This is a genomic window from Brevibacillus sp. FW301-21C12A, from assembly GCF_058788915.1.
The window spans coordinates 1-51,694 of record NZ_JBYTBG010000034.1 but is presented as its reverse complement, the minus strand read 5'-3'; the positions used below and the strand labels follow the sequence as shown (position 1 = coordinate 51,694).

At 55.0% G+C, this 51,694-nt stretch carries 57 protein-coding genes, 1 pseudogene and 2 riboswitches; of the genes and pseudogenes, 46 read left to right on the top strand and 12 right to left on the bottom strand.

All coding sequences use genetic code 11. The features are described 5' to 3' along the window. The first annotated feature begins 182 nt into the window (after window positions 1-182). The 5 genes and pseudogenes from AC3WQH_RS18910 (at window position 183) to AC3WQH_RS18890 (ending at window position 3,786) form a co-directional block, all read left to right on the top strand. On the top strand, window positions 183-1,232 hold the full coding sequence (locus tag AC3WQH_RS18910) for a C39 family peptidase (protein WP_492332202.1): 1,050 nt from the start codon (window positions 183-185) through the stop codon (window positions 1,230-1,232). 58 nt (window positions 1,233-1,290) lie between these two features. Further along, the gene (locus AC3WQH_RS18905; protein WP_005828764.1) at window positions 1,291-1,590 is read left to right on the top strand and encodes a hypothetical protein; all 300 of its coding nucleotides are present in this window, start codon (window positions 1,291-1,293) and stop codon (window positions 1,588-1,590) included. Window positions 1,591-1,848: 258 nt separating this feature from the next. Next, window positions 1,849-2,013 (top strand): annotated as a pseudogene (locus AC3WQH_RS18900) (transposase); the annotation flags it as partial. A 113-nt stretch (window positions 2,014-2,126) separates the two neighbouring features. Further along, complete coding sequence (locus tag AC3WQH_RS18895) at window positions 2,127-2,438, top strand: thioredoxin family protein (RefSeq protein WP_005828763.1); 312 nt, start codon at window positions 2,127-2,129, stop codon at window positions 2,436-2,438. Between the two features lie 64 nt (window positions 2,439-2,502). Then, a complete protein-coding gene (locus tag AC3WQH_RS18890; protein WP_005828761.1) occupies window positions 2,503-3,786 on the top strand; it encodes a glycoside hydrolase family 18 protein in 1,284 nt (427 codons plus the stop codon). 77 nt (window positions 3,787-3,863) lie between these two features. On the opposite strand, the gene AC3WQH_RS18885 is transcribed toward AC3WQH_RS18890, so the two are convergent. Continuing rightward, window positions 3,864-4,037 (bottom strand): hypothetical protein, encoded by a 174-nt coding sequence (locus AC3WQH_RS18885; protein WP_157179521.1) that lies wholly within the window; start codon window positions 4,035-4,037, stop codon window positions 3,864-3,866. A 94-nt stretch (window positions 4,038-4,131) separates the two neighbouring features. Between AC3WQH_RS18885 and AC3WQH_RS18880 the strand changes: the two genes are divergently transcribed. Further along, on the top strand, window positions 4,132-4,359 hold the full coding sequence (locus AC3WQH_RS18880; RefSeq protein WP_007782024.1) for a hypothetical protein: 228 nt from the start codon (window positions 4,132-4,134) through the stop codon (window positions 4,357-4,359). A gap of 8 nt (window positions 4,360-4,367) precedes the next feature. Here the strand turns inward: AC3WQH_RS18880 and AC3WQH_RS18875 are convergent, their stop codons facing one another. Beyond that, window positions 4,368-4,754 (bottom strand): DUF2203 domain-containing protein, encoded by a 387-nt coding sequence (locus AC3WQH_RS18875; protein WP_005828758.1) that lies wholly within the window; start codon window positions 4,752-4,754, stop codon window positions 4,368-4,370. Window positions 4,755-4,868: 114 nt separating this feature from the next. Here AC3WQH_RS18875 and AC3WQH_RS18870 point away from each other — a divergent pair, with 114 nt between their 5' ends. The 17 genes from AC3WQH_RS18870 (at window position 4,869) to AC3WQH_RS18790 (ending at window position 17,055) form a co-directional block, all read left to right on the top strand. Next, complete coding sequence (locus AC3WQH_RS18870; protein ID WP_025847784.1) at window positions 4,869-6,080, top strand: serine-tRNA(Ala) deacylase AlaX; 1,212 nt, start codon at window positions 4,869-4,871, stop codon at window positions 6,078-6,080. A 71-nt stretch (window positions 6,081-6,151) separates the two neighbouring features. After that, window positions 6,152-6,535, top strand: a complete 384-nt coding sequence (gene kapB / locus AC3WQH_RS18865) for a kinase-associated lipoprotein KapB (RefSeq protein WP_005828754.1) — start codon at window positions 6,152-6,154, stop codon at window positions 6,533-6,535. Between the two features lie 41 nt (window positions 6,536-6,576). Next, window positions 6,577-6,687: riboswitch (TPP riboswitch) on the top strand. Window positions 6,688-6,897: 210 nt separating this feature from the next. Further along, entirely contained in the window at window positions 6,898-7,101 is a 204-nt protein-coding gene (gene thiS / locus AC3WQH_RS18860; protein ID WP_025847789.1) for a sulfur carrier protein ThiS, read from the top strand. Between the two features lie 5 nt (window positions 7,102-7,106). Further along, window positions 7,107-7,877 carry a thiazole synthase gene (locus AC3WQH_RS18855; protein WP_005828751.1) on the top strand — a complete coding sequence of 257 codons (771 nt, stop codon included), beginning with the start codon at window positions 7,107-7,109 and terminating at the stop codon, window positions 7,875-7,877. Then, complete coding sequence (locus tag AC3WQH_RS18850; RefSeq protein ID WP_492332201.1) at window positions 7,870-9,165, top strand: acetylornithine deacetylase; 1,296 nt, start codon at window positions 7,870-7,872, stop codon at window positions 9,163-9,165. Before AC3WQH_RS18855 ends, AC3WQH_RS18850 begins: the two co-directional genes overlap by 8 nt. An 8-nt stretch (window positions 9,166-9,173) precedes the next feature. Further along, on the top strand, window positions 9,174-9,854 hold the full coding sequence (tenA, locus tag AC3WQH_RS18845; protein ID WP_007782039.1) for a thiaminase II: 681 nt from the start codon (window positions 9,174-9,176) through the stop codon (window positions 9,852-9,854). Further along, window positions 9,839-10,618 (top strand): ABC transporter ATP-binding protein, encoded by a 780-nt coding sequence (locus tag AC3WQH_RS18840; protein ID WP_310670400.1) that lies wholly within the window; start codon window positions 9,839-9,841, stop codon window positions 10,616-10,618. The genes tenA and AC3WQH_RS18840 overlap by 16 nt, the downstream gene beginning before the upstream one ends. Continuing rightward, window positions 10,618-11,379, top strand: coding sequence for an ABC transporter permease (locus AC3WQH_RS18835; protein ID WP_005828744.1), 762 nt, complete (start codon window positions 10,618-10,620; stop codon window positions 11,377-11,379). Before AC3WQH_RS18840 ends, AC3WQH_RS18835 begins: the two co-directional genes overlap by 1 nt. A gap of 21 nt (window positions 11,380-11,400) precedes the next feature. Beyond that, entirely contained in the window at window positions 11,401-12,441 is a 1,041-nt protein-coding gene (locus tag AC3WQH_RS18830) for an ABC transporter substrate-binding protein (protein ID WP_327990909.1), read from the top strand. 208 nt (window positions 12,442-12,649) lie between these two features. Then, on the top strand, window positions 12,650-12,922 hold the full coding sequence (locus tag AC3WQH_RS18825; protein WP_007782051.1) for an autorepressor SdpR family transcription factor: 273 nt from the start codon (window positions 12,650-12,652) through the stop codon (window positions 12,920-12,922). Between the two features lies 1 nt (window position 12,923). After that, window positions 12,924-13,538 (top strand): SdpI family protein, encoded by a 615-nt coding sequence (locus AC3WQH_RS18820; protein ID WP_005828738.1) that lies wholly within the window; start codon window positions 12,924-12,926, stop codon window positions 13,536-13,538. Window position 13,539: 1 nt separating this feature from the next. After that, the gene (locus AC3WQH_RS18815; protein WP_005828736.1) at window positions 13,540-14,295 is read left to right on the top strand and encodes a CPBP family intramembrane glutamic endopeptidase; all 756 of its coding nucleotides are present in this window, start codon (window positions 13,540-13,542) and stop codon (window positions 14,293-14,295) included. 117 nt (window positions 14,296-14,412) lie between these two features. Continuing rightward, on the top strand, window positions 14,413-14,589 hold the full coding sequence (locus AC3WQH_RS18810; protein ID WP_005828734.1) for a PLDc N-terminal domain-containing protein: 177 nt from the start codon (window positions 14,413-14,415) through the stop codon (window positions 14,587-14,589). A 44-nt stretch (window positions 14,590-14,633) separates the two neighbouring features. Then, window positions 14,634-14,837 carry a P-loop NTPase family protein gene (locus AC3WQH_RS18805; protein ID WP_237716623.1) on the top strand — a complete coding sequence of 68 codons (204 nt, stop codon included), beginning with the start codon at window positions 14,634-14,636 and terminating at the stop codon, window positions 14,835-14,837. A 44-nt stretch (window positions 14,838-14,881) separates the two neighbouring features. Then, window positions 14,882-15,550 (top strand): ABC transporter ATP-binding protein, encoded by a 669-nt coding sequence (locus AC3WQH_RS18800; RefSeq protein WP_237716625.1) that lies wholly within the window; start codon window positions 14,882-14,884, stop codon window positions 15,548-15,550. After that, a complete protein-coding gene (locus AC3WQH_RS18795) occupies window positions 15,547-16,332 on the top strand; it encodes an ABC transporter permease (RefSeq protein ID WP_007782064.1) in 786 nt (261 codons plus the stop codon). Before AC3WQH_RS18800 ends, AC3WQH_RS18795 begins: the two co-directional genes overlap by 4 nt. Before the next feature lie 15 nt (window positions 16,333-16,347). Then, window positions 16,348-17,055, top strand: a complete 708-nt coding sequence (locus AC3WQH_RS18790; RefSeq protein ID WP_429788007.1) for a CPBP family glutamic-type intramembrane protease — start codon at window positions 16,348-16,350, stop codon at window positions 17,053-17,055. A 381-nt stretch (window positions 17,056-17,436) separates the two neighbouring features. Here AC3WQH_RS18790 and AC3WQH_RS18785 read toward each other — a convergent pair whose 3' ends face one another. Together AC3WQH_RS18785 and AC3WQH_RS18780 are read right to left on the bottom strand one after the other, a co-directional pair. Further along, window positions 17,437-18,003, bottom strand: coding sequence for a hypothetical protein (locus AC3WQH_RS18785; RefSeq protein WP_005828728.1), 567 nt, complete (start codon window positions 18,001-18,003; stop codon window positions 17,437-17,439). Between the two features lie 360 nt (window positions 18,004-18,363). After that, window positions 18,364-18,906 (bottom strand): hypothetical protein, encoded by a 543-nt coding sequence (locus tag AC3WQH_RS18780; protein WP_005828725.1) that lies wholly within the window; start codon window positions 18,904-18,906, stop codon window positions 18,364-18,366. A 178-nt stretch (window positions 18,907-19,084) separates the two neighbouring features. Between AC3WQH_RS18780 and dacB the strand changes: the two genes are divergently transcribed. The 15 genes from dacB (at window position 19,085) to AC3WQH_RS18705 (ending at window position 37,536) form a co-directional block, all read left to right on the top strand. Beyond that, window positions 19,085-21,982, top strand: coding sequence for a D-alanyl-D-alanine carboxypeptidase/D-alanyl-D-alanine endopeptidase (dacB, locus tag AC3WQH_RS18775; protein WP_122952750.1), 2,898 nt, complete (start codon window positions 19,085-19,087; stop codon window positions 21,980-21,982). Window positions 21,983-22,172: 190 nt separating this feature from the next. Then, complete coding sequence (locus tag AC3WQH_RS18770; protein ID WP_005828720.1) at window positions 22,173-23,237, top strand: Ldh family oxidoreductase; 1,065 nt, start codon at window positions 22,173-22,175, stop codon at window positions 23,235-23,237. 85 nt (window positions 23,238-23,322) lie between these two features. Continuing rightward, a complete protein-coding gene (gene panD / locus AC3WQH_RS18765) occupies window positions 23,323-23,715 on the top strand; it encodes an aspartate 1-decarboxylase (RefSeq protein WP_005828718.1) in 393 nt (130 codons plus the stop codon). Next, a complete protein-coding gene (locus AC3WQH_RS18760) occupies window positions 23,712-24,446 on the top strand; it encodes a YheC/YheD family protein (protein WP_255344296.1) in 735 nt (244 codons plus the stop codon). The genes panD and AC3WQH_RS18760 overlap by 4 nt, the downstream gene beginning before the upstream one ends. Window positions 24,447-24,663: 217 nt before the next feature. Then, window positions 24,664-26,004 carry a branched-chain amino acid transport system II carrier protein gene (gene brnQ, locus AC3WQH_RS18755; protein WP_005828714.1) on the top strand — a complete coding sequence of 447 codons (1,341 nt, stop codon included), beginning with the start codon at window positions 24,664-24,666 and terminating at the stop codon, window positions 26,002-26,004. Window positions 26,005-26,386: 382 nt separating this feature from the next. Further along, entirely contained in the window at window positions 26,387-27,952 is a 1,566-nt protein-coding gene (locus tag AC3WQH_RS18750; RefSeq protein ID WP_492332200.1) for a spore germination protein, read from the top strand. Continuing rightward, window positions 27,949-28,167, top strand: coding sequence for a hypothetical protein (locus AC3WQH_RS18745; RefSeq protein ID WP_005828710.1), 219 nt, complete (start codon window positions 27,949-27,951; stop codon window positions 28,165-28,167). The genes AC3WQH_RS18750 and AC3WQH_RS18745 overlap by 4 nt, the downstream gene beginning before the upstream one ends. A gap of 6 nt (window positions 28,168-28,173) precedes the next feature. Further along, complete coding sequence (locus AC3WQH_RS18740) at window positions 28,174-29,328, top strand: GerAB/ArcD/ProY family transporter (RefSeq protein ID WP_005828709.1); 1,155 nt, start codon at window positions 28,174-28,176, stop codon at window positions 29,326-29,328. 6 nt (window positions 29,329-29,334) lie between these two features. Continuing rightward, window positions 29,335-30,441, top strand: a complete 1,107-nt coding sequence (locus AC3WQH_RS18735) for a GerAB/ArcD/ProY family transporter (protein ID WP_005828707.1) — start codon at window positions 29,335-29,337, stop codon at window positions 30,439-30,441. Between the two features lie 14 nt (window positions 30,442-30,455). Beyond that, window positions 30,456-31,622, top strand: coding sequence for a Ger(x)C family spore germination protein (locus tag AC3WQH_RS18730; protein ID WP_035317149.1), 1,167 nt, complete (start codon window positions 30,456-30,458; stop codon window positions 31,620-31,622). 72 nt (window positions 31,623-31,694) lie between these two features. After that, window positions 31,695-33,107, top strand: a complete 1,413-nt coding sequence (locus tag AC3WQH_RS18725) for an FMN-binding glutamate synthase family protein (protein WP_007782090.1) — start codon at window positions 31,695-31,697, stop codon at window positions 33,105-33,107. Between the two features lie 41 nt (window positions 33,108-33,148). Further along, the gene (locus AC3WQH_RS18720) at window positions 33,149-33,913 is read left to right on the top strand and encodes a YqjF family protein (protein ID WP_005828704.1); all 765 of its coding nucleotides are present in this window, start codon (window positions 33,149-33,151) and stop codon (window positions 33,911-33,913) included. Continuing rightward, a complete protein-coding gene (locus AC3WQH_RS18715) occupies window positions 33,910-35,070 on the top strand; it encodes a Ger(x)C family spore germination protein (RefSeq protein ID WP_026557236.1) in 1,161 nt (386 codons plus the stop codon). Before AC3WQH_RS18720 ends, AC3WQH_RS18715 begins: the two co-directional genes overlap by 4 nt. A gap of 248 nt (window positions 35,071-35,318) precedes the next feature. Further along, window positions 35,319-36,491, top strand: a complete 1,173-nt coding sequence (locus AC3WQH_RS18710) for an acyltransferase (RefSeq protein ID WP_492332199.1) — start codon at window positions 35,319-35,321, stop codon at window positions 36,489-36,491. 145 nt (window positions 36,492-36,636) lie between these two features. Next, window positions 36,637-37,536 carry a DMT family transporter gene (locus tag AC3WQH_RS18705; RefSeq protein WP_025847840.1) on the top strand — a complete coding sequence of 300 codons (900 nt, stop codon included), beginning with the start codon at window positions 36,637-36,639 and terminating at the stop codon, window positions 37,534-37,536. Window positions 37,537-37,659: 123 nt separating this feature from the next. Here AC3WQH_RS18705 and AC3WQH_RS18700 read toward each other — a convergent pair whose 3' ends face one another. Next, window positions 37,660-38,967 carry an aminotransferase class I/II-fold pyridoxal phosphate-dependent enzyme gene (locus AC3WQH_RS18700; protein ID WP_005828698.1) on the bottom strand — a complete coding sequence of 436 codons (1,308 nt, stop codon included), beginning with the start codon at window positions 38,965-38,967 and terminating at the stop codon, window positions 37,660-37,662. Between the two features lie 178 nt (window positions 38,968-39,145). On the opposite strand from AC3WQH_RS18700, the gene def reads away from it, so the two are divergent. The 3 genes from def to AC3WQH_RS18685 all read left to right on the top strand — a co-directional run bounded on the left by def (window position 39,146) and on the right by AC3WQH_RS18685 (window position 41,001). After that, a complete protein-coding gene (gene def / locus AC3WQH_RS18695; protein ID WP_005828697.1) occupies window positions 39,146-39,676 on the top strand; it encodes a peptide deformylase in 531 nt (176 codons plus the stop codon). 32 nt (window positions 39,677-39,708) lie between these two features. Beyond that, a complete protein-coding gene (locus tag AC3WQH_RS18690; protein WP_492332198.1) occupies window positions 39,709-40,731 on the top strand; it encodes a homoserine dehydrogenase in 1,023 nt (340 codons plus the stop codon). 111 nt (window positions 40,732-40,842) lie between these two features. Continuing rightward, the gene (locus AC3WQH_RS18685) at window positions 40,843-41,001 is read left to right on the top strand and encodes a hypothetical protein (RefSeq protein WP_005828694.1); all 159 of its coding nucleotides are present in this window, start codon (window positions 40,843-40,845) and stop codon (window positions 40,999-41,001) included. A 70-nt stretch (window positions 41,002-41,071) separates the two neighbouring features. Here AC3WQH_RS18685 and AC3WQH_RS18680 read toward each other — a convergent pair whose 3' ends face one another. Next, entirely contained in the window at window positions 41,072-41,770 is a 699-nt protein-coding gene (locus AC3WQH_RS18680) for a CAP domain-containing protein (protein ID WP_026557232.1), read from the bottom strand. 8 nt (window positions 41,771-41,778) lie between these two features. Next, window positions 41,779-41,934: riboswitch (cyclic di-AMP (ydaO/yuaA leader) on the bottom strand. A gap of 84 nt (window positions 41,935-42,018) precedes the next feature. After that, the gene (locus tag AC3WQH_RS18675; protein ID WP_005828690.1) at window positions 42,019-42,363 is read right to left on the bottom strand and encodes a rhodanese-like domain-containing protein; all 345 of its coding nucleotides are present in this window, start codon (window positions 42,361-42,363) and stop codon (window positions 42,019-42,021) included. 420 nt (window positions 42,364-42,783) lie between these two features. Between AC3WQH_RS18675 and AC3WQH_RS18670 the strand changes: the two genes are divergently transcribed. Continuing rightward, window positions 42,784-42,987: a cold-shock protein gene (locus tag AC3WQH_RS18670; protein WP_005828688.1), complete on the top strand. Its 204-nt coding sequence runs from the start codon at window positions 42,784-42,786 to the stop codon at window positions 42,985-42,987. A 26-nt stretch (window positions 42,988-43,013) separates the two neighbouring features. Here the strand turns inward: AC3WQH_RS18670 and AC3WQH_RS18665 are convergent, their stop codons facing one another. Continuing rightward, the gene (locus AC3WQH_RS18665) at window positions 43,014-43,220 is read right to left on the bottom strand and encodes a hypothetical protein (RefSeq protein ID WP_129552200.1); all 207 of its coding nucleotides are present in this window, start codon (window positions 43,218-43,220) and stop codon (window positions 43,014-43,016) included. Between the two features lie 99 nt (window positions 43,221-43,319). On the opposite strand from AC3WQH_RS18665, the gene AC3WQH_RS18660 reads away from it, so the two are divergent. After that, the gene (locus AC3WQH_RS18660; protein ID WP_327990917.1) at window positions 43,320-44,237 is read left to right on the top strand and encodes a phosphotransferase family protein; all 918 of its coding nucleotides are present in this window, start codon (window positions 43,320-43,322) and stop codon (window positions 44,235-44,237) included. Between the two features lie 63 nt (window positions 44,238-44,300). On the opposite strand, the gene AC3WQH_RS18655 is transcribed toward AC3WQH_RS18660, so the two are convergent. Next, the gene (locus AC3WQH_RS18655) at window positions 44,301-44,741 is read right to left on the bottom strand and encodes a hypothetical protein (RefSeq protein ID WP_492332197.1); all 441 of its coding nucleotides are present in this window, start codon (window positions 44,739-44,741) and stop codon (window positions 44,301-44,303) included. Window positions 44,742-44,954: 213 nt separating this feature from the next. Then, on the bottom strand, window positions 44,955-45,329 hold the full coding sequence (locus tag AC3WQH_RS18650; protein WP_237716626.1) for a hypothetical protein: 375 nt from the start codon (window positions 45,327-45,329) through the stop codon (window positions 44,955-44,957). Here AC3WQH_RS18650 and AC3WQH_RS18645 point away from each other — a divergent pair. Both AC3WQH_RS18645 and AC3WQH_RS18640 read left to right on the top strand, forming a co-directional pair. After that, window positions 45,226-45,636, top strand: a complete 411-nt coding sequence (locus tag AC3WQH_RS18645; RefSeq protein WP_005828680.1) for a 2-phosphosulfolactate phosphatase — start codon at window positions 45,226-45,228, stop codon at window positions 45,634-45,636. The genes AC3WQH_RS18650 and AC3WQH_RS18645 overlap by 104 nt on opposite strands. 63 nt (window positions 45,637-45,699) lie before the next feature. Then, the gene (locus tag AC3WQH_RS18640; RefSeq protein WP_005828678.1) at window positions 45,700-47,295 is read left to right on the top strand and encodes a catalase; all 1,596 of its coding nucleotides are present in this window, start codon (window positions 45,700-45,702) and stop codon (window positions 47,293-47,295) included. A gap of 519 nt (window positions 47,296-47,814) precedes the next feature. Here AC3WQH_RS18640 and AC3WQH_RS18635 read toward each other — a convergent pair. After that, window positions 47,815-48,252: an SRPBCC family protein gene (locus tag AC3WQH_RS18635; RefSeq protein ID WP_051353884.1), complete on the bottom strand. Its 438-nt coding sequence runs from the start codon at window positions 48,250-48,252 to the stop codon at window positions 47,815-47,817. 411 nt (window positions 48,253-48,663) lie between these two features. On the opposite strand from AC3WQH_RS18635, the gene AC3WQH_RS18630 reads away from it, so the two are divergent. Then, window positions 48,664-50,805, top strand: a complete 2,142-nt coding sequence (locus tag AC3WQH_RS18630) for an RCC1 domain-containing protein (protein WP_492332196.1) — start codon at window positions 48,664-48,666, stop codon at window positions 50,803-50,805. Window positions 50,806-50,864: 59 nt separating this feature from the next. Here the strand turns inward: AC3WQH_RS18630 and AC3WQH_RS18625 are convergent, their stop codons facing one another. Further along, complete coding sequence (locus AC3WQH_RS18625; RefSeq protein WP_005835127.1) at window positions 50,865-51,182, bottom strand: DUF2992 family protein; 318 nt, start codon at window positions 51,180-51,182, stop codon at window positions 50,865-50,867. Between the last annotated feature and the right edge of the window lie 512 nt (window positions 51,183-51,694).

Here is a 51,694-nt window from a genome sequence, read left to right as displayed (position 1 = left end):
TGATGGTCAGGACAACTTTCACGATAGAGGAACATCTACGTTTTTTCAATGTCTAGCACGGGTTATGGTGATGAATCCATAAGGAGGTAATTTGGTGTTTAAGAAACTAATCTCATTATTTTTTTGCATTATCGCTCATCTTAGTACAAGCAACATTTGTCGCACAAGCAAAGAGCAACGAAGTGACAGAAGAAGTTGTAGATCAAGTAGCAAAAGAATATTTGAAGAGATTGAAGACTACTGTAGAGTTTGAAGACAAAACCAATGTGATTCCATTTTATGACCTTGATGATAACGAGTTAGGTTACTATTATCAGTTTGAGAATGGGGAAGAGAGCTTCTTTATGTTACTATCATCCAATACTGACTACTCACCGCTTTTCTCAGCCGGAAGTGGCGAACCTGATATTAAGATCATAGACGATGATGGTAAATATTATTACGCTGGTAATGTGACTCTCTATAAAGCTGAAAGTGATACAAATGTTGTAGATAGAATTAATGATGCATTGAATAAAAGCTCTTTGATGCAGAAAAGCGTAAGCAAAAGTAATCAGTTAGATAAAAGAGAATTGCGCATTAAGAAAAACTCAAAATCAATAGATAAATGGGAGTTGTTTATCTCTGATAGTAAAACCACATCTCGTAAAGATACATCAGCTGTTTCAACCGCAGCAGTAAAAGAGGATTATATCAAAGGTGTTGAAATAATGAATCAATGGGGGAGCGGTGTGGACTATCCAGCTAGTTCTTGTGGGCCGACTACCCTCGCAACAATAGCTGAATACTGGAGATCTGAAGAAAGCAAAAGTAAAATACGCGGACTTGATTATTACTCGGAAGCGGATATGATTAACCACATGTGGGATACACATGGAGGGAGAGTTTTAGGGATGACTACTGGTAAACTAAGAGATGCTATAAAAATTCACACTAATGAACATGGAGGTAAGTTTTCTGTTAAAACAAATAGTTTCAATAATTTCACTACCTATAAATCGGAAATTAGAGCAGATAGACCTCTAGCAATTAAATTCGATGATTGGTTTGTGTTTGACGATAGTTGGGGGGATGAATATGTTTATGATTACCATTGGACAACAGGAGTAGGATATATTGAAGGTGATGGCGATGAAATAATGTATATCCATGATAGTGTAGGCGGTGTTGCTTATATCGATTATGTAACTCATGAGGATATTGTTACTATGGTATCAATAGATATTAATTAGTTAATAGTACGTCTAGGGTAAGTAAGAGACTTACTCTAGACGTAAGGAGATATAGAATATGCTGAAACGAATTATAAAAATCGTTGGGGTTCTTTTGATCCTAGCAGTTCTTGTTAGTGGATGCTCTGAATTCTTCGGAACGATCAATGGTAGAATAGCAGCAAACAAACATGCTATTGAGTACATAAGCAAGAAATACAATGTTCCTATCGAACAACTTGGAGCAGATATACCTTCTTATAGATATGGACAGCGATTGTATGTTACAGGTATCAATGATAAACAAGAACAAAAAAAGTATACTGTATATGTCAGAATGTGGGGAGAGGGTGAAGTTATGAATATTTATGAGGAATGATAAATGGACCTCTGTCAATAGATTAAATACACTAAACCGAGAGAATTACGTAAGTGAATCAGAGTTTATGTTCGTATTGGTTTGGAGAGATACCCGATTAATGAGTGGAGAAGCATGTGATGTATCGACTTTCCCAAATTTACTTGACACGAAGGTAAGACCAATATTGGACTTTCATCAATCCTCTTTACACGGAGTTAAGACGAAGGATAACTTTGTGTAAAGAGGTTATTTTTCTATGCGTAAAAGTATGACAACGCCTTAAAGATAACTGCCGTGTTGCAAATCATGCATGAAGGAATGAAAGTCTCCCCTGTTGCGAAAGCTTCAGGCCTTCCTCCTACGACGCGTAGCCGATGGGAGTATGAATATCAAACACACGGTGATGAAGCCTTTGCAGGTAACGGGAAACGTATCAATTGAGATAGTTGGCTGTGCGTTCATTTCCGTTCTTTTCCTTTTCCCTCCGCCCATTGACAAGGCATTCCCGACATGCCTAGCATAAAGAATCAAGAAAAAGGAAGGGAAGGCGCCAGATGCAAGAAATCGACACCACCACGCTCAACCGCCTTTGCCAACAAAACAAGCCCTTCGCCTTGTTCATCTACACTCCCATGTGCGGCACCTGCAAGCTGGCGGAGCGGATGCTGCACGTCACCAGGGAAGCGCTCCCGGGGCCGCTTCCGTTGTACCAGCTCAACATCAACACGGCCGCAGCCCTCGCAGGGCGGCTGCAAATCACGAGCGTCCCGGCCCTGTTCCTGTTTCGCGGGGAACAGGTCACAGGCAGGCATTATGCGCTGCGCTCCGTCGGTTATTTGTACGACGTGCTGAAAACACTCGTCTAGACAAACACCTATCTCCTTCGTCCTGAATAAAAGAAAGAGAGACATATTGCGAAGGGGGAGGCGCATGCAAATCCATGTCGTGGAAGAAGGACAGACGCTGTCCGGAATAGCAGCAGCGTATGGGACGACGGCTGAGGAGATCGCGGAGGCAAACGAGCTACCCGATCCGGGCAGGCTCGTCGCGGGACAGGCGATGGTGATTCCGATTGTCGGGAGCTACTACTGGGTCAGGCAGGGAGACACCTTGTACACGATCGGGCAGCGCTACCAGATCAGCGCAGCCGAGCTGGCCCGCGTCAATAACATATCGCAGTACCGCCCGTTGCAAATCGGGCAACGCTTGTACATCCCGCCCCGTCCACGTCGGGCGGCGGATTTCAACGCGTATGCGGAGCCGCGCAGGACGGTGTCGGCAGCACTGGAAGCGGACGTGCGCACGGCGGCACCGCATTTGACGTACCTGGCGCCGTTCAGCTTTCGGATCAGGCGGGACGGGACGCTGGCCCGGCCGCCATTGAACGATTTTCCTGCCATTGCAAAAGAAAACCAGGTCGTGCTGATGCTCGTCGTCACCAACCTGGAAAGCGACCAGTTCAGCACCGAGCTGGGCGGGCTTATCCTGAACGACCAGGAGCTGCAAAACAAGGTGCTCGACAACATTTTTCAAACGGCGAGAGAGCTTGGGATGGGGGACATCCATTTCGATATGGAGGCGCTCCCGGCTGCGGATCGCGAGGCGTACATCCGCTTTTTGCGCAGGGCTCGCGACCGGGCGCACGCTCAGGGGATGATGATTTCCGTCGCTTTGGCACCGAAGACGAGCGCCGAGCAGCAAGGCAGATGGTACAGCGCCCACGATTACCGGGCGATTGGCGAAATTGCCGACTTTGTCGTCATCATGACGTATGAGTGGGGCTACAGCGGGGGGCCGCCGATGGCCGTGTCACCGATCGGGCCTGTGCGTCGCGTCCTCCAATACGCGCTGACCGAAATGCCGGCCGAAAAAATTTTGATGGGCCAAAACTTGTACGGCTACGACTGGACGCTGCCTTATGAGCAGGGGACGACGGCGAGAGCGTTGAGTCCGCAAGCGGCGATTGCCTTGGCGGCGCGGGAAAACGCCGTGATTCGCTACGATTACCGGGCGCAGGCGCCGTTTTTCCACTATACGGCAGACGACGGCAGGCGGCATGAAGTATGGTTTGAGGACGCCCGGTCGATTCAAGCCAAGTTCGATCTGGTGAAGCAACTGGGCATACGCGGAGTCAGCTACTGGAAGCTCGGTTTGCCGTTTCCGCAAAACTGGCTGTTGATCGAAAGCAACTTCCGCGTCCGCAAACGGGCGTAGCGAGAAGGCGTGCAATCCACTTTCGGCTTGTACGCCTTTTTCGTTTTCCGGCTGGTACTTTTTTCGCCGTGTGCCTGTCAGCCAGTCAGGAGGGCGCACGCTCCTTTTGTCTGCTGGCTGGCGCAGTTCCCGGCAATGGACGACGACTCGTTGCAGAACAGATAGCGGTTCGTCGCCAGAGGCGGGTACAAAACAGCCAGGCTGTCCGACAAAACGAGCCCCTCGCTGTTTCGCGCGTGCTTTTTCAGCAACGCCGGGCCGCTGCAAGTGTTGGCCCGGTCACGTTTTCGATTGGCAGCAATCGTGGTATGATGGAAAAAGAATACGTAGAAAAGGAGAGAAAGTATGGGAGAATGCAAGCTGGATCACAGCAAAGAGGATGTGCAAAAGAAGTTGGCCGAGCAAGCGCCGTTTTTGTCCGAAGAGCGGGTAGGGCAGTTCCAGCGCATGCTGGAAGGAGAGCTTAGCCAGGAGCGTTTGAACGAGCTGTTTCACCTGTTGAAAAAATACGATCTGGCAAGCCCGGAAGAGCGCCTCGTGCGCGAACAGCAGATGGATCGGCTGTTTGGCTAAAAAAGCCGTCACCGGATCGGCTTGCGGCCCATGAAGCCCTCGCGCAACCCGTGGTAGTGGGTGATGGATTCCTCGCCCTCGCGCCAGCACAGGAGCACTTCTTCGCCGTCGATGATCGCGGGAAAGTCGAACAGGCCGATGTCGATGTCCTTCACCTGGATGCCTTTGCCGATCAGTTGGGTGACGTGCATCTTCGCTTCCAGTTCGAGAAACTCAAGCTGGCATTCCACCGAAAAGAGCGCCTCTTCGTCAACGGGCTGCTGCTTTTTGATTTGCTCGCGCTTTTGATACATTTCGTAGAAAGAGCGCTTCGATTTTTGCAAAAACGAGAGTTCTTCACGTACATAGGGCAACAAGTCGTTCGCTTCCTGAAGCGTAAAGATTTTTTTGTTCACGGATCATCCCTCCACGATCTCTATTCTATTAGTATAATATCACCCTTGGCGGGAGAAAATGGCCGGAATGGAAAAAGCGCAAATGGCTTTCCGCTCCGGCGGCAAGGAGCAAAGATGGAAGACAGAATCTATTATCAAGATGCGTATGCGACAACGTTTTCGGCGCGCGTACTGCGGCAGGGTACGGAAGAGGATGGAACGCCGTACGCTGTGCTGAGCCAGACGGCGTTTTACCCGACGGGAGGCGGACAGCCCGGGGATGTGGGCACGCTCAGAGAATGTCGGGTCATCGACGTGGAAGAAGTAGCGGGCGAGGTGCGTCATCGGCTGGAAGCTCCGCTGCCGGAGGACTGCGCGGAAGTGGTCGGGCAGATCGATTGGGACCGCCGCTTCGATCACATGCAGCAGCATGCCGGACAGCACATTTTGTCCGCCGCGTTTCTGGAAGTCGCGCGGGCGGAGACGGTCGCGTTTCATTTGGGAAAAGAACGCGTGACGATCGACGTGCGCCTGGATGAGCTGACAGCGGATTTGTGGGAAGCAGTCGAGCAGCGGGCCAACCAGGTCGTGCTGGAAAACCATCCGATCATCGCCCGGTTTGTCGACGACGAGGAGCTGGCTACGTTGCCGCTGAAAAAACAGCCGACGGTCACGGAAAATGTCCGCGTCGTCATCATCCCCGAGTACGACTACAATCCGTGCGGCGGCACACATCCTGCGCGCACGGGCGAAGTGGGCATGATTAAAATTCTCGGCTGGGAGCGCCATCGCGGAAACATCCGGCTGGAGTTCATCTGCGGCTTGCGGGCTTTGCGGGATTACACGCGCAAGCAGGCGGCTGTGCGCGAGCTGGCGAAGCGGTTTGCGACCAGCGAGGCGGAGCTGATCGCGCAGGCAGAGCGCGTGCTGGCCGAACGGGACAGCTTGAAAGCAAGGCTCGCCGACGCCGAAAAGCAACTGCTGGAAGGCGAAGTCCGAAAGCAGCTTGGCGTGGCAGAGCAAGTGGGAACTGTGCGTGTCATCGCGCAAGTTTTCCCGGACAAAACGATCCAGCAACTGCAGCAGTTCGCCCAGCTCGCAGTCGCGGAGGCGCCGGACGTCGTATGCTTGCTGGCCGCAGCGACTGACGAGAAGACCCAGCTTGTGTTTGCGCGGGGGCAGGACGTGAACGTCGCCGTCAACCAGCTTATCAAGGAGACGCTGCCGTTGATTGCCGGAAAAGGCGGCGGCAATCCGGCGATGGCGCAGGGCGGCGGTCAACCAGCGCCTGCTGCGGACGAAGTGTTGGCGCACGCCCGCAAGCTGCTTGCCCAGTCGCTGGCCTGACGGACTAGCTGTGGGCAAGGCCGTTCACGCCTGGCCCCTACCATGATGGATGATGCGAGGAGGAAACGACGATGTTTTGGAACCCCGGCGATAAAGTTCGCGTGACGCAGCGGACAGGAGAATATATCGCGGAAGTGCTGGAAATTCACGATACGAAGCTGTTGGTCAAGGTGCTGGCGGTGACGAAATACCCGCAGCAGGGCGACCTGCATACGTCCTACGAGGTGGATGTGCCGCTGTTCCACCAGCGCCCAGCGCTCTCCTACCAGGAAAAATTCATGACCCCGGCCGCATCCGTCATCCGCTACAACGGCGAAGTGCCGGACTACAAGGAGTCCGTGCGCAAAGCGATGGAGCGGGAAATGGAGAAGCTGAAAAAAATGGCGGCCTGGTCCGAGCGCTGCCTGGTTGAACTGGAAGCGATGTACAAGGAAACCTTTACAAACACGAAATAGAATGGTACTGTAATACTCGAACGTACGACAATTTCATAGGTTTACTACCAAACGGGGGCCGAGCATCGTCGGCTGAGATTGTAACGAGCGTGTTACTGACCGTTGAACCTGACCTGGGTCATGCCAGCGGAGGAAGAGGTATATGAATCGATTTCACGGTGCGGCAGTTGCGGCGTATTTGCCGGAATGCTGCTACCAGATGATGAGATCAACTCAACCATCCTACGGCGGATGGTTTTTTTCTTCCATCTGTCCGATGGGATACATATACGGCTTCCACCGTTTGACTGGGGTGACTTCCGGCAAGCGAGGGAGGCCGTTTTTTCGTCCCTCGACAGGTGCCATCAAGAAGGAGGAATACAATGGTTGTTGTGCTGAACGGAAAAACAGCAGAGCTGTCGGCTGAGATCAACACAGTCCGCGCCTTGCTCGCTTCGTATTCCCTGCAAGAGAAGATTGTCGTCGTGGAGCGCAACGGAAAGATCATCGACCGCTCCCAGTATGAACAAACGCCGATTGCAGACGGAGACCGCATCGAAATCGTTCATTTTGTCGGAGGAGGATGACCAGCATGGATACATGGAAAATTGGCCCTTACGAGTTTCGCTCCCGCCTCTTGCTCGGGACCGGAAAATTCGCAGATTTGGAAACGCAAGGAAAAGCAGTCGAGGTGTCGGAAGCAGAAATTTTGACGTTTGCGATTCGCCGGCTCAATTTGGAAAATCCGCAAGAGCCGAACTTTTTGGAACAGCTCGACCTGAAAAAATTCACCCTGCTGCCGAACACAGCGGGAGCCTATACGGCAGAGGAAGCGGTGCGTATCGCCCGTCTGGCGAAAGCATCCGGCTTGTGCGATATGATTAAGGTGGAGGTCATCGGCGACCCGAAAACGCTGCTGCCTGACCCGATCGGCACGCTGGAAGCGTCGAAAATACTGGTCGAAGAAGGCTTCATCGTGCTGACCTACACCAACGACGATCCGATTCTCGCCAAGCGTTTGCAGGAAGTGGGCGTGCATGCCGTCATGCCGGGCGCGTCCCCGATTGGCTCCGGACAAGGCATCGTGAACGAAAACAACCTCCGCTTCATCATCGAGGACGCGAAAGTACCGATTATTGTGGATGCAGGCATCGGTTCGCCAGCCGATTGCGCGAAAGCGATGGAGCTGGGCGCTGACGGCGTGCTGCTGAATACGGCAGTCGCGCTCGCGGACAATCCGGTGCTGATGGCCGAAGCGATGAAGCTCGGCGTGGAAGCGGGGCGCAAAGGCTTCCTCGCAGGACGGATCGCGAAAAAGCGCTACGCGTCGGCGAGCAGCCCGACAGAAGGGATGATTGAGTAGCGTGGACCGACTGACAGAAGCGGTAGAATCGATTTCCAGGCGCAAAGAAGAGTTGTTTGCCCTCCTGGCAGAGCTCGTTTCCCATCCGACTGTAAGTCCGCCAGCGCGAAACAGCGACGCGGCGCAAACGGTACTCGCCCATCGGCTCGCGGCCATCGGCTTTGAGGTCGACCGCTGGACTGTCTACCCCGGCGATGACAACGTCGTCGGCCGACTGCCGGGCAGCGCTTCCGCCCAGGCGAACAGCCTGATTATCAACGGGCACATCGACGTCGCGGAAGTCGGCGACGATGCGAGTTGGACGTATCCGCCGTTTTCCTTGACGCGCGGCACAGACGGACGGCTGTACGGACGCGGTGTAGCAGACATGAAAGGTGGACTGGCTGCGAGCCTGTTCGCCATCCAGATGCTGCGCGAGCACGGCGTCGAGCTGGCAGGCGATTTGCTGTTCCAATCGGTAATCGGCGAGGAAGCGGGCGAAGCCGGGACGCTGGTGGCGCTCGAACGCGGCTACCAGGCGGACTACGCCGTCGTCGTCGACACGAGCAACCTGCACATGCAAGGGCAGGGCGGCGTGATTACCGGCTGGATCACGATTGAGAGTCCGACGACCTTGCACGACGGGATGCGGGCGAGAACGATCCATGCCGGAGGCGGCGTGCGCGGCGCGTCTGCGATTGAAAAAATGGCGAAAATCATTACGGCGCTGCAGGAGCTGGAACGCGACTGGGCTGTGATGAAGGCGTACCCCGGCTTTGCGGCTGGCAGCAATACGATCAACCCTGCCGTGATCGAGGGAGGACGCCATGCTGCGTTTATTGCGGATCGCTGCGCGCTCTGGATTACGGTTCACTTTTATCCGAACGAATCATACGAACAGATCATTCGCGAGATCGAGGACCATGTCGGACGCGCAGCGGCGGCCGATTTGTGGCTGCGCGACCATCCCCCTGTGTTTCGCTGGGGCGGTCGCTCCATGATTGAGGAGCGCGGAGAAATTTTCCCGTCCCTGGAGCTGGACACGGAGCATCCGGCTTTGGCGCAGTTGCAAGCCGCCTATGAGAGCGAGCTGGGCGAGGCCCCTGTGGTGAACATGTCTCCTACCGTCACAGATGCGGGCTGGTTCGCGCACGCAGGCATTCCCGCCGTACTGTTCGGCCCGGGCGAGCTGAAGCACGCCCATGCCGTCGATGAGTCGATTGATCCTGACCAGCTTGTCCGGTTTGCCCAGATTATGGCCCGTTTTATCGCGAACTGGTGCAACACGCCAAAGGAAGCGAAGGAGTGAAAAAAAGCATGGCAACCTTTACAGACCGTTTGTTACGCAGCGTCGCCCCGATCTGGGAGCGCGTTCACCAGCATCCATTTGTAACCGGCCTTGGTGACGGCACGTTGCCTGTAGAGTCGTTCAAATTTTACATGAAGCAAGACTACATCTACCTGATCGATTACGCCAAAATGTTCGCGCTCGCCAGCGTGAAGGCCTACGATCTGGAGACGAGCGCCCGGTTCGCCGCCCTGCAGGAATCGACGCTCAACATGGAGATGGAGCTGCACCGCCAGTATGCGGCGCGCTTCGGCATTTCCCGCGAGGAGCTGGAAGCGACCGAGCCGTCCTTTGTCATGCTGGGCTACACCAGCTACATGCTGCGAGTCGCGCACCAAGGCTCGCTGGCAGAGCTGGTCAGCGCGCTTTTACCGTGCACGTGGAGCTACTGGGAGATCGGCAAGCGGCTGGCGCAGGTAGAAGGGGCGCTGGACCACGAGCTGTACGGCGAGTGGGTGCGGATGTACAGCTCGGACGAGTTCGGACAGCTTGCGATCTGGCTGATCGACATCATGAACGAGCTGGCAGACGGGAAAAACGAGCAGGAGCTGGCGAGACTGGAAGAGTATTTCGTCAACACCTCCAAAATGGAGTACATGTTCTGGGATATGGCCTATAGAGAGGAAATGTGGCCGTGCGCGATCAACTAGCTTTCTCCAACGTCCGCTTTTCCTACACAGGCACGCCGATTCTCGAAGACTTTGATCTGCGAGTGAAAAAAGGCGAGTTCGTCAGCATGATCGGGCCAAGCGGGATCGGAAAAAGCACGTTGTTTCAGCTTATCGCGGGACTTTTGCAGCCCGAACAGGGAGAAATCCGGCTGGGCGAGGAACGGATGGAACAGCGGCTGGGGCAGGTAGGCTACATGCCCCAGCGCGATCTGCTCATGCCGTGGCGCACGATTGTGGAAAATGCCGCCTTGCCGCTGGAGATCAAAGGCGTGCCGAAAAAGGAAGCGCATGTGCGCGTCCGGCAAGAGCTGCCCCGGTACGGACTGCACGAGTGGGCAGACGCCTATCCTGCCCAGCTTTCCGGCGGCATGCGTCAGCGCGTCTCTTTTTTGCGGGCGCTCTTGTCCGGGACAGACCTGATGCTGCTCGACGAGCCGTTCAGCGCGCTCGATGGCATTACGCGGCTCGACATGCAGGAATGGCTGATGGAAAAATGGCAGGAGACCGGCAGTACGATGCTGATGATTACGCACGACATCGACGAGGCGATCTTGCTTGCGGACCGCGTGATCGTCCTGTTGGGCAAGCCGATTCGCCAGCCTGTGGAGCTGCACGTGTCGATTCCGCGGCCGCGAGCGGTGGACAGCCGGAATCAGCCCGGCTTTCTGGCCTTGCGCGAACAAATCTGGGCCTTGCTGCGCACAGAGCAGTCCAGGTTGCAATCGCTGGGGAGGGAAGCGTGATGGGCAGAGGGATCTGGTTCGGCATTTCCATCGCGCTGTTTTTCGTCGCCTGGGAGGCTGTTTGCCGCCTGCTGGCCGTGCCGCCGTTCATCTTGCCGCCGCCGAGCGCAGTCGTGCTGGCGCTGTGGGAGCTGCGCGGCTCGCTTCTCGGGCTGCATTTGTGGGCGACCTTGAAGGAAGTGCTGCTCGGCCTGTCTGTCTCGATCGTGTTTGGCGTTTTGCTCGCTTTTGCGATGAATATGAGCCGAGTCGTCGAGCGACTGGTCTATCCGTATATCGTCATATCCCAAACGATTCCAATTATAGCATTATCCCCTGTTTTTATTTTGTGGTTCGGATACGATTTGTCCGGAAAAATCGCGGTGACGATCCTGTTTACCTTTTTCCCGATTGTCGTCAATACGTATGACGGACTGCGCTCTACCGACAAAGAAATGCTGCAGCTATTGAAAACGATGGGCGCTACCCGCTGGCAAATGTTCGCGAAGCTGCAACTGCCGTCGAGCTTGCCGCATTTTTTCAGCGGCTTGAAGGTGGCTGCGACATACAGTGTCGCGGGTGCAACGATCGGGGAATGGCTCGGCGCGAGCGAGGGACTTGGCTACTTCGGCAGACGGGCATCGGGCAATTTTCAGGCGCCTGCGCTGTTTGCCTCGGTCCTGCTGCTCTCCGTCCTCGGCATGCTGCTTTTCTGGCTCGTCGGGCGGATCGAGCGCCATCTGTCCCCGCACACAAAAGCGAAACACCCAACATCCAAGTAAGAAAAGTAGGGAGATCAAACTATGAAACCGATGAGTAATAAATGGACAAAAGCCATCCTGGCCCTGACGCTGGCTACCGGACTTGCTGCGTGCGGCAATCAGTCTGGCGCTGGCACGACCGCGCCGCAGACACCAGCTCCGGCTGAAAAAGCGGCGGAGCCTGCCGAGCTGACGATCGCGCTCGACTGGTATCCGAATGCGGTGCACTCTTTCCTGTACGCCGCAGAGGAGCAAGGCTTTTTCAAGGAAGAAAACCTCAAGGTCAACCTGCAAATGCCATCGGACAGCAACGATCCGCTGAAAATGGCGGCGGCAGGCAAAGTCGACCTGGCTATCAGCTACCAGCCGCAGCTCGTCCAGGCGCGCGCCGAAGGGATTCCGGTCGTGGCTGTCGCGGCACTCGTGCGCCATCCGCTCAACGTCATCATGACGCGCAAAGACGGCGACATCGACAGCCCGCAAAAGCTGGCAGGCAAAAATATCGGCTACCCGTCCATTCCGCTCGACGAATCGATCGTTCGCCAGGTGGTGAAGCATGCGGGCGCAGACGACTCCGGCCTGTCCTTTACCGACATCGGCTTTGACATCGTTCCGGCCTTGACTGCGAAAAAAGTAGACGCGGTAGTAGGCGGCTATATCAACCACGAACAGCTCATTCTGGAGAAAAACGGCATCCCGGTTCACGTCATCAAGCCGTCTGATTTTGGCGTGCCGGATTACTACGAGCTTGTGCTCGCGACCAGCGACGAGACGCTTGGCAAAAAGCATCAGGCGGTCGAAGGCTTCCTGCGCGCGATTGCCAAAGGCCAAGACTACGTGAAAAACAACAAGGAAAAGGCGCTCGACTTGCTGCTCGCCAAGCAAGCCGCTGAGTTCCCGCTGGAAAAAGACATCGAAACAAAAAGTCTGGACATCCTGATTCCGTTGATGGATGCGGGCGACAAGCCGTTTGGCTCCATGACAGCCGAGTCGTGGCAAACGTTGATCGACTGGATGAAACAAGAGAAGCTGATTACGACCGATGTGAAAGTGGAAGACATCATGCGCGATCTGGTGAAATAAGCACAAGCGCAGAAGCAAATAGCAACCCCCCGTTAGCCAAACAGCCCGGAACGATTTCTCGTTTCCGCAGGGCGAGGCTGTCGGGGGGTTTTGCATAAGGGCAATAGGTGAGTTGACTGGAAGGTTTTTACATGGTATCTTTGAGTTAGTTATTTTGATAAATTTCTAAATATCTAATAAAGATATTCTGAAAGTAGGATCGATCACTATGTCCATGAATCATGCCTTTAAGGCGCTGTCTGATCCCACAAGGCGAAAAATTCTTGATCTGCTGCGGGAAAAAGACAGGACGGCCGGGGAAATTGCCGAGCATTTTCAAATGACAAAACCGAGCATCTCGCATCACCTTAACCTGTTGAAGCAGGCGGAAATGGTTTTTGACGAGCGAAAAGGGCAAAACATTTACTACTCGTTAAATACGACCGTTTTTCAGGACCTGTTGAAATGGTTTATTCAATTCCATTCGAAAGAGGAGTCATGAAATGAAAATATCCCGCTTGACTATTTTGTGTTTCCTTGCCAGCGTCGTGATGGCGGTGATTTGTTATCCCTCCATGCCTGACACCATGGCCGTTCACTGGGGAATAAACGGCGAGCCGGACGGTTTTGCGCCCAAGCTCGTGGGCGTAGCTTTTGTTCCGATCATGATGGTGGTACTATTTCTGGCTTCCCGCTATCGCGAGCAGAGCTACCAAAAGTTTGCGAGCAGTAAGGACGCGATCATGCATACGCTGATGGTTGCGCTCCTCGTCATCCACGGCCTTATCATCGGATATGGTTACGGATATATGGTGAACATGGCGACCGCAGCGACGCTCATTCTCGGGGTTTTGTTCATCACGATGGGCAATTTTATGCCGCGTTTTCGCCATAACTATATGATCGGGATTCGCACGCCGTGGACGCTGGCTAGCGAAGAGGTCTGGAAAAAGACCCACCAACTGGGGTCCCGTGTATTTTTTATCGGCGGGCTGCTCATCGTCCTCACCTCATTTTTGCCAGCACCGCTTCACTTTATCGTGCTGTTGTTTCTGATCGTGGCAACGATTCTTGTCACGATGGGGAGCAGTTACTACTATGCCAAAAGGAGGGAATAAAATGAAGAACTTGAAAATAGCGTTATTTTTGTCGGGGCTGAGTGCGATCGGGTTTGTCGCGGCCACGCCTTACTTGCTAACCATGATAGGGGATGCGGTAGCTATGGTGCCGCTTCCGTTGCCTGCTGTGATCGCCTTGTTCGTCTTGCAGGGCAGCATCACGGCGTTTCTGCTTTCGTGGGCGGGCTTGACTTTGGCGGGCAAGGTCGGGCTGGATGCTCCGATCTTGCGGAAATGGTTGTATAAAACGGGCGGTGCATCGTTTAACCGACAAGGAATCGTGCAGGCGGTCATCTTCGGGCTGCTCGGAACGCTGATGATCTATTTGCTGGAACGGCTGATTTTTCAACCGCTCATGCCGATACTCGCGGAAAAGGCGCAAGAGTTGAATGCGCCGGTCTGGGCAGGCGTCCTGACCGCCATTCAGGGCGGAGTGTACGAGGAAGTCATGGTACGGCTGTTCATGATGACACTCGTGGTCTGGATTTTGAGCAAGCTGTTCGGGCGTCAGTCCTCTCCAAAGCCGTGGATGTACTGGATCGGAATTTTCGGCGCAGCCTTTTTGTTCGGGCTCGGCCATCTTCCGGCAGCGTCCGTCTATTTTGGAGAGATTACTCCGCTCTTGTTTGTCCGGACCATCGCCTTGAACGGGGTGGCAGGCATTTTGTTTGGCTACCTCTACTGGAAGCGCGGGCTGGAGTACGCGATGATTGCCCACGCGATCGGCGATATCCTGCTTCACGGCTTTTTGAGCTAAGGGAAGCAGGTTTGTTTTTGCAACTTACTGGGAAATAACGGAATGTCTCCCGTAAACTTACAAGGTTGTGGTGAGCTAAACTTTAAAAAAATTAGAAAAAATTGGAAGTATCGCTCGATGCCGGATATGCAGCTTCTCGCCCCGCTTATTGCCATTCAATTGCTTCTGATGATTATCGCCTTGATCGACCTCGTTCGCCGCGACCCAGCTAGAGTCGCAGGCGGGAAAAAATGGCCGTGGGCGCTCGGTATCGTCTTTATTAACACCCTGGGTCCCATCGTTATTTCTTCGTAGGCAGAAAAGACTAGCCCAAGACACGAAGAAAGGGTTGACATGGTTTGCGCGTAATCGAATGCGAAAGTCTCACAAAGGAATACAAAGACCATAAAGCGCTGAAGGATGTATCTTTTACCATCGACAGCATCGGCTGCGTCGGTTTTCTCGGCGGAAACGGTGCCGGGAAAACCGACGACGATCCGCATCCTCACAGGCTTGGCTGCCCCGACAGCGGGCAAGGTGAAAGGTCGGCTACGATGTCGTAACCGAGCGCAACAAGGTCACCAGCGAAGTCGGCTATTGCCCGCAAATTCCCGCCTTTTACAACTACATGACAGCGACAGAGTGGATGCACTGGGTAGGCAAACTGTACGGGCTGGACAAGCGCACGGTGGAAGAGCGAACCACTGAACTGTTGGAGCTGTGCGGAATCAGCGAGGCGCGGAACCGCCCGATCAGCGGCTACAGCGGAGGGATGAAACAGCGTCTGGGAATTGCCCAGGCGCTCATCCACAACCCGAAGCTGCTCGTTTTGGACGAGCCAGTCTCCGCCCTCGACCCGATGGGCAGACACGACGTTTTGCTGTTGATCGAAAAGCTGAAGCGGCACATGACCGTCTTCATGTCGACCCACATTCTCGATGACATCGAGAGAATCGCCGACCACATCATCATCATCAAGGACGGCACCGTGCTGTTGTCGTCCAGCCTGGAAGAGTTGCGAGCCAGCCACGTGGAGCCGGTAATCGAGTTCAAGCTCGCTCAGGAGGACCTTGATTTGACCGATGTGTTGGACGGGCTTGCGTGGGTCAGGGAGTGGAGCCAGGATGGGGGCACGTACAAGGTGATGGCCAGTGACATGGAAAAAGCCAAGGAAAGCTTGCCGCACATTCTTCTGGAGTCGGGCGGAACGCTTGCGTACTACCGTCTGTCAGCATTGACACTTCAGGATATTTTCCTAAAGGTTGTGAATGGATGACTTCCTACCCAATGATTCGAAAAGAATTTCAGGAACTGATGAAAACGTACAAAATTCTCATCGTTCCGATTGTGTTTATCGCCTTGATGATTACACAGCCGATTACGATGAAGATGCTGCCGGATATTTTGGCCAATTCCACCGGACTGCCGAAGGGAACGGTCATCAATATTCCCACCCCGTCTGCTCCGGAAGTGCTGTCGACGGCGATCAGCAAGTTCAGCTCGCTCGGCACTTTTGTGCTGATTCTCGTCGTCATGGGCACGATTGCCGGGGAAAAAGCGTCAGGGGTTGCCTCCATGGTATTCGTCAAGCCGGTCAGCCGGGCCAAGTACTATCTCGCCAAAGCCATTACCTATTACACGTTGACAATCGGAAGCATGCTGATCGGGATGGGGATAACCGCTTACTACACGGAGCTGCTTTTCGGCAAACTCGATTGGGCGCACGTGTGGCTCGGGACGTTCATGTACATACCGAATCTGTTGCTTGTCGTCACCACGACCCTTTGCGCCTCCAGCTTTTTTAACAACGCCGTCGGGGCGGGGGGAGCGTCGCTGGTCTTCAATATCGTGGTCTTCACCGTCCCGCAATTTCTCGGCAAATTTTTGGACATGGTCTCCCCGGGGGGATTGACCAATGCCGCGATGATGATGATTCAGGAAAATTCGACGCTGGCTGAAGCGGCGATCACCGGGTTGCCGGGGCTGGCGGGCGTCTTTGCGCTCAACATCGTGTTTTTCTTCATGGGCTGGTACTTCCTGGAGCGATCTGAAATCTAGGCAGGGGGCGTCGCTGTGGAACACTTTTGGCTAATCTGGACGGTCAGCGTGCTGTGCGCTTTCTGCATCATCCCGGTGCAGTCCAGGACGATTCGCAGGCAAGTGCAGCTACAAGCAGAAGTCCATCCCACTGGCAGAGTCCCGCCAGTCCCAGTCCTGGTTGCGGTGATGATGCTTCAGACCTCTGTATTGCTCGCTCTGGCGACTGCGGCAGGTTTGTGGCTTTTGCCTGCAACCGGACTGCGGCTGTGGGTGGTAGAGCACTCGTCGCAAGGAGTGGCGCTACCTTTTTCGCTCCAGGCTTTTTGGGTTGTCTCCGTCGTCTCGGGGTTTGTGGCAGGGATCGTGGTCAACTTCGTGGACCGCTGCTGGTTTCAGCCGCACATGACCGCGAAAAGGGGACAAGCAGCGATCTCATCACGATTCCTCGGTTTGCTCTCGTCTTTTTACGGTGGGGTTTGCGAGGAAGTGCTCATGCGGCTCGGGGTGATGACCGTTGTCGTGTTTTTCGCCCAGAAGCTCGGGCTTGCAAGCAGCGCCTACTGGCTCGGCATCGCTGTCGCCGCCATCGCGTTCGCTTGCGCCCACCTCCCGGGGAATTACATGACGTATGGAAAAGGCAGCATCGTCACATGCTGGACGCCCGTAATCCCCCTTTTCTATTCTGGAGAGGGGGATTCTGTTGTCGCGCACAGAAAAAAAGCGAGTGTTTTTATAGATTAAACGCAGCTTCAGTGTGTGGCTGCGGTGTCAAAAAACTGCTTGTGTGAAGACAAAGGGGAGTACAGCTTTGAAATATTTCACAAAAGATTGGTATGCCCTTTTTCAGAAATGAAAATCGTCGCTGAAAACGTCTTGATCGAGGAACAACCGGCGTAACGAAAAGAACCCCCCTCCGGGCAGAGGCGGCCAGCCACGGTGGCGTGGCTGGCAGATCCATGTCTGCTTGGAGGGGAGCCTGTTACGAGCGGCGTTTTCTTTTGCTTCCTGAACGTATTTGCTACGTTCCATTTCATCAGCGCTTCGCTTCCTGTCATGTGGGAAACGGGAAGAAAGGGGACGATGCAACGGTGATGCGAGCTGGTGCTTTCACTGCGAGAGCGGTTACGAAATCTGTTTTTCCGAGACGACAGTTTCGCCGTCCTTGCCGAAAGCCGTGATGGAAAACATCTCGCCCTGTTTGACCGGGAGCTGGGCGTACCACAGACGGAAGGGGAACAGCTCGTTGTCGATAATTTCCGCCTGGAGCGCCTTTCCGGTCTTTTCGCTTACGACCATCAGGCTGTCAACTTCCGGGTCGAGAATGACGCCAAACAGCATCGGGAACGGGGAGTCGAACGGGTTTTCTTTTCCATTGGCAATGTATTGCGTGGAAAAGGCAGAATCAGGCAGCGGAACTTCGGAAACAGCGGGGATGGTGTGACTGCCGCCATTTCCCCATTTCCAGCCAAGGATCGTTTTCTTGGCAAATTCGGCGTCAATTATCTGGCTATCCTCGCGAACGAGGAAGAACAATGTGCCTTTATCTGTACTTGCTTCATGAAAAACGGTGCCGATTTCTTCTCGCATGCTTTCGATCGCCTCAAGCGCAGTGGGAGAAGAATCGTCGGTCAGAACATAACTGAAGGTGAAGAGGGTGAGCAAACATAAAAAAAGGGCAATTCGTGTCATAGTGAACTCTCCTGTAAGTGTTTTTCCATGACAGAAAGCTTTTGCTACAGTCTTATTTTACCAACAAATCATCATATAATCCATAGCTTATATGTGTGAATTTGCTGTGAACGGAATTACGGTTTTCTTTTCAGGCAAAACCCCCCTATAATAGAGAGGAATGCTTGTACGAGGGGAAGTTTTCATGAGCGACAAACACGATCAAAAAACGAACAACAAATGGGTCATCCTGGGCTTTGTCGGCTGTGTGCTGGCTTGTGCCGTCTCTATGGTGATTTTCATTTACGTCATGAGAAGCTGACTTGAGGTGCACGCCAAAAAACCGCTCGCCGGACGGGAGCGGTTTTTTGGCGACTTTGCTTACGGCTGCAGGCTTTTCAGCTTTTGCTCGATCTCTTCCAACGACAGTTGATTGAAGTCGGCAAAGCCGACACCTTGCAAGGCGATGGTTTTGCCTTGGTACAGCGGGTACACGCCTTGCCATAGTCCGGTGAGGCTGTGCAGCGACGAACCTTTCACCTTGCGCAAAAACACGAGGTAGTTTCCTTCGCCAAGCGGGCCCGTGTACGTGAGGTTCAGCGAGCTGGAAGTGTCGGGGAGCGGCTCGACGCCTATGCTGAGCACGGTCAGCAAGCGGGGCGATGCGCCCTTGAACACTTTTTTGACGTGCAAGGTTTGGGTGTAATTGACGATTTTGCCCTGGGGGATGCTGCGCCCCGTCGGGTATGATTTATGCGCGCTGTCCATCCAGCCGATGACGATGTAGTCGCTTTGCTGGACAAGCTCTTTGGCGTTTTGGACAGAAGTGATCGGCACATGGAGATGGCCGATGTTCGTTTCGGCGGAAACGGGCAGCATGACGGCGCACAGCAGGATGATGAGGATCAGCAGGCGGTATCGCATGGATAAATATCCCCTCGCTCTTCGTTGTCATGCCGATAGTATGGTCGATAGAGCCAAGGTTCATCCTCTGTTTCCTTTTAGTAGGATAGTAATATTCCGAAAAGTCTAAATAGATGCTATCATTGGGGCGTACTGTGGAATTTGCGTAAAACGTCAAGACTAGGACAAGGAGGGTAACATGAATCAGTTGGTTGTCTTTCGACGCGTCTGTACGTGCTTTCTGCTTTTTGCGCTTGTGTTGCAGCTCGCGGCGTCTCCTGCTTTTGCGAGGGAAGACACCGCCACCAGGGGCGCGCTCGCCGATCACATCGAGAAATACTTGACGGACCTGAAGCGCGACGAGAACAGCGTGGGGCTGTATGCGGGGATTGTCGTCTACGACCTGACGGACAAAACGTATTTGTATCGGCACAACGCCGAGCGCAACTACATTCCCGCCTCGAACATGAAGCTGTTTACCACGGTTGCCGGACTGGATAAGCTCGGGCCGGACTACCAGTGGAAGACGGAGCTTTTCCTGCAAGGAAAGGTCAGTGCGGACGGCGTTTTGCAGGGCGATCTGGTGTTGAAAGGCTACGGCGACCCGACCTTGACGCCAGCGGACTTGCAGCAGATGGCAAGCGTATTGAAGCAGGCCGGGATCAAGCGGATCAACGGCCATTTGCTGCTGGACGAAAGCTACTTCGACGATACGCGCCTTGGCGTCAGTTGGATGTGGGATGATGAGCCGTATGGCTACAGCGCCCAACTGAGCGCTCTTTCTGTGCATAAAAATGTCACGACGTTGACCGTTACACCGGGGAAGGCCGTGAATGCGCCACCGACATTGGCGGTGGAACCGGCTACTACATACGTAAAAGTCATCAACAAGCTGCAGACGGTGGAAGGCAGCGAGTCCAACATCACACTTGAGCGGCCGCGTGGAAAAAACGAGGTTGTGCTGACAGGAACGATTGGGCTTGCCGCCAAACCGTATGAGGAGGATGTCACGCTGGAGGACCCGGCGCTGTTCGTCGGGGATGTCTGGAAAGAGCAACTGCTCGCGCAAGGCATCGGGCTGAATCCGGGCGCAGCCGTGAAAAAGACAGTGGTGCAATCCGGCGTGCCTTTTTCTACCCATCTCTCCAAGCCGCTCGGCGAAGTGATCGTGGAGTTGAACAAGGAGAGCGACAATTTTTACGCCGAAATGCTGCTCAAGACGCTCGGCGCGACGCAAAAAGGGGCGGGCACATTCGCAGCCGGAAGTGAAGCGGTAGCGGACGTCATGAAGCGTGCCGGCATCGACAGCGGCTATCGCCAGGTTGACGGCTCGGGCCTGTCGCGTTTTGACCTGGTTTCAGCCGAGCAGATCGTGCGGCTTTTGGCGTTTGTGCAGCAGCAGAGCTACAGCGTGGAGTTGGAAAAATCGTTGCCAGTCGCGGGCGTCGACGGCACGTTGAAGACCAGAATGCTCGGTACGGCGGCAGCGAAAAACCTCATCGCCAAAACAGGCTCGATGGGCGGCGTCAACAGCCTGTCCGGCTACGTCACGGCGCAAAACGGCCATAAGCTGGCCTTTTCCATCCTGATTAACGGCATTTACAAGTCGAAGTATGCGCGCGACCTGCAAGACTTCGTGGGCACGCTGCTCGCGTCTTATCCGCAGCTCGCCGCCGTGCAAGGGGATCCACCGGAAGCAAACAAAACCTACGCGCTCTCGGCCTTGCTCGATCCGCTGTTCGAGCAGCCGCAGGCAGTCGGCATGACCGCAGGCGTCCTCGTCAAGTCGCTAGACAAAACGGGGGACGCAGCCATTTTGTACGAAAAAGAGGCCGATGCACTGCTCACGCCCGCGTCCAACCTCAAGCTGCTGACGACGGCTGCGGCGCTTTCCCAGCTCGGAGAGGACTACACGTTCAAGACGGAGCTGTACGGGGATGCGCCCGTCGCCAAAAACGGCGTGCAGCGAGGCAATCTGTACGTCAAAGGCTACGGCGATCCATCTCTGCACACCGAAAACGCCCTGAAGGTGCATGAAGGCGTCTCGATTGAAAAAATCGCCGCATGGATCAAAGAGCAAGGAGTCAAAGAGATTCAGGGGAACCTGGTGCTCGACGAAAGCTACTTCGACGCGCAACGGCTCGGTCTGGGCTGGGCCTGGGATGACGAGAGCTACTACTACAACCCGACGCTCGGCGCATTGTCCGTAAACCGCGGCACAGTCATGGTCGAGTACGAGCCTGCCGCAAAAGCCGGAGACGCCGTTTCGTTCAATCTGCTGCCGAAAACGTCCTACGCAGAGGTCATCAACGAAGCGAAAACGGTAGAGCCAGGCCAGGAAAACACGTTTGCCATCGTGCGCGACCGGGGAACGAATACGATTCGCCTGACCGGAAACCTCCCGCTCGACCATCCCGGCGACTACGAGCGCGTGCCTGTGGAGGAGCCTGCGAAATACGTCGGGACGCTGCTCAAGGAAGCGCTGGAGAGCGAGGGCGTCCGCTTCGCTCCGGGCAGCGAGTTGCTCGTTTCGCCTGTGCCTCATACAGCGGTCAAGTGGAACGAATTTGCCTCGCAGCCGTTAAAAGAAATCGTTTCGTACCTGAACAAGAAAAGCGACAACTTTTACGCGGAAATGCTGTTGAAAACGTTAGGCGCCGTGAAAAAAGGCGAAGGCAGCGCGGCAGCAGGCGCACAAGTCGTCCAGGAAGCTGTGCAGGCAATGGGCGGCAAGGCGAATTTTGACATGGTGGACGGCTCCGGGCTGACGCGCTACAACCTCATCTCGGCCCGCCACATCGCCACTGTGCTGGAAGGCATGGCGAAGCAGCCGGCTTTTTCCACTTACGAGGCGTCACTGCCTGTCGCGGGCGTAGACGGTACGTTGAAAAACCGGCTGGTGGAAACGGCCGCCGCCCATAGCCTGCATGCCAAAACCGGGTCGATGACCGGAGTAAACAGCCTGTCCGGCTATCTCACGACGAAAAGCGGCGAGAGGCTGATCGTCTCGATCATCTTCAACGGCTTCGTAGAGGACGAGGACTTTTTCGTCGAGCTGCAGGACCGGATCGTTTCGACTGTCGCCACATACGAATAAACTGTCCGTAAAAGTAGAGAAGCTCCTTTTGCCGCGAAAAGCGCAAGGGGCTTCTCTTTTTCGCGTGCCGCCGTGTCGGCAAGCCGCTCTCTCCGCTACCGGGTCAATGCCTGTGACGGTCGCTGCGGCGCCGACATATTTATATTCAGATGCAGATCGAAAAAACGAAGATCGGGGAGGGAAAGCGAAGGTGAACCCTACACGCTTTCATTGGAAGGGGTTGGAGCAGGTCGCTGCACAGGTCCTTTCTCGCGCGGGCGTCAGGGGAGAAGACGCGCAGCTTGTGGCCCGGTCGCTCGTCCATGCGGATTTGCGCGGAGTCGAATCCCATGGCTTGTCGCGGCTGCCGATCTACGTGCAGCGGATCGAGGCGGGACTGATCGAGCTGACGCAGCCGCCAGCGCTCGTCGTCCGGCAAGGCGCGACCGCCCTCATCGACGGCAAAAATCAGCTCGGCGTTGTCGTCGGAGTAGCGGCGCTGGACGAAGCGAAGCAGCTTGCCCGCCAACACGGCATCGGATTGGCCGGGGTGCGGCATTCCAACCACTTTGGCTCCTGTTCGTACTACGCGGAGCAGGCAGTGGACGAGGGATTGATTTTGCTCGTCTTGTCAAATGCGCCCGCATCCATGGCACCAACCGGAGGGATTGTGCCGTTTTTCGGAACGAATCCGATTGCGATTGGCATTCCGGCTGGCGAGCAGCCGCCTTTTTTGCTCGACATGGCGACGAGTGTGGCTGCGCGCGGCAAAATCGCTCTGGCTGCGAAAAAAGGGAGCGCCATCCCCGAAGACTGGGCGATCGACGCCGACGGCTTGCCCACTCACGATCCGACGAAAGCCTTGCTCGGCTCGCTTTTGCCGATCGGGGGAGCAAAAGGCTACGGACTTGCCATGTTCATTGACATTGTCTGCGGGCTGCTCACGGGCGCGGCGGTCGGCCCCGGCGTGAAAAGCTTGTACGACAACTGGCAAGACCCGCAAGACATCGGACACGTCTTCCTGTGCATCGACGTACAGCGCTTCCTGCCGCTCGATGCATTCAGGCAAAGCATGGACGCATACATTCGCCAAGTCAAAAACGTCCCGACTGCTCCCGGTGTCGCGGAAATTTTGATTCCCGGCGAGATCGAGCAGCGAATCATGACGGCCCGCAAGCAGGACGGCATTCCTTTTCCGCAAACCGTGGTGGAGGAGCTCGCCAAGCTGTGCTCCGCCTATGGAATTGATCTGGCACAGGCAGTCTGTACGGCGTGAGCAATCCTTTTGGCTGTCCATGGTTTCCCGGACATTCTCTCGCACATAGACTGATGTCAGCGGTTTGAAAAGGAGTGAACATCCGATGCAACGCCACATGTGCAAAGGTAAAATCCACCGGGCGACGGTGACGCAGGCCGAGCTGGACTACGTCGGAAGCATTACGATTGACGTGGCCCTGATGAAAGCGGCCGATATCAAGCCCTACGAGATTGTGCAAATTACCAGCCTGCGCAATGCGACGCGCTGGAAAACATACGTTCTGCCGGCAGCAGAAGGAAGCGGGAAAATTTGTCTGAACGGCCCGCCTGCCCACCTGTTTTCCCCAGGCGACATCGTCATTATTTTAAGCATGGGCATGTACGACGAGAGCGAATGCGATCAACTGGTGCCCAAGGTCGTGTTTGTGGATGAACACAATCGCATCACCAAAATCGAAGAGCATCATCTCATTACGAATGGAGAGACTTTGCCATAAAAGCGCCAAACGTAGGAAAATGGGGCAAGCATCAGCACATGGTCCAAGATGAGCTGTTGCGGGAGCACCTGCCCAAGACCCGGCTGTTTTCTCCGGAGGCGTTATGGGAGTACGCGGAAAGCTACAAGCGCGTGATGCTCAAGCCGTCCGGCGGCGGAGGCGGAGCAGGGATCATCCAGTTGACCGACCTGGGCGAAGAGCGCTACCTCGTCCATAGCGGCAATGTGCGGCGGACTATCGAAGGCAAGGAAAAAACCGTGCAGTACGTCCGCTCGCTGTTCCGTCCGAAAAAGTATTTGCTGCAGCCGCGCATTCCGCTCGGCCGGATCAACGGCAAGCCTTTTGACGTGCGCGTGATGCTGCAGCGCACTGGCAAAGCTTCGCCCTGGATCATCACGGGCTGGGTGGCAAAGCTCGCTGGACCAGGCTTCGTCGTCACGAACGTGGCGCGCAGCAGGGGAAAGGTGCTGCCGCTTCGCACCGCGATTCGCCAGTCCAACGTCGCGGCCGGACCGGATTTGCTCAGGGAGATCAGAAGCGTGTCGCTTGCGGTCGGACATTGCTTGGGCAAAGCGTACCCGACCTTGCGGGAAATCGGCTTGGATATGGGTATCGACATTCACGGGAAGCCGTGGATTATCGAAGCGAATTTTCGCCCGTCGCTGTCCTTGTTTCAACAGCTTTTGGACCAGACTTTTTACAGACGCATTTTGGCCATGCGAAAACGATGAGCGGATAACCACCTAGTCGGGTGCAGCCAGAAAAGCGACAGGTGGTTATCCCATCGCTTTTCTGGCGTGGACAAGCCGATTTCCGGGATTGGCTGGCCGGGCCTTGCGCAAGCTGTCGCAATGCACTTGCTATTGCGAAAAAAGGAGAAGCACTGGCGTATTATATCAAAAGTTGATAGAATGCCTCTCATTATGGAGGGAGGTAGTATGTTCGACAATGACAACAATGTCTAAAAAAGAATGGATGCTCATCAGCTTTATGCTCTTCTCCATGTTTTTCGGGGCAGGCAATCTGATTTTTCCGCCTTATCTCGGTCAGGAAGCAGGCTCGCTTGTCTGGTCTTCGCTGCTCGGCTTTGTTTTATCGGCCGTCGGCTTGCCGATTCTCGGCGTGGTGGCGGTGGCAAAAGCTGGCAGCTTCCACAGCCTGGCGAGCCGGGTTCATCCCGTTTTTGCTCTTATTTTTCCGTTTTTGATTTACGTTTCGATTGGGCCTGCGCTCGCGATTCCGCGTGCGGGAAGCCTTGCCTTCGAGATGGGGATGGCTCCGTTTTTGCCTGAACCGCTGGTTGCCTCCAAACTCAGCCTGTTCGTGTACACGGTCGTCTTTTTTCTGATCGTCTTCTGGCTGAGCCTGTCTCCTTCCAAGCTCGTCGATCGCTTTGGAAAGCTGCTGACACCGGCTTTGCTGGCCTTGATCGCGCTGATTTACGTGAAAAGTCTGGTGACGCCGCTCGGAGCGATGGGGACGCCGACAGGGAAGTACGGCACCAATCCGATTGTCCAAGGGTTTCTGGACGGGTATTTGACGATGGATGCGCTGGCCGCACTTGTGTTTGGCATCGTCATCGCCAACACGTTGCGCGCCAAAGGGATTACCGACACGAAGAAGCTGTCGGCGAGCATGATCCGCGCGGGGATCGGGGCAGGGCTATTGCTCACAGTCATCTACGTGATTTTGGGGATCATGGGCGCTTCCGCCGCTTCGCTGGGCAAGGCGGAAAATGGCGCACAGCTTTTGGCGAACATGATGAATCAGTTGTTCGGGTCGAGCGGAACGTTGATTCTCGGCGTGATCTTCACCGTCGCGTGCCTCTGTGTGTCGATTGGCCTTGTGACCTCGTGCAGCCAATATTTTCATGGGCTGTTCGGCGGCTTGCCGTACAAAGGATGGGTGACGGTGCTCAGCGTCTTGAGCATGATCGTGGCGAACATGGGGCTGACGCAAATTTTGACCGTATCCGTACCCGTGCTCGGCGCGATTTATCCGGTTGCGATCGTTCTTATTTTGCTCGCGCTGGTGGAGCGGTTCATTCCGGCGACTTCGCTCGTCTACATCACGACAGTTGGGGTCGTCGCGCTGTTCGGGCTGGCCGATTTGGTCAATGTCTTGTTCCTCGCTCGCGGGTGGGATGGCGTGCTGACGGCTTTGCCGTTTTACAAGGAGGGCGCTGGTTGGCTGCTGCCTGCCTTGATCGCTGTTGCGGTCGGCATGGTTTTGGATATGTGGAAAAGAGCTTTGCGTCCACACGGGAAAACGACTTCCCAACCCGATTAATAGGGGCATGGCTGGCAAAAGAGCTTCGCACAAGCGGGGCTCTTTGTTTTTGCCTGATGCAACACCGTTACTTTTTCCCGGGCTTGCTCGTAGTAAAAGAGTACGGAAAGAGAAGGAGGCTATCATGCGCTTTGACACTCTCATGACGATCGCTGTCGTGCTTGTGCTGACATCCTGTTACTGTTATTTGTGGAAATGGCTGCGTTCCAAAACGTCCGGTTGATCCGGGCGTTTTTCTTTTGCCAACAGGCCGTTTCGTCCAATTCCATGCGGACAGACAGGATAAAAGTGGCATGAATGGGGCAAAATTTCCCTAACTCATTTCACAGCTTGACTCATTCCGGGGGGAAGCGTGACTGTTTGGGAATCAGGGGGTGGGGGTGTGAGCCGGAACGCGCGAAAATGGTGGAGATCGCACAAGCAAAGGGTCCAGCAACAGCAGGCAGTGCCTTCGCATACGCCTTTGCACAGGGAGCTTGCCGAGAACGAGCAGCAACTGCGCGCTCTTTATGCCAATTGCGCCGATGTGGTTTTCCGCTCTTTTCGCATCGGAGGATCGACCCGGGCGCTTGCGATCTACATCCAAGGCTTGACGAACAACGAGGAGCTGGAGCGCACCGTCTTGTCCGTGCTGATGAAGACGAAGCTGCCGAAGGATTCGGCGATCAGCAAGCTGCTGGACAATGTTGTGTCCGTATCGAAAACGCATGAGCTGGCGACCTTCGAGGACTGTCTGGAATCTGTCGCAAACGGCTATCCGATCCTGTTGATCGATCAGCAGCAGCGCGCTCTTTCCTTTGGCCTGGCACGATGGGAAAAAAGGCAAATCGAGGAGCCGATGGCCGAAGTAGTCGTCCGCGGCCCGCGCGAGGGCTTCACCGAATCGCTTCAGGTCAATACGGCGCTGCTGCGGCGGCTCATCAAGACGCCGGCATTGAAAATGGAGCAAATGCAGATTGGCGGCTACACGAAGACGCAAGTCGTGCTCGCGTACGTGGACGGGCTTGTGGACGCGGATTTGGTCACGGAAGTACGGGCGAGGCTGAACCGGATCGACATCGACGGCGTGCTGGAGAGCGGGTATATCGAGGAGATGATCGAAGACTATCCCGCTTCGCCCTTCCCGCAAATTTTGACGACGGAGCGCCCGGATGTGACGTGCGGCAACTTGCTGGAGGGCCGGATCGCCATTCTCGTAGACGGCACGCCGTTTGTGATGATTGCGCCGACGACGCTGTTCTCCCTGCTGCAATCGAGCGAGGACTACTACCAACGGTCGATTGCGAGTACTGCGATTCGCTGGCTCCGCTACTTGTTCACGGTGATTTCCTTTTTGCTGCCTTCGCTGTACGTGGCGCTGATTACGTACCACCACGAAATGGTGCCAACCTCTCTGTTAATCAGCATGGCGGCGTCCCGCGAGTCCGTGCCTTTTCCTGCCCTGGTCGAAGCGCTCCTGTTGGAGATTACATTCGAGGCGCTGCGGGAAGCTGGCGTCCGGCTGCCCAAACAGGCAGGTGCCGCTGTCAGTATCGTGGGCGCGCTCGTCATCGGTCAGGCTGCCGTACAGGCGGGGCTGGTTTCCGCTCCGATGGTCATTGTCGTCGCCATTACCGGGATCGCTTCCTTTATGATTCCGCACTACATCGCAGGCATCTCGATTCGGCTGCTGCGCTTTCCCATGATGTTTCTCGCGGGCACGCTCGGGCTGTTGGGGATTATGCTCGGCATCATCGTCACCGTCATTCATTTGAGTACGATTCGCTCTTTAGGGGTTCCTTATTTGACGCCAGTCGGGCCGATGAAGTTTTCGGAGTGGAAAGACACCATCGTCCGCGCGCCGTGGTGGATGATGAACGAGCGACCGCACCTGACTGGCGATTATCAAAAAATAAGGCAGGGGGCCGACCAGAAGCCAGGTCCGGAAAAAGGGGGAGATCCTGCTTGAAATGGGGCCAGATTGTCACGATGAGCGCCTTTGCCTGTATCCTGTTCGCGTTCGAATGGCCGCGTCTTTCGCGCTTGCCGAGGCGGGACAAGGCGTCCTTCATCACTCTGCTGTTCACAGGCTGGGTTTTGTCGTTGCTGGATTTGCCGAACTTGCCGGGGCCGACTACGCTCATCAATGCGATTTTCAAGCCGCTAGGTCAATTTCTGGAGTAAAAAAGGGTGGGGCGTTTGCTAGAACAGGGAAAAATCTCTTCCGCTCAGATGGGCAAAATGGTCTTTTTAGCCATCGTGGCCTCGGCTGTGACTGTGGTGCCGAGCTACACGGGCAAATACGCGGAAAACGACTTGTGGCTGTCGCCTTTCTTGGCATCGCTAATCGGATTTTTTACGGTGTACATCGCGTTTGCATTGAACAGGCTGTATCCGCAGCAAACGGTGATCCAGTACAGCACAGATATCATCGGCAAAGTCCCGGGAAAAATTTTCGGACTGCTTCTTTTGTTTTTTTACGTTCACATGACGGGCCTGATCGCCAGAGGCTATGCCGAGTTCATCATCGGGAACTTTTTGCCGCAAACGCCGATCAGCGTCGTCATTCTCACGATGATAGCCGTGTGCGCGTATGCCGTAAGGGCAGGGTTAGAGGTGATCGGCAGGACAGCGCAAGGCTTTTTCTTGCTCTTCCTGTTTCCGTTGCTCCTGATGCCGTTTTTGCTCCAGGACATGCACTTCGAGTTTCTGTTCCCGATGTTTGAACGCGGCTTGCTGCCGTCGGTGAAAGGGGCGCTGATTCCCCAAGGCTACTTCAGCGAAGTTTTCCTGATGTCGTTTTTGCTTCCGTATGTGACGAACCGGGACAAAAGCATGCGCGCAGGAATGCTCGTCATCCTCGGGATCGCCTTGCTATTGACCTGTATCAATTTTTTCATCCTGCTCGTCTTCGGGCGGCAGGCGGCGGATTACATGTACCCGGTCATGGTCGCCTTTCGCTACATCAGCATTGCGGACTTCTTTGAAAATCTGGACTCGGTGGTCATGACCGTCTGGATTTTGGGGATGTACGTCAAAATCAGCGTGTTTTACTACGCCACTGTGCTGGGGACGAGCCAGTGGCTGGAGCTATCAGATTATCGCCCGATTGTCATTCCGATCGGGATGCTCATTGCGGCGCTCAGCTTCTGGTCGATGCCGAATCTGAACGAGGCAGGCCGCTTCGACATTGTCGCGTTCCCTTTTTACGGCCCGCTCATGCAGACAATTTGCCCGTTGCTGCTGCTCGGCTTCGCCTATTGGCGCAAAAAAGGCAAGCAGCAAAGCCAAGCCCAAATAGCCGCGGTGTCCGGCAGTGCCCATTCCGAAAAGCAAGAAGGATGAGGAACCATGCTCGAAACGGGAAAAATATCAGCCTTGCAGATGGGGATGATGATGTATCCAGTCCTCGTGTCCACAGCGATGCTTGTCGGACCAAGCATCATGGCACAGCACGCGCAAAACGACTTGTGGCTCACTCCGCTATGGGCTTCGCTTATCGGTTTTTTCAGCGTGTGGATTGCGATCCATCTCAACAAGCGCTTCCCCGGCATGTCGGTCATCGAACATGCGCGGGAAATTACCGGAAAAGTTCCTGCGGCAGTCCTCGGCTTCTTGTACTTGTACTTTTTGCTGCAAGTAAACGGCATCATCGTGCGGGAGTATGCGGATTTTATCGCCTTGTTCCTGCAGGAAACCCCGCTTGGCGTCATCTCGTCCGCCCTGATCTTCGTCTGTTCGCTCGCGGTAAAAGGCGGCATCGAGGTGCTGGGGCGGACGGCGCAAGTGTTTTTCCCGGTGTTCATCCTCCCGCTGCTGCTGATGATCGGCCTTGTTTTTCCCGCTCTGGACCCTGGCAACCTGTTTCCGATTTTGGACAACGGGGTGTTGCCGTCGATGAAAGGAGCGGTCACGCCGCTTGGCTGGTTCACCGAGGTGTTTCTGATTTCCTACCTGCTGCCCTTCCTGTCCAACCGCAGGCAAGGTACGCGGTCGGCCTTTTTCGTAGTGGCCGGCGCCATGCTGACGATGACGATCGCGAATTTGGTCACGCTGTTTTTGATGGGGGACGCGCTCGGCAACATCTTGTTTCCGATTATGGATACGGCCAAGTATGTGAACGTCGCCGATTTTTTTGAGAATATGGAATCGGCCGTCATGGCGATCTGGGTTATCGGCGCTTTCGTCAAAGTCTCGATGTTTTACTACGCGACCGTGCTCGGCACCGCGCAATGGCTGAACCTGACTACTTACCAGCCGCTCATTTTGCCGAGCGGAGTGTTGACGGTGATATTCAGCTTTTGGGGCATTCCGAGCTTCTCCATGCTCGGAGATGTCACCACGTTTGCGATTCCGGCCTTGCTGACGCTGTTCTTTTGCTTCATTCCGGCGGGGCTGCTCGTCTGGGCGATCATGCGCGGGAAGCGCAGCAAGACAGAGGAGGCAGAATCCGGGTGAGGGCGCGAGGGAGCGTGTTAATTTTGTTGGCCTGTTGTGTGTTGCTTGGCGGCTGCTGGGATCGGACGGAGATCAACGACCTTGCGATTATTACTGCGGCTGCTGTGGACAAGGGGGGAGCGGGCGAGATTGTGTTGAGCATCCAGGTGCTTATCCCGCGAGCGGTGGGGGAAGGCGGGCTCGGCGGACCGACCATGAGCGCGGATCGCGAGCTGACGACCGTGCTGAGCGGAAAAGGGATCAATATTGCCGATGCGATGTCCAAGGTTCAGGCCAAGCTTTCCCGCAAAGTTTTTTGGGGGCATTGCAAAATCTACTTGTTTGGAGAAGCGGTTGCCAAAGAAGGGATTGCCGATCATATCGATTTTCTCGTGCGCCATCCGGAGCCGCGCAACCGGGCCTATCTGTACATCTCCAAAGGAAAAGCAATGGAAATTCTCGGGATTAAAACCTTGCTGGAGCGTTCCACGGCGGAAGCGCTGCGGGAATACGCGACTCTGCACATCGGCATGGCCGTGACCTTGGTTGATTTTCGAAACATGCTCAATGGAGAAGCCCGGGCTGTGGCCCTTCCCTATATTCAAAAAGGGAGCAAGCTGGACGAGCAGGCGCAAATCCAGGAAAACTCGCTCTTGATGGGAACGGCCATCTTCCGCAACGATAAAATGATTGGCGCGCTGACGACAAAGGCCACAAGAGGTTTGCTCTGGCTGCGAAACGAGATCATCCGCGCATCCGTCAGCGTCAACATTCCGGGGGGACAAGGGCTTATATCGGTCATCCCGCTTCGGGCTACGACGAAGCTGGTTCCGAAGATCGAGAATGGGAAGTGGTCCATCCTGGTCAAAATTGATACGGAGGGCGACGTCGTCGAAAACGGAACGCGGCTGAACATGATGGATCTGAGCAGCATCGCGCTCGTGGAAAAAGCGGTCGAAAACGAAATACGCTCCCGCGTCAGCCTGGCGTTGTTTTATTTGCAAAAGGAGCTGCACGCGGATGTGACCAACTTTGCCGCCGCTTTTCATCGGAAGTACCCGCAACAATGGGACGAAGTCAAACAAAGCTGGGACGAAATCTACCCGCAGGTCGAGGTGAGCACGAAGATTCACGCTGCGATCCGCCGCCCGGGACTGACCTCGGAATCGGTGGGCTATCCGGCAAGCCAAGAAAAACGGTAGTCGCGCACGTCAAGCGACGGTTGCAAGCAGCAAAAGAGGCTGGAACCAGCATGCTCGCAGGAGGTGGATGAAATGAACGGGAGATGGATGGATTTTTTAATAGGCTCGTTTGTAGGAACGCTCGTTGCAGGCATCCTGTTTGCGCTGCTGGCGTTTTTCACGTTTCGTCCTGCGGTGCAGTGGCTGCTCGGGCGCTTTATGAAGCGATTGATGTCGGACCGCTATCCGGAAAATATTTTCGAGATGGTGTCGGCATTGACCAAGGTCAGTCCGCGCTACGTCGTGGAAAACAGCTTGCGTGCGACGACAGGGCAGGCGATTGAACGGCCATTCGGCAGTCCGCGCAAATTTCTGAACTTCGACGGGCTGATCTTTTCCCCGGCCCAGCTTGCGGTGCTGCCGGCTGACGAGGACGCCGAGGTCGACATGAAAATCACGATCGGACCGAAGGCAAAACGGCCGCTGACCCTCGATATCCCGCTCCTGTCTGGGGCCATGGGCTTTGGCATCGGCATCAGCGAGAGCGTGAAGATTGCGATCGCCAAAGGAACGGCGGCTGTCGGCAGCGTGAGCAATACGGGAGAAGGGCCGCTTTTGCCAGAGGAAAGAAAATACGCCAAGTATCTCATCATTCAATACAATTCCGGCACGTGGTCCAAGGAGCCGGAGACGCTGCGGCAGGCAGACGCCATTGAAATTCACTTCGGGCAAGGCGCGACGGCGGCAGCGGCCAGCTTTATCCCCGGTGAATACATAACGGGCAAGGCAAGCCAACTGATGGGGGTGGAGGGCGAGGAAATGGTCGTCATTCCTTCGCGCCAGCCGGAGGTCAACAGCCCGGAAGACTTGCGCAAGCTGGTCGACAAGCTGCGCGCGATCACAGACGGAGTTCCGATTGGCGTGAAAATATGCGCCAGCGCTGTGTTGGAGCAGGATTTGGAAATTGCCATCCAGGCTGGCGTCGATTTCATCAGCATTGACGGGGGGCAGGCAGGGACGAAGGGCGGCCCGCCGATTTTGGAGGATGACTTCGGCTTGCCGACGATTTACGCCTTGTGCCGGGCCGTCCAATACTTGAAGGAGAGAGGGGTCAAAGACCGCATCTCGCTTTTGTCAGGTGGCGGCTACACGACCCCTGGCGAGTGTCTGAAGGCGATTGCGCTGGGGGCGGATGGCATTTTTATGGGAACGGCCATGCTGTGGGCGATGACCCACGATCAGGTGACAAAGGCGATCCCGTGGGAGCCGCCGACAGAGCTGACGAATTACCCGGGAAAGCTGAAGGACAAATTCAACGCCGAGCAAGCAAGCAAATACTTGGCGAATTTTTTCCTTTCTTTTGTAGACGAAATGGAAATTGCCATACTCGCCCTGGGAAAAACTTCGTTACGTGATGTGACAGCAGACGACCTCGTAGCGCTTGATGAGTTGACGAGCAAAGTGACGAAAGTACCGCTCGCCTTCCATTCTTCTGCGGAAAGTTGAACAAACATGACGATGGCTGGCGACGTTGGGGAGGGATTCATATGAACCAGGGAATCATTCCAATCAGGGAAAAGCGACAACAGAAAGGCTGGAGGATGACGCAGACGTGGGAGCATTTGCTGTTTGCGCACTGGGCCGTTTCGCCCGAGGCGATCCGCAGCCTGATTCCGGCAGGCCTGGAACTGGATACGTATGACGGGCACGCCTGGATCAGCGTCATTCCGTTTCTGCTCACCAGAGTCCGTCTCCGCCGCCTGTTTCCAGTCCCGTATGTCACGACCTTCCCCGAGATCAATGTGCGAACATATGTGAGGGCAGGCTCCACACGAGGCGTTTACTTTTTGTCGCTGGATACTTCTCATTTGCTCGTGACGAAAATCGCCGAGTACTGGTATCGGCTGCCCTATTATCATACGAAGATGGATCTTCTGGTTCACGCTGACCGCATTGATTTTCAGTCGGAGCGGTTTTCGGCAGGAGCGGATGCGGCTGCATTTCGCGGCAGCTACTGGCCTGTATCCGAGCCGGCCCTCGCCCGCGCCGGTACGCTGGAGCACTGGCTGACCGAACGCTATACGCTGTTTTGCCAGTGCAAGAAAACAAACGGACTTTATTATGCCAACGTGTTCCATGAGCCGTGGATGCTGCAGCGGGCCGACGCGCATATCCGCGAAAACTCCATGCTCGCCCCGTTCGCGCTGCCGATCAGCGAGAAGCCTGATCTGCTCGTGTACGCGCGCGGGGTCGAGAGCTTCATCTGGCCGCTAGCGAAACTCTCGCCCTTCGAAGGGGAAAGGAGCCGATGAAGCGGCTTGCTTTCCTTTTTTGCCTGTGCGCAGGTCTGCTTGGCGGGTGCTGGGACCGCGTGGAGATAAACGATGTCGCACTCGTGACCGCTGCCGCCATCGACTGGTCATCGCCAAACGATATCGAACTGTCGATTCAGGTGTTCATCCCGCGCTCGCTCAGCGAGGGAAGCGGAGCAGGGAACGCGATGACGCTCATTCGCACGGCAAAAGGGGTCAATATTGCCGATGCGATGTCCAAAGTGCAGTTGAAAATACCGCGGAAAGTGTTCTGGGGCCATTGCAAGGTGTATATTTACGGGCAAGCGCTCGCCCGGCACGGCTTGAAGGAGTACGTCGACTATTACGCCCGTCACCCCGAGCCGCGCAACCGGGCTTTCGTGTACGTGAGCAGGGGACAAGCCCGCGAAGTTCTGGAGATGCTGCCGCCGCTCGAACGATACTCCGCCGAAGTAGTCCGCAAGCTGTCTGACATGAATGTCGGGCTATCGGTCACTCTGCTCGATTTGCAAAAAATGTTTGCCGCAAGAACAGAGGCGGCCGCCTTGCCGATGATCGACATCATGAAGCCGCCGAAGAAAGGACAGCCGAAGAAGACAAGCCCGTATTTGTCGGGTACGGCTGTCTTTCAAAATGGCAAGATGATCGGTCTTTTGTCTGACCGGACGACGAGAGGGGTACTCTGGCTGAGGAATGAAGTCCCCAACACGACGGTGACGGTCAAGCTCAAACAGGAACACGGATTCGTCTCGTTAAACCCGATTCGCGAGGTGACCAAGCTGACGCCGCGGATCGAAAACGGGAAATGGAAGATGCTCGTGGATATCGACACGGAGAGAGACATCGTGCAAAACGGCACCAGGCTGACCTTGAACAATCCCCAGCAGATCGCGATGGTCGAGGAAGCGCTGCGCGAAGATATCAAAACGAGAGTCCGGCTCGCGCTCAAACAGGTGCAAAAGGAATTAAAGGCAGATATACTGAACTTCGCCCAGCAGTTTCATCGCAACTATCCAAAAGAGTTTGCGGCAGTGCGAGCGGACTGGAATCAGGTGTTTTCCGATATCGAGGTAGATATAAACGTGAAGGCTTTTGTCAGGCGGCCTGGGCTGATCGCCGTTCCTGGCGGCCTCCCGCATTCCGAGGTGCAGCACTAAGAAATGACCGAAAGCCAGGCTGGGCAAACGACCCCTTCTGGATGCGCCAATAAAATAAAGAAAGCAGGCGGATGCCGCGGCGCCATCCGCCTTTTTGTACAGATAAGAATTTAGAAGATTCTTACCCAGTAAAAGGGCAACTAAGACTGCGCCAAGTTTTCTAACATGCAGGGTTGCCTGTTGCTGTACGGATCTGTAAGATAAGGATGACACTTGTCCAATAAAACAGGGAGGATCTGGTAGTTTCTATGGGCCGAAAAGAACGAATAGCAGAGCTTGACCTCATTCGCGCCTTTGCCTTTCTCGCGGTCGTCTATCAGCATGTGATCGGCGTCTTTATCAGGGAAAAAGGGTTGAGCGAGCAAGCGGCTATCGTATATGGAATGTTGTTTCATCTGCTAAAATTCGCCGTTCCGGCATTTATTTTTATTACCGGACTGGTCTTGTTTTACAACTATTACGAAAAAGTCAACTACTTTTCTTTCATGCGCAAGCGGGTAACGGAAATTTTGGTGCCGTACGGGATTTGGTCGGCCATCTACCTGGCTGTGCAGACGAAGCCGCTGGGCGAGGGCAGCGCCTTTTTGTGGACAATCGCCAAAAAGCTCGTGACGGGAACTGCGTCCTATCACTTGTGGTTTGTCGTGATGATCTTCCAGTTTTATTTGCTCTATCCGCTGTGGCAAAAGCTGTTTCGATTTTTGCATCGCCTGGTCACGGGCCGCCTCCGCCTTCTTGCGGTCGGAGCGGTTGCCGGGGGCGTGTATGCGGGCTTGATGTGGTTTTCCGCCCGCTATATTCCGGCGCACCCTGGCGAATTTACCGGGGGCTGGCTGGAAGCGTACTTTATCAAGTACCGCGATCGCAACAGCTTCTACTACTTCTTTTACTTTTTGCTCGGCGGTGTGGCTGCCGTGGCCCTGCCGGCTTTCAGGGACAGTCTGCGCAAGCGCTGGCCGCTGACCGCGACGGCGTTTTGCCTGCTGTACGCCTGGATTGGCTACGAGCTGTTCCGCGACTCTAACAGCGGCACTATCAATTTGAATGTCGCGACCTCCTTGAAGCCGTCCATGTTTTTGTACACCGTCGCTTCGCTCTTGGGCGTGTACGGCCTGGCGCTCTGGCTCGGGAAAAAGAAAGCGGCTTGGACGCACTGGCTCGGGCTTGTCGGAAAGTATTCGTACGGCGCGTATTTGATGCACGCATTGATCCTCACCTACTTGATGAAGGGGCTGCGCGCGATTGGCCTGTTTCACACCGGGATCATCGGCAGCCTGGTCGTTTTTGCCATCTGTGCGGCCGGCTCGTTTTTGCTGTCGTACGGGTTGGGCAAACTGCCATTTGGCGCCTTGCTCGTGGGCGCAGCCGAGAAAAAACGGGCGAGCGAGCCTGTGCAAAAGCAACTGCAAAACGCCGGGTAGCCGAAAGAGAGAAAACGTTTGGCGGATCGCAGGCAGCAGTTGCAGCCATTAGCCTGAAAAAAGCGCGACATTTTTTCACAGTAAAAGGAATTGGGGCAGGGCGAATGGAAAAGAGTAGGAGCACGAAGGGAGGAAAAGATAACGCTTGCTGTTCGCCTACATTCAGTTGGCCCTATCAATGGCATTGGTAGGCATGAACATTTCCATCGGAAAGGAAATCGTTTCGCACGTCCCTGTCTTTTTGTTTTCCGAGCTGCGCTTTTTGCTCGCGATGGTCATTTTGCTGCCGCTGCTGGCTTTGCGCGGCGAGTGGAAGACATCGTGGAAAAAGGAAGAGGGAAGCGTCCTGTTCTGGCAGTCGTTTTTCGGCGTGTTTCTGTTCAGTATTTGCATGCTGTACGGCGTCCGATGGACTACCGCGACGGCAGCAGGGATCATTACCAGCACCGTCCCGGCCTGCATCGCTCTTTTTTCCTTCTGGCTTTTGAAGGAAAAGCTTCAGGTGAACAATGTCGTGGCGATCATTCTCTCGGTATGCGGCATCGCCCTGATTACGTTTACGGGCGGAGCAGGGGCACAGACGCTGGCGAGCATGCTCGGCAACCTGCTCGTCTTTTTGGCAGTCGTGAGCGAAGCGCTGTTCACCATTTTCGCCAAGCGGCTGTCGGGCAAAATCACGCCGTTTCAAATGACGGCTGCGATCAATGTCATCAGCTTCGCCATGTTTTTGCCGTTTGCCGTCTGGGAGGGCATCCGCTTTGACTGGGGACTGGTTCCCGCCCATATTTGGTGGCTGCTCGTCTACTATGCCGTGACGGCCAGCGTCCTGTCGTTCTTTTTCTGGTACAACGGAGTCGCCAAGGTCGAGGCGTCCAAGGCCGGCTTGTTTACCGGGATGATGCCGATCAGCGCGGCACTCGTCGCCGTGCTGTTTTTAAACGAAGCGTTCACCTGGCTGCATGGCATCGGCATGCTGCTCGTGCTTGCCTCCATTTTCGTCGGCACGCAGCAGACAAGGCAAAAAGGCACAACGCTGGAACGGTAATCGCATCGCCATGAACCTGCCGGGCTGGTCGTCCTCTTTGGAAACAAGAAGCGGCAGCTTGCCCATAGCAAAAAAAGCGCTTTGGCTTCCGGGCCAAAACGCTTTTTTATTACTCCAACCTCTTTATTTAGCCAAGGCTTTTTCCAAATCCTTGACGCCGTTGTAGATCAAATCGAACAAGTCGTCGATGTTGCCTTCCTCGATGCAAGAGAAGGCGATGCGCAGATCGGTTTGGCCGAGGGCGATTGTGCCTACGCCGTATTGATCCAGGAGATGCTGGCGGAGTATTTCCGCATCGACGGTTTTCAGCTTGAGGCACATGAAGTAGCCGGAGTTGAACGGATAGTAGCTCCACGCGTCGTCGTATTTTCCGCTGTCGAGCAACTGCTTCACGCGGTTGGCGCGGCCTTTCATGATTTCGTACTTCTCCTGCTTCTGCGCCTTGAACTCCGGAGAGGTGAGGGCGTGCAGGACGAACGTTTGCGATGGGTGCGCTCCGCTGGAGATCGTGGCGCGGATGATGCCCAACGTCTTTTGTTCCAGCGCGGCCAAAAGGTCGCTGGAAGGAGCGGCGTATGTGATGAAGCCCACGCGGAAGCCCCACACGTACTCTTCCTTGGTCGCTCCGTCGACTTTTACAGGAAGAATGCGCGGATGCACGTTGTAGAGGCTTGGGAAAAGCGACTCGTGCAGGGAGTCTTCAAAGAACAGGCCAAAGTACGCATCGTCTGTCACCGCTACGATGTTGATGCCAGCTTCTGCGCCTTCCTTGAGAGCTGCGACGATTTGACGGCCTTCCTCTGCGCCGGGCGTATAGCCTGTCGGGTTGTTCGGGAAGTTCAGGACGACAATCGCCTTTCCTTTATCTTTTTGCGCCAGGATCGCATCGCGCAATCCGGTGGCATTAAATTTCATTTCGTCGTTATACAATGGATAGTAGACCATTTCGGCACCACGGCGGATGGAGAAGGTCAGCTCGTAGTTTTCCCAGTTCTTGTCCGGGATAATCACGCTGTCTCCGCTGTCTGCGAACAGGTCGGCCACGATGCTGAGCCCGTGCGTCAGAGCGTTGGTGACGATCGGGTTGCTGAAGGAATAGTTTGCCAGAGCAGGTTGTTCCTCGATCATTTTTTGCCGCCATGCTGCGCGCAACTCAGGCTTTCCGGCAGGAGGAGCGTACTCATACAAATCTTTTGGCTGGAAGGCAGACAGGTTGTCTTGAATCACCTTCAGATGCATAGGTTGTCCGTTTTCCAGCGCGATGCCGATGGTGGCGTTGTATTTTTTCGCTTTTGCTTTCGCTTCAGCCGATTGGCTCAGGATGCCCTCTTTTGGAAAGTAAATCAGCTTGCCGATGTTGGACAGCATGTCAAAAACGTGTGGATTTTCCCGCTGAATCGTGTCATTCAGCTGTGATGCCAGTGAATGCATGGTAGCCTCCCTCTTCCTTTGGAACATCTGTTTATCATCATCAATAAAGATAGCGCATCTACATGCATTTGTCATCTAGCAGGCGGGGATTTTTCAGATTTTTGCACGGATTCCTTTGACAAGGAACGAAAAGCTTTGCTACGGTGTAAGCACATATAGGGGCAGGGGGGATTGTACGATGGCAGAACGGACGATCGTACGACTTGGCGATCCGGTTTTGCGCGAAAGGTCACGACGAATTTCATCCATGACTCCTCATACAGAAATGATCGCGGAAGACATGAAGCAGACGCTTTACGCGAAAAAAGGACGGGCCGGACTGTCGGCCGTACAGATCGGCGTACCGCTGCGGCTGATTGTCATTGACTGCGGCAGCGGCCTGATCGAGCTGATTAACCCCGAAATTGTGGAAATGAGCGGCGTGCAGGTTGGCCCGGAGGCTTGCCTGTCCATCCCCGGCGTCGTCGGAATTGTCAGCCGCTCGCGCTACGTCAAAGTGAAGTCGCAAAACCGCAGGGGCGAGCCGACCGTGCTGGAAGCGGAAGATTTTCTCGCCCGCTGCGTGCAGCATGAAATCGACCATCTCGAAGGCGTTTTGTTCATCGACCACGTCGAAGCTCTGTACTCTGCCAAAACCGGAAAGCCGCTCAGGCAAAAGGAAGCCAACGCCATTTTGGCCTACAGAAGAGAGACGTACCGCAAAGCATAGAAACCGTTTGGCGACAGCAAGGAGAATGACAAATGAAGCGTTGGAACATCGTACTGACAGGATTCGGAACAGTAGGCAAGCAGATTGCGCGGCTTCTTGCGCAGCGCCAGGACAGGTACCGCAAGCTGTACCAGGCAGACGTCCGGCTGGTGGGGGTCGCCAGGTCGGCTTGTGCGCTCTACGATCCTGAAGGGCTTGCAAACGAACAGATTGAGTCGTTGACGCAGTCCAAGCAGCCCGCTCATCCGGCATGGGAGGCAGAAAAGTGGCTGTCGACCGTAGCAGCGGACGTGCTGATCGAGGCAGGCCCGTCTGATGCCCGGACAGGGGGGCCAGGGCTTCGCTACATCCGTCAGGCGCTTGCAGGCGGCATGCACGCGATCGCCGTGTCCAAAGGCGCGCTCGTCGTCGACTACGCCGGCTTGTCTGCCCTGGCGAAAGCAAAAGGCGTGCAGTTAAAAATCAGCGGCGCAACAGCGGCCGCCCTGCCGACGATCGACCTGTTCAGCTACAATCTGGCGGGCTGTGAAATCAAGCATGTGGAAGGCATTTTTACCGGAACGACCAACTTTGTCTTGACAAGCGTCATGGAGGAAGGCGTCACGAGCGAGGAAGCGATTCGCCGGGCGCAGCAAATGGGCATCGCCGAGCCGGACCCGACCTACGACATCGACGGCTGGGATACGGCCTCGAAAATCGCGATTTTGGCCAACGCCGTGTTCGACGCCAGGCTGAAGCTCTCCGATATCCCGCGGGCGAGCGTTCGCGACCTGTCTCCCGCCCAAATCGCCGAGTGGAAACGCGCCGGACGGGTGCCGAAGCTGATCGGCACGATCCGGCCGACAGCAGACGGCGTAGCGGCAGCGGTTGAGCTTGTCGCAGTCGATGCGATGCATCCTTTTGCCCAAGTAAAAGGGACGACGAAAGCGATCCGCGTGGAAACAGACGTCATGGGCGAACTGATGGTCGTGGGCGGGAAGTCGGACCCGGCAGCAGCGGCGGCGGCAGCACTGAAAGACCTGGAACATATCATGAGTAGACACGGCGCTGTCTGACAGCGGCAGCTTCCTTGCGCCGCTTCCAGCGATCGGCAGGAATGACCCGGTTTGTTTTTCGCGCATACTAGGGACGTACCACGAACAAATAGCGGCGAGGGGGCCATACGGATGAATCAATCGTCTGATGTCAATGCCGAACTGCAGCAAGTTTCTGCCTATCCAACGAAGCAGAAGATGAACCAGAAGGAAGTCGCTCTGTTTGAGGAGCAGGAAGGCTGCGGCTGCACCCCCAAAGCGAAAAACGCGGCAAATACGGAGCAAGGATAGCTCCACACGAAAAAAGCCGGGCCTCTTTGGAAAAAGAGTACCCGGCTTTCGTGTACAGGGAAAGACGTTCTTAACCGATAAATTCCTGAACCCAGTAACCGTTGGTGTAGCCGACACCGATTTTGGTGAAGGCCGGGTTCATGATGTTTTTGCGATGGCCTTCGCTGTTCATCCACTGCGTCATCACTTCTTGCGGACTGCGTTGACCCATGGCGATGTTCTCGCCTGCGGTCATGTAGGAAATGCCGAATTGCTTCATCATGTCAAACGGAGAACCGTACGTTGGGCTGGTGTGGTCAAAGTAGTTGTTGTTCGACATGTCGGCTGCTTTCGCCAGAGCGACTTTGGACAGGGCAGCATCCATCGTTACAGGCGCCAGACCTGCTTTGGCGCGTTCCTGGTTGACCAGATCAGCAACCTGCTTGGCAAAGTCGCCAGCCTGTGCCTGGTCGGCCTGGTTCGCCGGAGCAGCCGGCTTTGTGACGTTCTGTACTGGCATTGCTGGTGCTTGTGGCGCTTGTTGCACCGGCTTTTGTACGGGCTGCTTTTGTACAGGCGCCTGATTTACTGGCGCGGCAGGCTGTTGTGGCTGTGCGCTAGGTGCAAATGGAAGCTGACCCATATATGGAATCCATTGATACTGGATTTGGTATTGTATGCCAGTTGGTACCGGGCAATTGGCTGCAGCAGATGCAGATGGGGTAAAGCCGGTCAAAGCCAAGCCCAATCCCAGAGTCATCGCGATGGCAGTAGCTCCAAAACGTTTCATATTCAACATCGTCTCCTTTTTTTGGCCTACGAGGTTAGTTGTCGGATTCGGATTGAGGAAACAACCCTACGCTCCTTCGAGCGATTCACCCCTTAGTGGATGCGTGACCCACAAAAAGATCCCCCGCACTTCCATTCGTGAGGAAGCTTCGGCTTATTGGTTTGGCATGACCCAGAATATCAGACTATCCCACCCGAAATAAAGAAGTAATATCTGCCAAACCGCTGGAAACGCTGGCGCTACTGAGCTTATTCGCCCTCGCTCTCCGGCTCGTTCCACGCTGTCAGTCCGCCGAGCAGCGCTTTTGCCTCGTATCCGTGTTCGCGCAGCAGAGCAGCCGCTTTTTGCGCTTTGTTGCCCGACGTACAGACCGTGATGACCTGCGCTTTTCGCGCCACGGATTCTGTTTCTTCATCTAAGGGCTTGTCACGTTCGAGCATGTGCACATAGGGAACGTTTTTGGTTGCGGCCAATTCGCTGGTGAGCGTTCCGTTCCGGAATTTTGCCTCGTCGCGGACGTCAAGGATGAGTACAGGTGTCTGTTTTTCCAGCAACTCGATTACTTCCTGTTTCGTCCAGATGTTTTTTTGCATTCGCAATCCCTCCCGAGCCTATTGTAGCAGTTGCCTTTCTGATAGAGTAGTAGTAAATGGTTGATTTTTACGGTCTGGTTATGGTAAAATGATAATGCTACTTGAATACTTGAGCCTAAATCTTCGAGGTGTATGCTGATGGATAACGTTTTTGAAATCCCGATTCACACTGGCGCGGTCATCGGAGCCGCAAGGATGGAAGAGAGGAAGGGCTTTCGTCGTTTTAGGTTTTCAAAAAGTTTTGGTTTTAACATGGCAGTTCCGTCCTATGACACTTTCATTTTAGCGAAGTAGATCAACTTCACATATCATGAAGGCGTATCGCGATCTCGCTCTGGGGTATTTCTTCATGATATGTGAGCTTTATTTGCTTCGGTAAATATGACTAGCATATTCAAATTGACTTTTGGAGGTTTTCTCATGCAAGCGAACGGAACAGTAAAATGGTTTAACGCAGAAAAAGGTTACGGCTTCATTCAAGTAGAAGGCGGAGACGACGTATTCGTACACTACAGCGCAATCCAAGGCGACGGCTTCAAAACTTTGGAAGAAGGCCAGCGCGTTGAGTTCAACATCGTAACAGGCAACCGCGGTCCTCAAGCTGAGAACGTAGTAAAACTGTAAGTCTCCTTTATAAAAGAAACTGTCCGTCAGCGGGCAGTTTCTTTTTTTCTCGCAAGATCACGGTGTTTGACGAGCATCACCCGGTAAAAGTCGGCGTGCGCCTGGATGTGGCCGAACAGCCCGATGAACGAAGGCGGAACCGGGTCGCCAAACTGAAAGGCCGCGTTCTCGCCCGTCGCTGCGAGCTGCGCCATCAACTTCGGCAAGATTTCGTCTGTACACGCAAAAAGCAAATCGAGCTTCCCGGCGTTTTTTTCTACCAATTGCTGCCACGGCTGTCGTATAATCGAGCATGCTGCTTTTTAACACAGACCGGGAGGAGAGTGAACGAAATGGAAGACTGGCTGGTGTCGCTGCAAAAAACGGTTTCGCTTTTGCAACAGGCGGGGAGCGTGGAGGAAATCAAAAAAGGGCATTCGGCAGACCGGAAATATCGCGTCGAGTTGGCAACAGGAGGCCCTGCTGTCTTGCGGGTAGCCAGCTACGAGCAAGCCGGGCAAAAAGAGCAGGAGTATGCGCGGTTGCAGGCGTTGCAGCCTCTGCCGATCAAAGCTTCCAGGCCGCTCGATTTTGGCGTGCGAAAAGAATGGGGCATTTGCTACATGCTCGTCTCTTACATCGAAGGAGAGGATGCGCGGGACGCACTGCCGACCTTCACGGACAGCGAGCAACAGCAGGTCGGCTTTTTGGCGGGACGGGATTTGGCCGCCATGCACCAGCTCGCGGCTCCCGCGTCGACATCGCCATGGGCAGAGCGCTGTGTGCAAAAGCATCGCATGTATGCAGCAGCCTACGCTGCCTCTGCTTCCGCGTTCAAAGACGGCGAGCGCATTCTCGCATTCATTGACCGGCACTTGCCCCTGCTGGCTGGGCGGCCGAGCTGCTTTTTGCACGACGATTTTCACGTCGGAAACTTGATCGTCCGCGACCGCAGCTACGCAGGCGTGATCGACTTCAACCGCTACGACTGGGGCGACCCGGTGCATGAGTTCGTCAAGCTCGCCTTTTTCAGCAAAGAGGTGAGTGTTCCGTTTTGCAACGGCCAACTGGCGGGCTATTGGAACGGGCAGGAAATTCCCGACTCTTTCTGGACGCTGTACAACGTGTACACGGCGATGGCCATTTTCTCCTCGATCATCTGGACAGAGCGGACTGTCCCCGCGCTGCTGCCGGACATGATGAAGCGGATCCAGACGATTGTCGAGGAGCACGACGCGTTTGAAAGACGCATCCCGTCCTGGTATAGCTGAATCGAAAAAGAAAAAAGAACTATGGAATTAGAGCCATAGTTCTTTTTACAGGGAAAGCGAGAATTACAGGCAGCCATCGACTTCTATGGTGAGCAGTTGGCTAGGCAGAACAGACAGGCCGTTGACTTGACCGCCGCCGATAGAAGTACGGCCATACGTGGTCAGAAGGACATTTTCACGGTTGCCGTTGCGGCCGACAGTCAGGCGCACTTCGTAGTGGTTCGTTGCAACGACAGTCGCGTTCAGCGTAACCCGTGTGTTTGCGGCGAGCGTTTGTGTGACGTCGAGCAGTGAACCTACCGGATTGGTTTGTGTGACCGCTGTGCCCCAGTTCAGCACTTGCACACGCACCTCCACTGGCTCGTCATTGAGGTTGACCAAGTCGATGTGAGCGGTAAGAGCCGTGTTCAGGTTGTTTTGCAGAATGCCAGTCGTGTAAACAGTTGTTCTCCTTGGTCTTCCACCCCCTCGGTCGCTGGTGCTTTCAAACTCCATTTCAGACATCCCAGATCACTCCATTTCTTGTTGTTTAACTAATGGGACAATACTACAATATTAAGTCTTGTCTCCTTTTGTAACGGCGAACGTAAGGGGACAAGTAACCATTTCTGATAGAAAGCGGTGGAATGGATGAGCGAAGCTTCCATATTTAAACAGCTAGACTATACGGCGCGGTTTGAATGGGGATATGAAGGGGTAGAACAGTTGGCGCCCCAGTCAGACATCGTCGTCATGATAGATGTGCTGTCGTTTTGCACCTGTGTGGATGTCGTGTGCGGGCGCGGCGGGATCGTCTATCCGTACCGCATGCGAGACGAGACGGCAGCGCTTTACGCGCGGGAAGAAGGAGCGCTGCTCGCCGGGAAACGCGGAGAGCCAGTGTCGCTCTCTCCGGCGTGTCTCGCGACGATTCCAGCCGGGAGCAAACTCGTCCTGCCTTCCCCCAACGGTTCGACCTGCACTGTGCTGGCGCAGCAAAGCGTTAGCCGTGGTCGTCGCAGGCTGCTTGCGAAACGCAGCGGCGGTAGCTCGCTTCATCAACGCGCACAAAGGAACCGTGAGCGTGATCGCCTGCGGAGAAAGATGGCCCAACGGCGCCCTGCGTCCTGCCATCGAAGACATGCTGGCTGCAGGCGCGATCCTCGACGGATTAAGCGGCTACCAGCTCTCCTGCGAAGCGCAAATGGCGGTCGCCGCATTCCGGGCGGCCAACGAGCAGCTTGCTGCCGTCCTCGCGGAAAGCGGCTCTGGACGCGAGCTTGCCGCAAAAGGATATCCGCAGGATGTTCAGATCGCAGCCGAATGGAACCGCAGCCAGACCGTTCCGCTATTGGGAAAAGACGGCGGGTACGTTGCCGCTTCTTCTGCTCTCGGTTCAGCGCCGGGCTTTTTCGCATAAAGACTCCCTTTTTCGGAAACCATTTCTCATGATCGAGTGAGAAACTGGACAGGGAGGATGAACATGGAAGAATCGAAGAACAGCACACAGGGCAGGTCAACCGAGGAAGAGCTGCTGACCAATCGGCAGGGCCATCCGGTCACAGACAACCAAAATATGCGCACAGTAGGCAATCGCGGTCCTACCGTTCTGGAAAACTATGATTTTCTGGAAAAAATTACGCATTTCGACCGTGAGCGAATACCGGAGCGGGTCGTGCACGGGCGTGGCGCAGGCGCACACGGATACTTCGAGGCGTACGGAACGGTCGGGGATGAGCCGGTTGCGAAGTACACGAGAGCGAAGCTGTTTGCGGAGCGCGGCAAAAAAACGCCTGTGTTCGTCCGTTTTTCGACCGTCATTCACGGCACGCACTCGCCTGAGACTTTGCGCGATCCGCGCGGCTTTGCCGTGAAGTTTTACACGGAGGACGGGAACTGGGATCTGGTAGGGAACAATCTGAAAGTCTTCTTCATTCGCGATGCGATGAAGTTTCCTGATCTCGTCCACGCGTTCAAGCCAGACCCGGTGACGAACATTCAGGACGTCGAACGCATTTTTGACTTCATTTCCAATACGCCTGAAGCGATGCACATGATTACGTTTCTGTTCTCCCCGTGGGGCATCCCGGCGAACTACCGGCAGATGCAAGGATCCGGCGTCAATACGTACAAATGGGTGAATCAAAAGGGCGAAGCGGTGCTGGTCAAGTACCATTGGCAGCCGCTTGCGCAAGGGATCAAAAACTTGACGCAAAAAGAAGCCGAGGAAATTCAGGGGAAAAACTTCAATCACGCGACACAGGACCTGTACGAAGCGATCGAACGGGGAGACTATCCGGAATGGGAGCTGTGCGTGCAAATCATGAGCGATGACGAGCATCCCGAGCTTGATTTTGATCCGCTTGATCCGACGAAGCTGTGGCCGGAGGAGCAATTTCCGTTTTTGCCTGTCGGAAAAATGGTGTTGAACAAAAATCCGGAAAACTACTTTGCCGAAGTAGAACAGGTCGCGTTTGGCACAGGCGTGCTCGTCGACGGCCTGGACTTCTCGGACGACAAGCTGCTGCAAGGCAGAACGTTTTCCTATTCCGACACGCAGCGCTATCGGGTGGGAGCCAACTATTTGCAGTTGCCGATCAACGCGCCGAAAAAGCACGTCGCCACCAACCAGGAAGGCGGGCAGATGCTGTACCGCGTCGACCGCAAGCAGCCGCACATCAACTACGAGCCGTCCACGATCGGCGGTTTGCACGAGGCCAAACAGTCCGCTCCCGACCATCAACCAGAGGTCGCGGGCAAGATCGTCCGGCAAAAAATCGACCGCACCAACGATTTCAAACAGGCTGGCGAACGGTACCGGCTCATGGAAGACTGGGAAAAAGACGACCTGATCGCCAATTTGACCGATGCTCTCCTGTCCTGTGACCGGCGCATCCAGGAGAAGATGCTCGATTACTTTTTCCAGTGCGACGAAGAGTACGGCTCCCGGGTGAAGCAAGGAATCGAGCAAGGTCGCCGGAACCGGGACAACGGCCACGGCGGACCGATGGGAGCGACCAATCCCGGCGCTGGCGTGCGTCAGGCCGAACAGGATGGACATCCGGCGGAGCCGTATTGATCGCTTGAATAAAGGCCATCAGAGCCAGAAAACAGCGCCTGACCCCTTTGCGTGTGCCGATTGGCTGCAAAGGGGTTGGCTTTTTCCCTCTCCTGCCGTACCCTTTTGCGCGAGGAAGCAAAAAGGCTGCTTGCACAGTCGCCCTTTTTCCGTTATTCGAACGGTTCCGCTTTCAAGCTCATTCTCGTAGCCCCTTCGCATTATGGTGGAAGTGCCACAGGAAAATATAGGATTAGACTAAAGTTATTGAACCTGTGCGGTTTTTGAATAGTAAAATCAGCAGTCGCTATAAAAAAGTGGTAGATTGACCGCGTAAAAGAAACAGCGGCGGACTAGGACTCAAAAATAAAGGCTGAGACTGCCGCTGTTTTTTGAGCGAGCGGTTTTCGGTTGTTCAATGGCAAGGTTGAACGAAAAAAGCAATGGTTCTTTCCAGCGCTGCGCGGCAATCTGTTAGCAGAATCGTAACTTGCGGGAGGCCGTGAAGGCTGCTTCTTTAGTTCTTGCTGCCGTCTACTTTTACTGGTCGCGCAGGTGCGTCGCCAGATTGTCGAGCGTACCAGACCAACCGTCGTACACATACTGATCGCCGGGGTGACCAGCGAATCCGCGCAGGTGGAAGATCATCTCGGTGCGCTCGCCCTGTGCGGTAAGGGTCAGGGTCACGACAGGGGTGCCCTCGACGGGATCATCGGGGGAACCCCAGGTGAAGACGAGCCGTTCGAAAGGAATGACGTCAAGGAACACACCCCCGGTGTGATACTCCTGGCCGGTCTGCTTATTGACCATAGTATAGCGGTAGCGTCCGCCTTCGCGGACGTCGAAGGAGATAGACTCTAGCGGCGTTGAAGGGAGCCAGGCGGCGAGATCGTTCTTCTCGGTCCAGGCGCGCCATACGAGCTCGCGGCGGGCATTCAGGGTGCGGACGATGGTGAACTCCGGTGCAGATGCGGTCATGTTCATTGTTCCTCCTTTTTGGTCATGGACTTGAGGGGAAATTCCAGTGCGTCGAAATGCTTGTTCCAGGCTAAGGATGCTGCTCCTGCCCGTTAGTTGAGCGCCGCCACCTGAGTCTACTCTATGTTATTTTTCAGTCTACAACTTAATTTCCCCAGTCTGATGCTTTATTTTCACAGAACAGGAAGTACATGGTAGATTCGGCGCACGCCTTGAAATTCTCTCTATTACCTAGCTCCAAAAACCAAACAAATGTTCTGATTCGATTCTATCATAAATGGAAATTTCCCACAATCTGTGCAAGAGAAAACTTTTCAAAAACTTGTGTTGGAAAAAGGTAACTTTTGCCGCCACCGCACGTCTAACCAGTTGATTTTCCTCTAAATTCCAATAGTGGTGGTGGAACGGGCAATGTGGAACGGCAATCACGCAAAAGCATGGCTGTGCAGCAGTTTGGCGTTAGTGCTCGCGATCTCGGGAAGCGTGCAAGCGCAACAGCTAGCCGCGCAAACAGCTCCTGCGCAAAAACAGGCTATTGGCAGTAAAACAGCAGCGGAAAAAGCAAGGCAGGTGCCGATGAAAGCGTGCGGGGAGGATGAGCAAAAAGCCGGGCAAAAGAAGCCTGCTGCAAACTCCCTGGCGTCCCTCGATGAAGCTTCCGCCTCGCCTCTGTCCGGCATCCGGAAAATTGCCACGGGCGTTATTTTCGATGAAGCCGGGTACGGCTGGCGTCCGGGCATTTCCTATGCGATCGACCAGGCAGGCAACGCGTGGCGCTGGGGCGTGCAGGCAGGCCAGTGGCTGGATTTTCCGCAAAAGCTCGCAGGCATCGAGAACGTCAAGGAGGTCACATGGGGCTACGCTCTGACGAATGCGGGTGAGGTATGGCGGCTGGGTGAGCAGGCGCAGCCGGAAAAAATCGCGGGGCTCGATCACATCCGCTCGATCCGCGAGCTAATCGGAAACGAAGAGATACTTGCCCTGTTAAAAGACGACGGGACCGTGTGGACGCTCAAGCAGGGAGAGCGACAGCCGCGGCGATTGGGGTCGTTTGCCAAAGTCAGCGCGCTCTACGGCTCGGCCTTCTCCCTGTTTTTGCAAGAGGAAAGCGGCAAGCTGTTTTATTTGGACGGAAAGCGACAAGAGCTGAAAGCCGAGCTTGCCCATGTCGTGGATGTACCGGGAGCGGTGAAGCAAATCGCGCTCGATTATTCGGATCGGGCTATGATCCAGACCGCAAATGACGAGGTTTACCTCTTTAATGCGAAGGAGAAAACGTGGACGCGGGCGCCGCGCGAAGCCGACGAGGCAGTCAAGATGGCGGTTGGCGGAGACGGGCTGTACCTGTTCAGCAAAAAGGACGGCACGCTCTGGGGCTGGGGCCACAACACGCTGGGGATGCTCGGCGAGCAGTACCCGGATCGGGTCGAGCTGCCTGTCCGGATTGCCGACCTGACCGATATTGTCGATGTGCAGGCAGGCACCGATCACATCCTCGCCTTGCAAAAATCCGGCCACGTCTTTTCCTGGGGAAGCAATATGACAGGCCAGTTGGGCAGAATGCCGCGCCTTTTCACGGAGTGGACCGAGATCGGCGAGTTGAAGGACGTAAGGCAAATCGCAACCGGACTTGGCCAGCCGTATTTTGTGCGCAAGGACGGCACGGTTTGGGGGATCGACGAGCAGCGGCAGCCTTACCAGGTGGCAGGGCCGAAAAATGTCCAGACGATTGACAGCGTGTTGAATGCGGCAGTCACGCTGGATACGGCGGGCCATGTACAGCTTTGGACCGATCAGTTCGGCACGTGCCAGACGTTGGCGCTGCCGGGCACTGTCAAAGATGTGGTCGCTGGGGAAGAACGACTGCTGCTGCGCCTGGCGGATGACGGCCTGTTCGCCGTAGAACTGCGCCATGAGCTGGTCGAGAAAAACGGCGTCTACGTGCCCGCCAACATCACGGTCGGCGAGATGGAAGCTGCGCAGATCGACCCGGCCGTGGCAGCGCGCATTGCCAAGCTGTACGCCAACGCTTACCTGTTTTTCGCCACAACCAAAGAGGGCGAGGTGCTGTACGCCGAGCAAACTGCCAGGCAGCCCTCGTTTCAAAGCGTACCTGGCGTAAAAGGCGTGCGGGAGCTGGCTCCGCAATATTTTGTACGCTACACGGCCGACCCGCTTTCCGTATGGGTTTTATCCGATGCGGGCGCGGTCCGCGAGCTGCAATTTCAACTGGACCGCCACAAAGACGAATGGAACATCGCGCAAGTCAGCGTGGCAGGGGAGGCGGAGGAAGGGATCGCCTTTGCCAGCGGCCGGCTGCGCATCACGAAGGACGGGCAATTGTATGAAAAAGACTGGAGCCCGCTTGTGAAAAAACAGATTCCTCGCCCTGTCCGCCTGGTAGCGTCCACGTACGACTACGCCATCGAGGGACCCGGATCGCACTATCATGTCATCGTCACGGAAGATGACAAAGTAGTCGTCCTCGGCTATAACCCGTTTGAAAAAAGCTCGCTTCAGCCGCAACTGGTCCAGACCAAAGCGAAACCATAACCTAATAGGAAAAAACTCACGCCCGGATTGTGGGGCGTGAGCGTCGCGCGCAGGGGAGATTATTTGCCCCTGTGCTTTTCTTTTGCCTTTTGCACTTTTCGCTGCCATTTTTGCTCCAGGCGTTCGAGCTTTTGCTTGCGCCCGGCCACCTTTTTTTCGGCCTTGCGCGTTTCCCATTCCAGCTTGATCGCTTCCAGGGCATAGGTCGAGGGGCCTTTTGTGCGCAACTCTTTGGCAACTTGACGGGCCAGCCGCTTCGGATTGACTTTGGTCGGAACGGCTTCTTGCACTTCCACGGACGCTTTCCGATTGTCCAGTCCAGGCAACAGCCGATGCAGGACAAAATCGAGCACTTCGCCGTCTTTTGGCTCCGCCATCTATCATAGGGGATGGTGTCTTTGCTGGCAAAATGCCGCAATGCGGGAAAACAGCTATCCATTGTCACGAACGGTCACGGACCGCAGGCAGCGGAGGCTAGCCCTGCATTTTCTGCAAGTAGACGGCCATGATGAAACCGAGGCAGATGGGTACGAAATCCGCATCGCTGCAGCCGATGGTGAGCCTCCAAACGGTCAAGCATAGCTTGTTTGGAATATTGTAACAATCTTGTGCAACCTATGGATAAACATGGGAGGAAAATGTAGAATCATGTCGAATGTGTAGACATAACAACCCGGCATGAGTCCAAAATTTTTGGTTCAGGTAGCAAAGGAGTTTTGTGGAATGGATCATTTTTCTCACCTATTTAAGAGCGATCACCATTCATGCAGCGAGTCGTCGATTGGGCAAAACGATGATTCTCCCCGCATCTCTTTACAGATTTTCCGAACGAGAAAGCCCGCTACGGTGCGATAGCACCCCCTTTAGGGGCGGGATGAGAGTGAGGTCA

What these genes read in the sequence shown, in the direction of transcription:
- AC3WQH_RS18905 (WP_005828764.1), top strand. Translation starts at nt 1,291, where the DNA reads ATGCTGAAACGAATTATAAAAATCGTTGGGGTTCTTTTGATCCTAGCA.
- AC3WQH_RS18895 (WP_005828763.1), top strand. Translation starts at nt 2,127, where the DNA reads ATGCAAGAAATCGACACCACCACGCTCAACCGCCTTTGCCAACAAAAC.
- AC3WQH_RS18890 (WP_005828761.1), top strand. Translation starts at nt 2,503, where the DNA reads ATGCAAATCCATGTCGTGGAAGAAGGACAGACGCTGTCCGGAATAGCA.
- AC3WQH_RS18880 (WP_007782024.1), top strand. Translation starts at nt 4,132, where the DNA reads ATGGGAGAATGCAAGCTGGATCACAGCAAAGAGGATGTGCAAAAGAAG.
- AC3WQH_RS18870 (WP_025847784.1), top strand. Translation starts at nt 4,869, where the DNA reads ATGGAAGACAGAATCTATTATCAAGATGCGTATGCGACAACGTTTTCG.
- kapB (WP_005828754.1), top strand. Translation starts at nt 6,152, where the DNA reads ATGTTTTGGAACCCCGGCGATAAAGTTCGCGTGACGCAGCGGACAGGA.
- thiS (WP_025847789.1), top strand. Translation starts at nt 6,898, where the DNA reads ATGGTTGTTGTGCTGAACGGAAAAACAGCAGAGCTGTCGGCTGAGATC.
- AC3WQH_RS18855 (WP_005828751.1), top strand. Translation starts at nt 7,107, where the DNA reads ATGGATACATGGAAAATTGGCCCTTACGAGTTTCGCTCCCGCCTCTTG.
- tenA (WP_007782039.1), top strand. Translation starts at nt 9,174, where the DNA reads ATGGCAACCTTTACAGACCGTTTGTTACGCAGCGTCGCCCCGATCTGG.
- AC3WQH_RS18835 (WP_005828744.1), top strand. Translation starts at nt 10,618, where the DNA reads ATGGGCAGAGGGATCTGGTTCGGCATTTCCATCGCGCTGTTTTTCGTC.
- AC3WQH_RS18830 (WP_327990909.1), top strand. Translation starts at nt 11,401, where the DNA reads ATGAAACCGATGAGTAATAAATGGACAAAAGCCATCCTGGCCCTGACG.
- AC3WQH_RS18825 (WP_007782051.1), top strand. Translation starts at nt 12,650, where the DNA reads ATGTCCATGAATCATGCCTTTAAGGCGCTGTCTGATCCCACAAGGCGA.
- AC3WQH_RS18820 (WP_005828738.1), top strand. Translation starts at nt 12,924, where the DNA reads ATGAAAATATCCCGCTTGACTATTTTGTGTTTCCTTGCCAGCGTCGTG.
- AC3WQH_RS18815 (WP_005828736.1), top strand. Translation starts at nt 13,540, where the DNA reads ATGAAGAACTTGAAAATAGCGTTATTTTTGTCGGGGCTGAGTGCGATC.
- AC3WQH_RS18810 (WP_005828734.1), top strand. Translation starts at nt 14,413, where the DNA reads ATGCCGGATATGCAGCTTCTCGCCCCGCTTATTGCCATTCAATTGCTT.
- AC3WQH_RS18795 (WP_007782064.1), top strand. Translation starts at nt 15,547, where the DNA reads ATGACTTCCTACCCAATGATTCGAAAAGAATTTCAGGAACTGATGAAA.
- AC3WQH_RS18785 (WP_005828728.1), bottom strand. Translation starts at nt 18,003, where the DNA reads ATGACACGAATTGCCCTTTTTTTATGTTTGCTCACCCTCTTCACCTTC.
- AC3WQH_RS18780 (WP_005828725.1), bottom strand. Translation starts at nt 18,906, where the DNA reads ATGCGATACCGCCTGCTGATCCTCATCATCCTGCTGTGCGCCGTCATG.
- dacB (WP_122952750.1), top strand. Translation starts at nt 19,085, where the DNA reads ATGAATCAGTTGGTTGTCTTTCGACGCGTCTGTACGTGCTTTCTGCTT.
- panD (WP_005828718.1), top strand. Translation starts at nt 23,323, where the DNA reads ATGCAACGCCACATGTGCAAAGGTAAAATCCACCGGGCGACGGTGACG.
- brnQ (WP_005828714.1), top strand. Translation starts at nt 24,664, where the DNA reads ATGACAACAATGTCTAAAAAAGAATGGATGCTCATCAGCTTTATGCTC.
- AC3WQH_RS18735 (WP_005828707.1), top strand. Translation starts at nt 29,335, where the DNA reads ATGCTCGAAACGGGAAAAATATCAGCCTTGCAGATGGGGATGATGATG.
- AC3WQH_RS18725 (WP_007782090.1), top strand. Translation starts at nt 31,695, where the DNA reads ATGAACGGGAGATGGATGGATTTTTTAATAGGCTCGTTTGTAGGAACG.
- AC3WQH_RS18720 (WP_005828704.1), top strand. Translation starts at nt 33,149, where the DNA reads ATGAACCAGGGAATCATTCCAATCAGGGAAAAGCGACAACAGAAAGGC.
- AC3WQH_RS18715 (WP_026557236.1), top strand. Translation starts at nt 33,910, where the DNA reads ATGAAGCGGCTTGCTTTCCTTTTTTGCCTGTGCGCAGGTCTGCTTGGC.
- AC3WQH_RS18710 (WP_492332199.1), top strand. Translation starts at nt 35,319, where the DNA reads ATGGGCCGAAAAGAACGAATAGCAGAGCTTGACCTCATTCGCGCCTTT.
- AC3WQH_RS18700 (WP_005828698.1), bottom strand. Translation starts at nt 38,967, where the DNA reads ATGCATTCACTGGCATCACAGCTGAATGACACGATTCAGCGGGAAAAT.
- def (WP_005828697.1), top strand. Translation starts at nt 39,146, where the DNA reads ATGGCAGAACGGACGATCGTACGACTTGGCGATCCGGTTTTGCGCGAA.
- AC3WQH_RS18690 (WP_492332198.1), top strand. Translation starts at nt 39,709, where the DNA reads ATGAAGCGTTGGAACATCGTACTGACAGGATTCGGAACAGTAGGCAAG.
- AC3WQH_RS18685 (WP_005828694.1), top strand. Translation starts at nt 40,843, where the DNA reads ATGAATCAATCGTCTGATGTCAATGCCGAACTGCAGCAAGTTTCTGCC.
- AC3WQH_RS18680 (WP_026557232.1), bottom strand. Translation starts at nt 41,770, where the DNA reads ATGAAACGTTTTGGAGCTACTGCCATCGCGATGACTCTGGGATTGGGC.
- AC3WQH_RS18675 (WP_005828690.1), bottom strand. Translation starts at nt 42,363, where the DNA reads ATGCAAAAAAACATCTGGACGAAACAGGAAGTAATCGAGTTGCTGGAA.
- AC3WQH_RS18670 (WP_005828688.1), top strand. Translation starts at nt 42,784, where the DNA reads ATGCAAGCGAACGGAACAGTAAAATGGTTTAACGCAGAAAAAGGTTAC.
- AC3WQH_RS18660 (WP_327990917.1), top strand. Translation starts at nt 43,320, where the DNA reads ATGGAAGACTGGCTGGTGTCGCTGCAAAAAACGGTTTCGCTTTTGCAA.
- AC3WQH_RS18655 (WP_492332197.1), bottom strand. Translation starts at nt 44,741, where the DNA reads ATGTCTGAAATGGAGTTTGAAAGCACCAGCGACCGAGGGGGTGGAAGA.
- AC3WQH_RS18640 (WP_005828678.1), top strand. Translation starts at nt 45,700, where the DNA reads ATGGAAGAATCGAAGAACAGCACACAGGGCAGGTCAACCGAGGAAGAG.
- AC3WQH_RS18635 (WP_051353884.1), bottom strand. Translation starts at nt 48,252, where the DNA reads ATGACCGCATCTGCACCGGAGTTCACCATCGTCCGCACCCTGAATGCC.
- AC3WQH_RS18630 (WP_492332196.1), top strand. Translation starts at nt 48,664, where the DNA reads ATGTGGAACGGCAATCACGCAAAAGCATGGCTGTGCAGCAGTTTGGCG.
- AC3WQH_RS18625 (WP_005835127.1), bottom strand. Translation starts at nt 51,182, where the DNA reads ATGGCGGAGCCAAAAGACGGCGAAGTGCTCGATTTTGTCCTGCATCGG.